Origin of the sequence: Streptomyces sp. NBC_00286, from assembly GCF_036173125.1 — a bacterium.
Taxonomy (GTDB): Bacteria; Actinomycetota; Actinomycetes; order Streptomycetales; family Streptomycetaceae; genus Streptomyces.
In genome coordinates this window covers 5,196,047-5,253,489 of record NZ_CP108054.1, presented here as the reverse complement: position 1 = coordinate 5,253,489, position 57,443 = coordinate 5,196,047, and the positions used below count along the sequence as shown (strand labels likewise).

Sequence of the window (57,443 nt, the reverse complement as noted above, 5' to 3'; positions counted from 1 at the left end):
CAGAGGCGGACCGCTTGCAGGTAGCGCCAGCTACTGCGGTCGCGGTGCTCCTCCACACGGCATACGACGAGGACGGTCGTCCGTTGGTCTGCGAGGAAGGCGTCACCCCGTCCTCGCTCTTCGAGCAGGTGGACACCTACGCCATGTAGGGAACCCTAAATCGAGCTGGACCGGTCCGCCGGTCCAGCTATTTTTTATGCCGCCCATGCCTCTTGAGCTGCGGTGATGATGAATCGCCAACTCCACCCCAATCTCTGACACTTGACTGGACCGGTCCACCGGTCCAGTCTTTAGATGTGGCCGCAAGCCCCTCCGATGCATTCCGGAGGGGTCGGCAGTGCCGCGCCAGGAGCCCCGCGTCGGTCGGGGGGAGGGTCCCGGGCCCCTTGTCAGTCCCGGAGGGCTTTGACCGAAAGGTCACGTCCCCATACGCCTTCGCCAGGCACGGCCGCTCTACCTCACACGGGAGCGGCAGACCTGAAGGGGACAGTCGCACTGCTCAATCCACCGCAGTTATCCCGCTGCGGTCGGTTGCCTCCGCTGCTCGTCTCGTACGAGCAGCGCTGAGGGGAGCCGGATCTACCGACTTCAACGGCGCGCGGCCCCGGTGCTCGAACACCGGGGCCGCTGTTCGGGCCGTTCACCTGTGGAAGGACACACGACCCATGAACCCCATCGTCACTGTTCAGGACGCTGTTACCGCGTTCGCCGACTTCATGGAGCCGACGAACGCCGAGCTGGACGCGATCGAGCAGGAGATGCCGGTCATCCTGGCCGGCGTCGAGCTGCTGGACACGCAGATCATCACCATGGACCGCACCCCCACGGAGCTGGACACCCGGCGTATCCGCCGGGCCCGCCGCCGGCTGCTGACCGCGCTGGCGAACCAGGCCACGGACGCGCACCGGGGCGGCGCGGCGTGAGCGGGCAGAAGACCGCGCGGGAGTTCACCGCGCAGATGTCCGTCCGTGCGGGCCGCTGGCGTCTGTACGTGGTCCTGCTGAACACCACCGACGCGTGGCCGGAGCACCGGTTCGGGCACACGGTGCCGACGTTCACGGACCGTACGAACGCGCTCAGCGTGCTCGGCTTCGAGCCGGTACCGGGCGCTGAGTGGACGTGGACCGAGGACAGCGAGAACCCCGACGACCCCGCCTCCCCGGTCGTACTGATCGCCGCGATCCGGGTCCGTTCATGGTCGGAGGTGAGCGCATGAACGCCGTTCAGATCCGTTCAGCCGAGCGCGCTTTGTCCGTCGGCACGTGGCTGATCGTGGCGGGCGCGATGCTCTATTCGATCCTCACCGTCACCCCGCTCGCGGCCGAGCACACCCCCGACAAGTGGGACTGGACCGCACCCATCCTCCCGCTCGTGGTGGATGCGGCCGTGGTCATCGTGGTCCGGCTGGATGCGGTGCTCGCCCGGCTCGGGGGCAACGGCGGACGGTGGCCCATCGCGCTGCGGTGGATGACCGGCTGCATGACGCTCGCCCTCAACGTCGCCGACTCCGCACTGAAGAACGACCTGGTCGGCGTGGCCGTGCATGCGGTCGCGCCGCTGCTGCTGATCGTCACGGCAGAGACCGGGCTCGCCTACCGGCGCGCGATCACCGCCGCCGTTGTGGCGCTGGAGGAAAAGCAGCAGGCCGAGCGGGAAGCCCGCGAACGTGCCATGGCCGAGCGGCGTGAAGAGGCCGCGCGGCGGGCCCGCGAGGAACGCGAGCACGCCGCCTCTCTGGCGCGTGAACAGCGTGAGCACGAAGCCCGCATGGTCCGTGAACAGGCCGAGCGGGAGGCCGCCGCGCGGCGCGAGGAACGCGAGCGCGAGCAGGCTCGCGAACAAGCTGAGCGGGCCGAGCGTGAACGCCGTGAGCGCGAGCGTGAACACGATCAGCGGGAGCGTGAACGCCGTGAGCGGGAGGCCGCCGAACGCGCTGAGCGGGAGCGGGCCGAGCGCCTTGAGCGTGAGCGTCGTGAACGGGCGGAGCGGGAGGAGCGGGCCGCGCGTGAACGCGCCGCGCTGCTGTCCGCCGGACCCGCCACGGACAAGCTGCCCGAGGACGATGCCCGCGCCATCGTGGCCGCCGCGCATGCCGAGGGCATGTCGGTGCGGACCGCAGCCGAGTTGTGCGGCTGGTCGGTGGGCTGGGTCTCTTCCCGGTACGCCGAACTGCGCGGTCCCGTCAACGGTGTTCCGGTCGATCTGGCCGGCATGGGCCGCTGATGACCACCGCGCCGGCCAGTGGCTCGCTGCCTGTGTACCGGTGGCGGCTCGCTCCTGACGGTCTGGCCACCCGCCGCCAGCTCCGTGCGATGGGGCTGCGTCCGGGTGGTCAGGACGTGGCCGCCGAACTCCGGCGTCCCCGCCGACGGCGGGGCCCGCTGGTCGCTTACCTCTACCGCATCGAGCACGCCAAGCCCGTCCGGCCGATGACGCCCCGGCGGTGGGCCGCGCTGGCCAGGGCCAACCGTGCCCGGCGGATCTGCCCCGAGTGCCGGCGCGATGCCGGATACGTCATCCCCACCTCGCTCGGGGCCTGTGTGCCCTGCGTGAGTCCCCATTGATCCCGAGGGAGAGCCCTGATGGCCCACCGTGACCCGCCGGGGATCATCGCCCCGCACATTCCCGCCGACGCCTACCGCCGCGCCGAAGCCACCGGGCAACCGGTCGTCATCGTCGTACACACCACCGACCAGAGCGGGCGCCCGCTGCGCAACTACCTGTTCCCCCTCGCCATCGCGGGCGCGGGTGCCATGGGGGTGTTCGGTCTCGTGGCCGCGTTCGTCGCGCTGCTCGACTTCGCCGCCCACACCGCGATCGCGATCGGCAGCGTGGCCGGACCGCTCGGCATCGGCGGCATCACCCTCCGCCTCGCCCGCCCCAAGCACTGAGCCCCGCATGATCCGCCTACGGCTTCCCGCCCGACCCGGAACGGGCGGGAAGCCGTAGGCGGCCCGTAGGGCGTCTGACACCCCTTCGGTGTGGGTCGGAACCCCCCGAAGCCTGTTCGGCCGCAACAAGCCCCGTAGCGACGCTCCGTGAGGGAAGTTTCCGTTCTCGCGCGCGCACGCGTAGGAGCGCCCGTAGGAAACCAGGAAACCGGAAACCGCACTACTCACCGTGACGGCAGCGGGCCGTGCAGGGCCCGCCACCGTCCGACTCACCGACCCGGAAAGAGGACTCCGTGAGCCACTCCCAAGTGTGGCGGACCCACCGCCAGTACGCAGCAACCGCCGCCCGCTGGACGGCCGATCACTGGCGCAAGGAAGCCGACCGCCGCCGCTCTCTGCGCGCTGAGCGCAAGCCCCTCGTGCGCGACGCCAAGCGTGCGCTCGCCACCGCCCGTGCCATCGACCCCGAGGGCGTCACCCCGCTCCGTCACCGCGCGGAGCGGGAGGTGGCCGCCGCCAAGCGTCGGGTGCCCGACCCGCTGTGGCTGTTCGCGTCCAAGACCGCGCTCGGTGCGGCCGTCGCCGGATACATCTGGCTGCCGGCCGTGCCGGTGCGGGTGTGGCTGTGGTCGGCCGTCGCCGTGGCGATCGCCATCACGGCCGCGATCGTGTGGGCCATCGTGCGAGGCCGTCACGATGACGGGCTCAAGCCCAATGCGGAAGAGGCCGCGCTGCTCAAGCGACTTCAGCCGCAGCACTGGAAGGAGCACGCCGAACAGCGCGGTCTTGCAGGCACGTTGACCGGACAGCCGACGCTGACCGAGTCGGGCATCGTGTGCGCCGTCCGGCTCGACGGGCAGTGGACGCCGGGCAAGCTGCGGAGCGCTGAGGAGCACGTGCGGGCGCTGCTCGGGGCCCGCACCACCCTGCGCATGCAGATCAAGGCGGGCAAGCGCGGCGGGTGGGCGGAACTGATCCTGCGCACCCGCTCCGCCGCCGACGGTGACGACCTGGTGTGGACGCCCGAACGGCGCTCGCTCGGCGTCGACACGGTGACCGGCGACGCGGTCACGGTGCCACTCGGGGAGCGGCTGCTGATCGCCGGACGTTCCGGCGCGGGGAAGTCGGTGGCCTCCCGCCCGCTGCTGTTCGACGCCTCCGAGGGAGAGGCGAACGCGCTGGTCATCATCGACCTCAAGCGGGTGGAGGGCCGGTTGTGGGACCACCGCGCCCGCGTCGCCTCCACTCCCCGCGACGTCGTCGACGTGGTGGATGAGCTGGAGACGGAGATGCTGGAGCGGCTCGCCGTGCTGCCCAAGGGCCAGGACACCTGGACGCCCACGGCGGAGCGGCCCCGCATCACGGTCGTCGTGGACGAGGGTGCCGAGGTCATGACGGCCGCCGACAAGGTCCCGTACGAGACCGAGAGCAGCGACGGCAAGACCCGCACCGTGAACCGCTCGGCTCTGCCGGGGCTGGAGTCCATCGCGCGGATGGGCCGCGCGGCGTGCATCGACCTGTGGTGGATGACCCAGAAGCCGACCATCGGCGACGGCATCCCCAAGCAGATCGCCCCGCAGATCGGCATCGCCATCTGCCTCTCGGTGCGCACGCCGGCCGAAGCCCGCGTGGTGCTCGGGGAGGACGCGCAGGCCAAGGGCTGGAACGCCGACGAACTCCCCGTTCCCGGCGTGGCGTTGGTCCGGGACGGCAAGCGCAAGCCCGACCCGGTCAACGTCCGCTACATGGACAAGGCCGTCGTCATCGCGCTGCCCGACCGTACGCCGTGGTCGCGCACCACGGCACCCGCCACCGCGACGGCGCCCGTCCTCACGCTCGTGAAGGACACCGCCGCCGCATCCACGGCGCCCGCCTCGGACAGCGCGGCGGCCCGCGTCCTCAAGGCCGTCGAGACCGCTGACGGGCCGGTCAGGCAAAAGGACTTGGCCGAGCAGACCGGGTTGTCGAAGGGCGCCGTGTCCAAGGCGGTCAAGCACCTGACCAGCACCGGACACATCACCCGCACCCGCGACGGACAGCTCACCGCCACGCGCGACGACGACACCGCCGCCGCCTGAGATTCCCGACGCACGACAACGGCGGCCCCCTTCCGCCAAGAACCGGGGCCGCCGCCAATCCAGCACGCTCAAAGAGAACTGGAGACACCCAGCATGACCCAACCCACCGACATCCGGCGAGCCCGCGGCTTAAGGCCACGTCTGCTGGACGCGTTCTGCCGCCAGGGCGGCGCGGGCAAGGGCTACGCCGACGCCGGATTCGACGTGACCGGCATCGACATCGACCCCCAGCCCCTCTACCCCTACCGGTTCGTACAGGGCGACGCGGTCGCCTTCATCCGCGAGCACGGAGCCGAGTTCGACTTCATCCACGCCTCCCCGCCCTGCCAGTTGGACAGTGACTGCCAGCGGCTGCACGGCAACGCCCACCCCGACCTGATCGACCCCACCCGCGCCGCCCTGGAAACCACCGGGCGCCCGTGGGTGATCGAGAACGTACGCGGCGCACTCCCGAAACTCCGCACTCCGGTGATGCTGTGCGGGGCAATGGTCGGGCTTCAGACCTACCGGCACCGGTACTTCGAAACCGGCGGGTTCAGCCTCCCGCAGCCTCACCACCCCGCGCACACGGTGCCGCAGGCGAAGATGGGCCGCCCCGTCCCGCCGGGCTGGTACGGGCAGTTCGTCGGCAACTTCTCCGGCGTCCCCCTCGCACGCCGCGTGATGGGCGTGCCCTGGATGACCCGCGAGGGCATCCGCGAGTGCATCCCTCCCGCCTACAGCGAGTTCATCGGCCGCGCCTTCCTCGCCTCCCGCACGCTGGAGGTGGCCGCGTGAACGGGCTGATGACCGCAAACCGGCGCCTGCTCGACTCCGCGCTGACAGCCGCGAGTCGGGACTGGCCCGTCATCCCCCTGCACCCGCACGCCAAGCGGCCGGCCGGACACCCCGAACGCGCATGCCCGCGCACCGGGCGCTGCGCCGACGGGCACCGCAAGCCCGAACAGCGCGCCACCACCGACCCCGAGTTGATCCACGCCACATGGGGCGCCCGCCCGTACAACGTGGGCATCGCCACCGGTCCGGCCGGTCTGCTCGTCGTCGACCTGGACGTGTGCAAGCCCGAAGAGCCGAAAGGAGCGCCTGACGGCGCGACTTCCCTTGCGGCGCTCTGCGAGCGCACCGGGCAGACCGTCCCGCGCACCTACCGGGTGCGGACCGCGCGCGGCGGGGAGCACCTGTACTTCACCGCCCCTGCCGGGATGCGGCTGAAGTGCAGCGCGGACCGGCTCGGCAAGCACATCGACACCCGCGCGTGGGGCGGATACGTCGTCGCCCCCGGCAGCACCACCCCCGACGGCACGTACGAGGTCGCCGACGATGCTCCGGTGGCCCCGCTGCCCACGTGGCTGGCCTCCCTGCTCACCACACAGCCCAAGCCCGCACAGGTGACGCTGATGCCTGTTCGGGACGGGACCCGAGCAGCGAACACCGCGCTCGACCGCGAATGCGCGGTCATCCGGGCAGCGTCCGAGGGCGGGCCGAACGGCCGCAACAACACGCTCCACAAGAGCGCCTGCAAGATTGCCCGGTTCGTCGCGTGGGGCCACCTCCCCCGGCATGTGGCAGAGCAGGCAATCCAGGCGGCGGGGGAGGCCACCGGACTCCCGCCGGCCGAGTGCCGCACCACCATCCGCAGCGCCATGGACTGGGTCATCACCCACGCCACACCACGGCAGGCAGCCTCATGACCGGCCCCAACTCCCCCCACCTGGACTGCCGTACCCCCGCCGACGCTCGGCTCCATGCCGCTCCACAGCCTGTGGACGCGACGGCCGTAGGCGACCGAAAGGGCGTCGCCGAAGGCGTCCCCACTGCTGTTCACCCTGACCCGCGCCGTGGCGACGGCCGGTACCCCGTGGCGTGGCTGCACATCGTGGCGCCGCGCGGCGCCGTGCCCACCGCCACCTCGAAGTGCCTGTGCGGACGCGACCGCAGCGCCATCGGCCACGCCCGCGTGCTGGCCCTGATCACCGACCACGAAGCCCACCGCGACACCTGCCCGCTCCGCACCCCCCAGGAAGGGAGGGCCGCCGCATGACCGACACCATCGACGGGGCCGCACTGCTCAACGAGGTGGAAGCCTTCCACCGCCGCTTCAACGTCTTCCCCCACGAGGCCGCCTACGTCGCCGTCGCCCTGTGGGACGCGCACGCCCACCTGCTCGACTGCTTCGACTCCACCCCCCGTGTCGCCTTCCTCTCCCCGGAACCGGGGTCGGGCAAGACCCGCGCGCTGGAGATCGTGGAAACCCTCGTGCCGCAGCCCATGACCGCCGTCAACGCATCCGCCGCCGCTCTGTTCCGGTCCGTCTCCGGGGGCAACGGCAAGCCGACGATCCTGTTCGACGAGATCGACACGGTCTTTGGGCCGAAAGCGGGGGACAACGAGGAACTGCGCGGATTCCTCAACGCAGGACACCGCCGTACCGGGGTCACTTACCGGTGCATCGGCGACGGCGGCAACCAGACCGTGCAAGCCTTCCCCTCGTACTGCGCGGTCGCGGTCGCCGGACTCGGAGCGCTGCCCGACACGATCATGAGCCGTTCCGTCGTCATCCGCATGCGACGCCGGGCCAGGAACGAGAAGGTAGAGCCCTTCCGGGCCCGCATCCACGAGGCAGAGGGGCACAAGCTGCGTGACCGGCTCGCCCAATGGGCCGAACACGCCCGTGGGTTCGTCATGGGCGCCTGGCCGGACATGCCCGACGGCGTCACCGACCGCCCCGCCGACGTGTGGGAACCCCTGCTCGCCATCGCCGACGCAGCCGGCGGCGACTGGCCACAGCGGGCACGCGAAGCATGCGTGGCACTGGTGACCGCGTCCAAGGCCAACGACAAAGGCAGCTTGGGAGTTCGGCTGCTGACCGACCTGCGCGATCACGTCATGGTCGGCATCGACCGCCTGCCCACCGTCGCCATCCTGGACCGGCTCAACGCCCTCGACGACGCCCCATGGGCCGATCTGCACGGCAAGCCGCTCGACAACCGGCGCCTGTCGAAGATGCTCGCGGAGTACATGACGGCGGACAACGAGCCGATCGCCTCCCGCAACATCAAGACCGCCGGGAGCGTCCTCAAGGGCTACTACGCCGCCGATCTGTGGGACGCGTGGGCGCGCTACTGCTCCCCACCCCCGGAAAGTCCGCTACCTCCGCTACCTGGCACGGAAAACGTGGCCTGACCAGCAACAACGGGGTAGCGGCAACCGGCATCGCCAGCCGCTACCCCGCCGCTACCCATCCGCTACCGCTACCCCTTCCCGCTACCCCGAACAGGCCCCTGACCTGCGCGGTAGCGGCAGTAGCGGAAGTAGCGCCCCTCAGAAGGGCGCCCAGAGTGCTCTCCCCTCTCCCGGAGGTTCCGACGTGCTCACCGCCGTACCCACGACGCCAGAAGCCCTGACCGTTCCCGAGGTCATGACTGCCCTGCGGATCAGCCGGTTCAAGGTCTACGACCTGATCCGCTCGAACGAACTCCCCAGCATCAAGATCGGTCGGGCCCGCCGCGTCCCGGTCGACAGCGTCCGCGCGTACTTGCGCGACCGATTGGAGGAAGCTGCCTGATGGCCAAGCGACGCGCCAACGGCGAAGGAACGATCACCAAGCGCACCGACGGGCGCTACCACGCCGCCGCCTACGTCTACCGCCCCGATGGGACGCGCACCAGGAAGTTCGTCTACGGCAAGACCCGCGACGAAGTGGCCGACAAGCTGACGGAGTTGCAGGAGAAGACCCGTCAGGGCATCCCCGCCGCATCGTCGACGATGGCCTTCGGGGACTACCTGACTTACTGGCTCGCCACGATCGCTCCGGAGCGACTCAAGCCCGCCACACTCAACAGCTACGAGGGGTTGACCCGGCTCTACATCCGGCCGGCGCTCGGCAAGAAACGACTCAACCGGCTCTCCCCGGCGGACGTCCGCCGCTTCCTGACGGAGTTCAAGGGCTCGTGCCTCTGCTGCCTGCGCGGCGCTGACCGCGAGCGCCCCGAGGGCAAGCGCGCGTGCTGTGCCGTGGGCCGATGCTGCAAGCGGCTCCCCTCCGCGCGGACCGTGCAGTACATCCACGCTGTGCTGCGATCCGCTCTCCAGCAAGCGATGCGCGAAGAGCTGATCGCTCGGAACGTCGCCCGCATCGTCGAAACCCCCACCGTCACGCCCAAGGAGGTGCGCCCCTTGGACGGCGCCGAAGCACGGCTCTTGCTCAAGACCGCCCGCACCCACCGGCTGTACACCCTGTGGTTGCTGCTCATCTCGACCGGCCTGCGGCGCGGGGAAGCCCTCGGACTCACGTGGTCGGACGTAGACCTCGTGAACCGACAGCTCCGGGTACGCCGAAACGTGCAGCGCATCCGGCGGGAACTGCTCTTCGGGACGCCGAAGACCACACGGTCCATCCGTACGGTGTCCATGCCGCAGCACCTCGTACGAGCGCTCACCCAGCACCGCGAGCAGCAGGAGCGGGAACGCAAGGTGGCGGGCAAGAAGTGGCAGCCAGCGCCGGGCCAGCCTGACGGGCTGATCTTCACCACGACGACGGGGCGCGTCACCGATCCCCGGAGTCTGAACCGGATGCTCACGATCCTGTGCCGAGACGCGAACGTGCGTCGCGTCAGGGTCCACGATCTACGGCACACGTGCGCTTCCCTCCTGCTCTCACAGGGGGTGGACGCTCGCACGATCATGGAGACGCTCGGGCACAGCACGATCACGATGACGCTCGACACCTACGCGCATGTGATGGACACGACGCTCCGGGCGGCGGCGGAGCGCATGGACGACGCGCTCAATCTCCATGACCCCGACGAGGAACCGGAGGGGGAGGAGTCGACCGACTGAGGGCAACTTCCGACCGCACTGATGTCACCCGTTGATGTCAAAGGCCCCACCGGGCGAACCGGTGGGGCCTTTGACCTGTGTGCACTCGGCAGGATTCGAACCTGCAACCTTCTGATCCGTAGTCAGATGCTCTATCCGTTAAGCTACGAGTGCCTGTGTGTTCTGTTGTGTTGGCTCTTCCTGGCGGGCTTTTGGGCCCGGTCGGCGTTGCGGGAACAACATTACATGACTGGTGGCGCCTGGCGAAATCCGTTTAGTGAACCCTGTATGACCTGCGAAAACGGCCCTGGAATGGTCGGGGAACGACCGAAGCCCCGGCCAGTCGCGACCAGGGCTTCGGGATCATGAGGCGGAGGCGGAGGGATTTGAACCCTCGATGGGATTGAAGTCCCAAACCGCATTAGCAGTGCGGCGCCATAGACCGGACTAGGCGACGCCTCCAGCACAGCCGCCCCGCGCGAGCGCGAGTGGATGCGTGCAGATGATGACACAGCCCAGCGGGGTGTCACCAATCGCCCCCCACGGTACTAGGCGGAAAGGGCGAAGGGCAAAGGCGTAACGCGGCGCAACGTCGTGGGACGGGCAGCGTTAAAGGGGTGGGGCCTGCGCCCCGGACCAGCGTTTCGACCACAGACCGACCATCCCCCCGCACCCCGTGGAGCCCTCATGTTCCGCCGTCTCGCCCTGACCGCAGCCGCCTCCGCCACCGCCTCCCTCGCCGTGCTCGCGGCGACGCCCCCGGCCGCGTACGCCGAACCGCTTCCCCCTGCGCCGCTCCCCCATATGCCGACGCCGGCCCGGGAGGGCGACCGCCTCACCGTGACGGTCAGCGACGCGGGGGACGGGCTGGACGGGGCGTACGAGCTGGAGTGTCATCCGGAGGGTGGCAGTCATCCCGACGCCGCGGGCGCCTGCGAGCGGCTGGACAGACGGACGGGCTGGGGTGAGGACCCGTTCGCGCCCGTCGAGCCCGGGGGGATGTGCACGATGCAGTACGGCGGTCCGGCCACCGCTCGCGTCACCGGGACGTGGGCCGGGCGGCCCGTCGACGCCACGTACGAGCGCGGTAACGGGTGCGAGATCGCGCGATGGGACGCCATGGTGCCCGTACTTCCGGAGCTCGGTTCCTGAGAAGCACCTCCCTGCTGAAGGACGAGGGCTGAGGAGAAAGGCTGAAAAGGAGGGCCAAGGAGAAGGACGAGGTCACAGCTTCTGCGTCTTCTCTACTTCTCTCCTGCGTGCGACCTCCCTCTCATCCGGCGTCGCGAGCGCAACCTCTGCCCGTAGACTCCCTCGCGTGACACGTCGCGGACCGGTTGGCAAGATGGCCTCCGCGGTCGGCAAGGTGCGGTAACAGGGAGGAAGCGTCTCGTGAGCAGCAGGCCATCCCGAGGCGCTGCTCGCCTCGCAGCCATACTGGACGCGCTTCCCGATGCGTTGTTGCTGGTCAACGCCAATGGGACCGTAGTCAACGCCAACACCATCGCCCTTGAAACCTTCGAGGCTCCGGGCACGGCTCTGGTCGGTCGCGGACTGCTCGATCTGCTGCCCGAGTTCGACTCCCGACTGATCCCCGGGTCGATGCGCCGGCCCGACACCATCGACCCGCGCGGGCGGACCAAGCCGCGGCGGATGATGGCCCGGCGCACCGACAGCAGCGAGTTCCCGGTCGAGGTCACGAGCGCGAATCTGGAGAACGGCCAGCAGGCGTACGACAGTTCCGGCTACACCAGCGATGAGCTGCTGATGCTTGTCGTACGTGACCTCTCCGGCACCGTCGACACCGAGGCCGAACTCGCGCGTTCGCAGCGGCAGACGGAGATGATTCTGCGGGCCGCCGCCGAGGGCGTGGTCGGTACCGACACCGAGGGACGGGTCGTCCTCGTCAATCCGGCCGCCGCGCAGATTCTCGGCTTCCGGGCCAGCGACCTGGGCGGGCAGGAACTCCATCCGCTGACGCTGCACTCCCGCGCCGACGGCACCCCCTTCCCGTACGAGGAGTCGCCGCTCGCCGACACTCTCCGTTCGGGGCGCAAGCATCGGGTGCGGGGACAGGTGCTGTGGTCCAAGAACGGCGACAAGGTGCCCGTAGACCTGACGACCGCGCCCGTACGGGATGGGGACCAGCTCGTCGGCGCGGTGCTGACCTTCACGGACCGGCGGGCGTACGACGCGCTCGTCGAGGAGAAGGACGCGGCTGCCCAGCGGCATCGGGAGGAGCTCGCGCGGGCCGCCGAGGAGCATGCCGCGGCGCTGAACGCGCTGCGGGACGAGCACGGCAGGGAACTCGCCGGGCTGCGCGAGGCGCATGAGGAGGAGCTGGCCGCCGGTGACGACCGGTACGCGGCGCTCGCCGAGCGGGAGAAGGACCGGTACGAGGCGCTGGCCGCGCGTCACGAGCAGCTGCTCGCCGTGCTCGGGCAGTCCCTGCGCGGTCCGCTCGACCAGCTGCGCGGCGACCTGTCCGCCCTCGCCGCCGACGACGCCGGACAGCTGTGGCCCGAGGCCAACCAGGTGCTGCATCACCTCGCGGCCGGCTACTCCCGGATCACCACGCTCATCGACAACGTGCTCGGTTACCAGCGGCTAGACGCCGGGGCCGAGAACGTCGTACGGACGAAGGTCATGCTCGACGCGGTGGTCGCAGCCGGTGTCGACGGAGCCGTAGAGCTGATCGGGCCCGGGCGGGTGCAGTTCGCCGTGCACGCGCCGCCCATCGAGGCCGAGGTCGACCCGCAGCGGCTCGCGACCGCGCTCGCGCATCTCGTCGCGGACGTCGCGGGCGTCGACTCGACGGGCAACGCGCCGGTCTCGGCCGGTGGCTACATGGACAACACGGTCGTCGTGGCGGCGGCCCAGCGCGGCGAGGTCGTACGGATCGAAGTGCGCGGGCCGTATGCCGGGGGAGACCCGGTGCATGAGCCGATCGTGCGCGGGATCGTGCGGGCGCACGGCGGAGTGCTGCAGACGCACGAGGTGCCGGGGATGAGCGGCAGTGCGTTCGTACTCGAGGTGCCCATCGGGGGCGGGGCCGGGGCGGTTTCCGCTCAGGCTCCGGCGGCGGAACTTGGTGTGGGTGCGGCTGCGGGCTCGGGTGCTTCGCCGGAGGGTGGGCCCGGTTCGGCCGTGGCGCTGCCCGAGCAGGTCCCCGCGCAGGCCGGTGGCGGGAGGCGGCGGGCTCGACGGTCCTCGGTGGACGCCTTCCTGGAGAGCGAGGTCACGCACTCGGCCGAGACGGGGGCGGGAGCGGAGACTGGGGCGGCCGCACCCACCGGGCGGCGGCGCAGGCGGGCCGCGGCGGATGAGTCGCAGCTGGCGCAGGTGCCCGTTCCGGCGCAGGGGACTGGTGAGGGTTCCCAGGTGTCCGGTGGGACCGGGCGGCGGCGGGGACGGCCGAGTCCCGCGGAGAGCGGCGGCGGGGTTGCCGAGGGTGCGGTCGTGACCGCGGCCGAGCATGCCGCGGGTGCCGCGGCCACCGGGCTCGGGCCGACGGTGCCTCCGCAGGGCGTGCCCGCGCCCGAGGGGCAGCGTCCGCGGCAGATCGGCGGTGAGCGGCAGGCGCTGCCGGCAGCACTGCCGTCGGGCCATGGCGGTGAGGGAGCCGGCCGGCCTACCGGGCGGCGTCGGCGTGCGCTGGCCGCGGCGGCCGAACGCCAGGCCGCCCAGGAGGCGGAGCCGCGCTCGGTGTTCGCACTGCCTCCGGCTGAGGCGGACCGTGGGCCAGGGTATGCCGCGCAGCAGCCCGCCCAGGGGCAGCCCGTTCATGGGCAGACTGGTCAGGTGCCGATCGGTCACGGGCAGACCGGTCAGGTTCAGAACGGTCAGCAGCAGGTCGGTCACGGGCAGGCCGGCCAACAGCAAGTCGGTTACGCGCAGGCCGACGATGGTCGTCATGATGCGGCCCTGCACGATCCTGCCGAGGACCACACTCCGCCACAGCCGCATCCGGTGTCGGCGCCTACCGGGCGGCGGCGGGCTCGACAGGGGGACGCCACGGGCGCGGGGCAAGGTGTTCCCGGACAGATGGCGCCCGCTCAGGCTGTGCCTCAGGAGGCTCCGGCACAACTCGCTCCCGCTCAGGGGGTTCCCGCCCAGGGTGACGCTTCCCAGGGTGCTCCGGGACAGCCGGTGGTCGCGCAAGGCGTCTCGCAACAGGGAGCTCCCGGCCAGAGTGTCATCGTCCCGGGGGGCGCCGGGCAGGGCATGCCTCAGCCGATGGTCCCGGCACAGGGCGCACCTCCGCAGGGGATTCCCGCGGAGGCTGCCGCCGTTGCCGCGACCCCGCCCGGAGGCGGGGTCCCCGCTGCAGGTACGACGCCTCGGGGCGCCCCCGTCGCCCAGAACGCCCAGCCCCAGCCTCAGCCGCAACCCCAGCCTCAGCCCATGGCGGCTCCGAGCCCTCAGTCCCAGTCGCAGCCCTGGCCTGGCGCGACCGAAACTCCGGCTCCCCAGGGCGCTACTCCCGCCACCCAGGCCCAAGCCCCGGCCCCGGCTCCGGCTCCGGCTCCGGCCGAAGCGGACGCGCCCCGCACAGCCCAGCCCCTCCCCGCCGAAGCCCCGACCCCCGCGGCGCCCGTTGCCGCCGCGCCCCCCATGGACCCCAACTCCACCCAGGGCCGCGCCTTCAGCGTCCGCACGCTCGGGCAGGGCGTCGAGTTCGGTCGCCGTATGAGCGACGCCCAGCAGCCCCTGCCGAACCAGCCCACGCCCCTGGCGGCTCCCGCGCCGCAGCCCCAGGCTCAGGCTCAGCAGCAAGCCCAGCCTCAGGCTCAGCCCCAAGCCCAGGCCCAGACGCCTCCTCCGCATGCGACCAACGGCTCCGGCCGCCGCCGCAAGCTCGGCACCCGTAACGAAGCCATCCCCGAGGCCGCCCCCGTCCCGGAATCCGCCACCGGACAACACGAGATGGCGGCCCGCCCGCACCCTCAGCAGTCAGCTCCCCAGCCCCAGCCGACCGCGACCGCACCTGCGCCCGACCCCCGGCCGGCCGACGCCACCGAGGGACCCGGCCGCTCGTACGCCATAGGAGCCCCGGACGAGAACGCCGCCGAAGGTCCCGAGCCGCTCGACGGCCCTGGCGGTGCGGTAGAGGTCGCGAACCAGCCCCTGCCGCAGCCGATGGACGACGAGCTGCCCCCGGAGCCTCTGGACAACCCGCGTCGGCTGCTGGTCTGGCCCGCGCCGGACGTCGGTACGCAGCAGGCGCTGAGCGATCGCGGTTACCGGCCGGTGATCGTGCACTCGCGCGAGGAGGTGGACGCGCAGATCGCCGCGTTCCCGGCAGCGCTGTTCGTCGACCCACTGACAGGGCCCATCACGCGTACGGCGCTCCAGTCGCTGCGTACGGCCGCCGTCGCCGCCGAGGTTCCGGTGCTCGTGACGGCGGGACTGGGGCAGGCGACGCGCGAGGCGGCATACGGCGCCGACCCTGCCGTACTCCTGAAGGCGCTGGCGCCCCGCGACAGTGAGCAGCATCCGCCGCGTGTGCTGCTCATCGAGGAGCATGCGGAGATCGCGCTGGCGCTGACCTCGGCGCTGGAGCGGCGCGGGATGCAGGTCGCCCGGGCCTCGTCCGACGCGGACGCCGTCACCCTGGCCGCGCAGATGCGGCCGAACCTCGTGGTGATGGACCTGACGCAGGTACGCCGCCGCCGTGCCGGAATCGTCGACTGGCTGCGCGCGAACGGCCAGTTGAACCGCACCCCGCTCGTCGTCTACACCGCCGCCGTCGACCAGTCCGAACTCCCGCGCCTGGCCGCGGGGGAGACGGTCCTGTTCCTCGCCGAACGCTCGACGAGCAGCGAGGTGCAGAGCAGGATCGTGGAACTGCTGGCACGGATCGGCATAAACTGATCGTTTCGCATAGGCGAGTTCGCAGATGTGAGGTGGGGCGCTGTTTCACGTGAAACAGCGCCCCACCTCACATTCCGGCCCAAAGCCGCCAGAACTGACAGCTCCCGTCAGATCTGGGTGATGTCCAGGTCACCCGCGGCGTACTGCTTGCGCAGCACCTTCTTGTCGAACTTGCCGACGCTCGTCTTCGGCACCGCCTCGATGACCGTCCAGCGTTCGGGGAGTTGCCACTTGGCGATCTTGCCCTCCTCGGCGAGGAAGGCGCGCAGGGTGTTGAAGTCGGCGGTGGCGCCCTCCTTGAGGACGACGGTGGCCAGCGGGCGTTCGCCCCACTTCTCGTCGGGGACGGCGACGACGGCGGCCTCGGCGACGTCGGGGTGCGCCATGAGCGCGTTCTCCAGCTCCACCGACGAGATCCACTCGCCTCCCGACTTGATGACGTCCTTGGCACGGTCGGTGAGAGTCAGGAAGCCATCGGGGCTGATCGTGCCGACGTCACCGGTCTTGAGCCAGCCGTCCTCGCTGAACTTGTCGGCCGGGCGCAGGACTTCGGTGGCCCCATGGCCGCCGTAGTACGCACCCGCGATCCATGGACCGCGTACCTCCAGCTCGCCCGCGGACTCGCCGTCCCAGGGCAGCCGCTCGCCGCCGGGGCCGGTCAGCCGGGCCTCGACGCTCGTGGGGAAACGGCCCTGCGTGATGCGGTACGCGAACTCCTCGTCCGTGCCGATCACATGGGCCGGCGGACGGGCGATGGTGCCGAGCGGGGAGGTCTCCGTCATGCCCCAGGCGTGGCAGACGCGCATGCCCAGCTCGTCGAAGGCCTTCATGAGGGAGGGCGGACAGGCGGAGCCGCCGATGGTGACCTGCGTCAGCGAACTCACATCCCGCGGCTTGGCCTTGAGCTCCCCGAGCAGCCCCTGCCAGATGGTGGGGACGGCAGCGGCATGCGTCGGCTTCGCACTCTCGATCATCTCGGCGAGCGGGCCCGGCTGGAGAAAACGGTCCGGCATCAGCATGTTCACACCGGTCATGAACGTCGCGTGCGGCACCCCCCAGGCGTTCACATGGAACTGAGGGACCACGACGAGGGACGTGTCCTGGTCGGTGAGGCCCATGGACTGCGCCATGTTGATCTGCATGGAGTGCAGATAGACGGAACGGTGGGAGAACACGACCCCCTTGGGGTCACCCGTCGTCCCGGAGGTGTAGCACATGGCCGCACCCTGGCGTTCGTCCAGCTCAGGCCAGTCGTACGTCTCCGGCTTGTCCGCGATCAGTTCCTCGTACTCGTGCACCTGAACCGACGCCCCGTCCAGCAGCGAACGGTCACCGGGACCCGAGACGATCACATGCTCGACCGACTTCAGATGCGGCAGCAACGGCGCGAGCAGCGGCAGCAGCGAGCCGTTGGCGATCACCACCCGGTCGGCGGCGTGGTTCACGATCCAGGCCAGCTGCTCCGGGGGCAGCCGGAGGTTGAGCGTGTGCAGCACCGCGCCCATGCAGGGGATCGCGTAGTACGCCTCGACGTGCTCGGCGTTGTTCCACATCAAGGTGCCCGTGGGCTGGCCCTCTTCGACTCCGAGCTCCCGCAGGGCGTGCGCGAGGCGGGCGGCCCGTGCCCCGATCTCGGCGAAGGACCGCCGCTGCGGCTCCCCCTCGCCGGTCCACGTGATCACCTGAGACGATCCGTGGATGGTCGACCCGTGGGTCAGGATTCTCGAGATCAGCAGCGGTACGTCCTGCATCGTGCTCTGCACGGCGTCCTCCCGGGGCGACATTGCCTGCGCGGTGGCATGAAAGGTTTGGGCCTGATTGTGCGCACATACCGCGCGGTATGTCACTAGTACGGGGATGATCGATCACGTACGTGTGCAGGGATTCCGTGCCGAGGCGGGATATGTGAGGTGGCCGAGGACCTTCAGTATGTGGGCGTTTGACGACGAGGCCTCAAGGCCGATACGGGGTGGCTGGTGCGGAGCCCTGAGCAAACGATCCTGAGCAATGATGCCGCACGCGTCAGCGAACCGGTCCCAACTCCGGGTCCTCGCGCAGCTTGCCGAGGGCACGCGACACCGCAGACTTGACCGTGCCCACCGAGACGCCGAGCACCTCCGCCGTCTGGACCTCGCTCAGGTCCTCGTAGTACCTCAGGACGACCATCGCCCGCTGCCGCGCCGGCAACCTCATGATCGCGCGCCACATCGCGTCGTGAAGCGCCTGCTGCTCCGCCGGATCCCCGGCGGGCGGGGCCTGGGGCTCCGGCAGCTCCTCGCACGCGAACTCGTCGACCTTCCGCTTCCGCCACTGCGACGTCCGCGTGTTCAGCAAGGCCCGGCGGACGTAACCGTCGAGCGCCCGGTGGTCCTCGATCCGCTCCCACGCGACATACGTCTTGGTCAGCGCGGTCTGCAACAGATCCTCGGCGTCGCTGGGGTTCGCGGTCAGCGAGCGCGCGGTACGCAGCAGCACGGGCTGGCGGGCCTTCACGTACGACGCGAACGACGGGTACGCGAGGGTCTGGGCCCTTGGCGTAGCGGCGTTCGAAGCGCTGGTGCAGACGGGTGTGGTCATGGCTCCACGCTAGGATCGCCCCCTACTCGAGCGGATCGGCCGGAGGTCCTGAAGCCTTGTCCGCCTCAGGTTGTAGGAGTGGCGCCAGCTCCACCTCCTGGAGGTGGAGGCGACGGCCCGTACCCCTGAGGGTCCACCCCTGAGAGACGCATCCCTCAGGAGTAGTGCGGGGGTCCGCGCGGTCCCGATGGAGTACGAAGAGGCTCCGAGTGTGGGCCCTGGTGAGTAGCGGCCCGCAGCGCGCCCGTATTCAGCCTCCGTCATCCGCTTCAGCCTCCGTCGTCCGCCCTCAGGATCAGCCCGGACGTCGGCACCCCCGTGCCCGCCGTGACCAGCACCCGGCGGGCGTCGGGTATCTGGTTCACGGACGTCCCGCGCAGCTGCCGTACCGCCTCCGCCACTCCGTTCATCCCGTGCAGGTACGCCTCTCCGAGCTGTCCCCCATGTGTGTTCAGCGGCAGCCGCTCCTCAGCGACGAAGTCCGCCGCCTCACCCGGCTTGCAGAACCCGAACTCCTCCAGCTGCATCAGCACGAACGGTGTGAAGTGGTCGTACAGAATCCCCACGTCCATCTCGGCCGCCGTCAGCCCGGAGGTACGCCACAACTGCCGTGCCACCACGCCCATTTCCGGCAGCCCCGTCAGATCGTCCCGGTAGAAGCTGGTCATCTGCTCCTGTCTCCGGCCGGCGCCCTGGGCCGCCGCCGTGATCACCGCCGGCGGCTGCGGCAGGTCCCGCGCCCGCTCCACGGAGGTGACGACCAGGGCCTGGCCGCCGTCGGTCTCCTGGCAGCAGTCCAGCAACCGCAGCGGTTCGACGATCCAGCGCGAGGCGGCATGGTCGGCGAGCGAGATCGGTCTGCCGTGGAAGTACGCCGCCGGATTGGTCGCCGCATACTTCCTGTCCACGACCGCGACCTGCCCGAACGCCTCTGACGTCAGCCCATACGTGTACAGATAGCGCTGCGCCGCCATCGCCACCCAGGAGGCGGGCGTGAGCAGCCCGAACGGCAGACCCCAGCCGAGCGCCGCACCCTCGGCCGAAGGCTCCCGCCGCTGCACCCCGGAGCCGAATCTCCGTCCCGACCGCTCGTTGAACGCCCGGTAGCAGACCACGACTTCGGCCACTCCCGTCGCCACCGCGAGCGCGGCCTGCTGAACGGTCGCGCAGGCCGCCCCGCCGCCGTAGTGGATCCGCGAGAAGAAGGACAGCTCCCCCATACCGGCGGCTTGGGCAACCGTGATCTCCGGACTGGTGTCCATCGTGAACGTCACCATCCCGTCCACATCGGCCGCAGTGAGCCCCGCGTCGTCGAGCGCGGCCCGCACCGCTTCCACCGCCAGCCGCAGCTCACTGCGCCCCGAGTCCTTGGAGAACTCGGTGGCCCCGATCCCCACGACCGCCGCCCGTCCGCCGAGCGTGTCCCTCGTCCGTACGCTCATGGCCGGCCCACCCCGTCGGCGCCGCCCGGGACCGTCAGGGTCACCGTCCCCGTGACGTGCTTGCCTATGCCGTTGGCCCCGACCACCCGCACCGTGACGGTCTTGCCCGCGGCCTCGTCGCCCTCGTCGCCCTCGCGCTCCGCGGCATCATCGCCCTCGAGGTCCGCGGCTCCCTCTGCGTCCTCTACCTCCTCGTCCTCTACCTCCTCGACCGTTCCGGTCAACACCATGGTGTCGCCGGGGTAGTTGGGCGCTCCCAGTCTGATCGCCACTCTGCGGAGCACGGCCGTGGGACCGAAGTGGTCCGTGATGTAGCGGCCGACCAGGCCATTGGTCGTCAGGATGTTCATGAAGATGTCCGGCGAGCCCTTCTGCCGTGCCAGCTCCGCGTCGTGGTGCACGTCCTGGTAGTCGCGCGAGGCGATGGCCCCCGCGACGATGAGCGTGCGGGTGATCTCGATCTCCAGCGGCGGCAGCTCATCGCCGACGCGCACCACCTGTCCGACACCGGCACTCATGCCGCCCCCGCCCCCTCACCGTCGCCCTCTTCGCGCACGATCAACTCCCCCAGCTCCTGGAGCACTTCGCTCCCGCATCCCAGATACGCGTCCAGCTGTCGCCCCCACAGAAAGTGCCGGTGCACGGGATGGTCGAGGTCGGCTCCCATACCGCCGTGCAGATGCTGGCCCGTGTGCACCACGCGCTGTCCCGCCTCCGAGGCCCACCACGCGGCGGTCAGCGCATGACTGGCGTACTCCAGCCCCTCGTCACGTCGCCAGGCCGCCTCGTACGCCGTGACCCGTATCGCCTCCGTGTCCATGTACGCGTCCGCTGCTCTGAGTTGGACCCCTTGCTTGGCCGCGAGCGGCCGCCCGAACTGCTCGCGGGTGTTGGTGTGCTCCACCGCCCGGGCCAGCGAACCCGCGCACACCCCGGCCTGCAGCCCCGCGAAGGCCGTACGCGCGGTGGCGAGCACGTCGTCGTACGCACGGCTCGCGTACGCCCCCGCACCGTTCACCTCGCGCTCGTACGCCCCGTTCCCGTACGACCCACCACCGCTCGCCCCGTCCCGGCGCACACCGCTCCCGTACGCGCCCTCGCTTCCCGCCCCGTCGCCGAGCCGCTCCGCCGGAATGCCGTCTCCCGCCCCGTCGCCGAGCCGCTCCGCCGGCGTGCCGTCCAGCGTCAGCCGCCCCGCCGACCAGGGCGCCGTCAGCTCGACGGGGACACACTCCGCGTCCGCGGTCCGCACCAGCCACAGGCTGCGCTGGTCGTCCGCGACCAGGACATGCGTGGCGTCGCGGAGCCACGGCACCGCGGCGACGGTGCCGGTCAACTGCCCGGAGCCGTTTGCCCGTACGGCCGCTTCGCGCAGCGCCCCGCTGACCACCACCGTCCCTTCCCCGATGCCCGGCAGCAGGCGCTCCCGTTGCTCCGCCGATCCATGCGCCGACACCGCCGACAGCCCGTACACACAGCTCGCCGCGAACGGCGCCTGGGCCGTCGTCCGCCCCTGTTCCTCGAGCAGGAGCACCAGCCCGAGGAGCCCTATGTCCGCGACCGCGGCCACGAGTCCGGCCTCGCACAGCGCCTTCCACAGCTCGGCATCACTGCCCGTCCCGGCGGCGGCGAGCCGCTCGGGCGTGGACAGGTCGCCGAAGATCCGCGCGGCCAGCTCACGAGCCGCCGCCTGCTCCTCGGTGGGTGTGAAGTCCATGTCAGCCTCCGCTCCCCTCGACGGCCGCGACGGCACGGAAGACCGGCAGCTCCAACTCCTCGTCCGCCCGCTCGAATTCGAGCCGTACCGGCATACCGATGCGCACCTCGTCGTGCGGCACCCCCACTACGTTGCTGATCATCCGCACGCCCTCGGCGAGTTCGATCAGCCCGACCGCATAGGGAGGATCGAAGGCCGGGAAGGGCGGGTGGTGCATCACGACGTACGAGTAGACGGTCCCCTCGCCGCTCGCCTCGACCGTGTGCCACTCCAGTGACCCGCATGCGTTGCACCCCGGCAGCCAGGGAAAGCGCAGTGCCTTGCAGCCGTCGCAGCGCTGGATCAGCAGCCGGTGCCGGGCCACGCCTTCCCAGAAACCGGCGTTGTCACGGTTGACGACAGGACGGGGACGCCAGGGCCGTGACTCCTTCGAGGCCTCCGAAACCGTCGCCCCGGTCGACGGTGGCGCCACCTTCGAAGCCGGCATCTCGGTGACCGGTGACGCGGCCTCCTGATCCCTCGGTTTCCGGACCGCGGGTGCGTACTTGAAGATCCGGAAGCGATGTGTCCCCGCCGGCCGCCCCCCTGCCCGTACATCCATCCGCGTCGTGACGAAATACCCCGTGCCCAGCTTGGTCGTCTTGCGCGCGGAGACCGATTCGATCAGCGAGTCGAAGGTGATCTCGTCCCCTGGTCGGAGCGGCCGCAGGTACTCCTGTTCGCAGTCGGTGGCAACCACGGAGGTGTACCCGGCGCCGTCGAGCAACCCGAGCAGTTCCTCGTACGCCCGCGACCGGCCCGTATGCCCGGACAGTCCCCCCATGGTCCACACCTGGAGCATGGTCGGCGGAGCTATGGCATCCGGTCCCGCATACACCGGATTTCTGTCTCCCATCGCCTCGCACCAGTGCCGGATCATCGGCTCGTTGACCGGGTCCTTGCCCACTCCCGCGACCGCTGCTGCCCGCCTCTCGTACGCCTTCAGCCGTGCCTCGAGGTCCCCGCCGGACTCCTCGCTCACCGCCGCCCCCTCGTCATCCCGAGCCGCATCGTCGCCACGATCTCGCGCTGCACCTCGCTCACCCCGCCCCCGAACGTGTTGATCTGCGCCGCTCTGTTCATCCGCTCCAGCTCGCCGCCTTCGAACACCCCCGGCGAACCCGAGCGGATCAGCCCGTCCGCTCCCACAATTTCCTGACACATTCGATACACCGCGACCGTCGATTCGGTTCCCGCGAATTTCACGCCGCTCGCATCGCCGGGTGCCAGCCGACCGGCCCCGACATCCCCCACCAAACGCCAGTTGAGCAGGCGTGATGCCGCCAGCCGGGCATGCGCCTCGGCCAGTCGCGATCGCACCCACGGCTCGTCAACCCTGCGCCGCCCGGTCACCGGATCGGGCGTACGGGCCGCGGTCAGCGCGGCGGCGTAGAAGTCCTCGGCCTGCATGCCGATCGCCGCGAGCGCGACCCGCTCATGGTTGAGCTGGTTGGTGATGAGACCCCAGCCGCCGTTCTCCTCGCCGACGAGATTGCCCGCCGGAACGCGGATCCCGTCGTAGTAGGTGGCCGTCGTGGTCAGTCCGCCCACCGTCTCGATCGGCGTCCACGAGAATCCGGGGGCGTCGGTGGGCACGAGCAGGATCGAGATTCCCTTGTGCTTGGGCGCGTCCGGGTCGGTGCGGCAGGCGAGCCAGATCCAGTCGGCGTTCTGCGCGTTGGAAGTGAAGATCTTCTGCCCGTCGACGATCCAGCCCCCGCCGTCGCGCACGGCGCGCATCCGCAGCGAGGCCAGGTCGGTCCCGGCCGACGGCTCGGAGTACCCGATGGCGAACACGAGGTCCCCGCGCAGAATCCGCGGCAGGAAGAAGTCCTTCTGCTCCTCGGTCCCGTACTTCATCAGCGTCGGCCCGACGGTGTTCAGCGTGACCATGGAGACGGGCGCGCCCGCCCGATAGGCCTCGTCGAAGAACACGAACTGCTCATCGGCGCCGCGTCCTTGACCCCCGTACGCCACCGGCCAGCCCAGCCCCAGCCAGCCGTCGGCACCGATGCGCCGAAGCAGCGCCCGCTGTCGGCCCGAGTCGGCGGCGCGCGGCGGTCCGTCAGGCATCAGTTCCCGGAAGTACGTACGGAGTTCGGCGCGCAGCCGTCGCTGGCGCTCGGTGGGGGCGAGGTGCACGACGACGGCCCTCCCGGACCTCGTACGAACAAGGATTTCTGACTGTCCGTCAGATTATGGGCACTGTCAAGGTCACCGGAAACACCCCGCCGAAACCGGGGCCCGACCGCCTCCACAGGACGCCCGCCCCCTCTTCCTTTTTTCGAACGTACGTACGAACATGGAGTCATGGCCACCATCGACCGGCAGGCCACGACGCTGGCCCTTGCACACGCGCTGTCAGCCGCCGAACGCGGACTGGCCGTCATCCCGCTGTCCCAAACCAAGCTCCCCGCGCTCCGCTCCCCACACCGCGCCGACCCGACAGCGCCGCCCTGCCACGGCGAGTGCGGTCGCTTCGGACACGGTGTGTACGACGCCTCCACCGATCCGGAACGCATTCGCGAACTCTTCGCCGCCGCCCCCAGGGCCACCGGCTACGGCATCGCCTGCGGTCTTGAGCCACACCACCTCATCGGCATCGACCTCGACACCAAATCGGGCACCGACTCCTCGGCGGCGCTGCGCGAACTCGCCCTGCGCCACCTGTTCACGATCCCGGAGACGATCGTCGTCCTGACCCCCAGCGGCGGCCGCCACCTGTGGCTGTCCGGTCCACCCGACGTCGTCGTCCCCAACTCCGCGGGCCGCCTCGCCCCCGGCATCGACATCCGCGGAGCCGGCGGCTACCTCGTCGGCCCCGGCTCGCGCTCCGCACACGGCGTCTACAGCACGGCTCCAGGTACGTCCCACCTGGCGCCCGCACCCTGCCCACGCGCCCTCCTGCGCCTGCTCACGCCCCCACCCCGAACGCACCACCCCACGCCCTCCTCAGCGGGCGGGCACGGCCAGGGCCTGGTCCAGTTCGTCGCCGCCGCCCACGAGGGCCAACGCAACACCCGCCTCTTCTGGGCAGCCTGTCGGGCGTACGAGAACGGCATCGGCGACGAACTCGTCGAACCCCTGGTAGCCGCGGCACTCCAGGTGGGCCTTTCGGAACGGGAGGCCCGGTCGACGGTGGGGTCGGCTCGGCGGTTGGTGGGGGGACGGCAGGGGTGAGGGAGGCCGGGGGGCAAGCCCGTACCTCCGCGCTGGCCCACAGATGGCCCAGACGTACTGCCCAGACCTGGGGCACGGGCGAGTCAGGGCGCATGCGGAAGGGGTGCCGCTCCGGAGAGTGGCACCCCTTCTGACCTGCGGTGGGTGTGGGATTTGAACCCACGGTGACATCGCTGCCACGACGGTTTTCAAGACCGTTCCCTTAGGCCGCTCGGGCAACCCACCCCGCGCCGACCGGAGATCGGCGCGGGATCAAGACTAACCGGTCGGCTGTCGTGGTGGGTCAGCTGTCGCCCTCACGTTCGCCGAGAGTGACCTCGGTCGTGTTGGTCTTGCCGTCGCGGGTGTATGTGAGCGTGACGGTGTCGCCGGGCTGGTGGGTCCAGATCTCGCCGATGAGGGCGGGGCCACTGTCGATCGCCGTGTCGTCGATCTTGGTGATGACGTCGCCCGGCTTGAGACCTGCCTTGTCGGCGGGGCCGCCCTTCTCGACCGCGTCCGCGCCGCCCGCGCCTTCCTCGGTGATCCTCGCGCCGCCGGTGCCCTCCTGGAGGGAGACCGAGGCGCCGATCACCGGGTAGACCGGCTCGCCGGTCCTGATCAGCTGCTGAGCGACGTTCTTCGCCTGGTTGATCGGGATCGCGAAGCCCAGGCCGATGGAGCCGGACTGACCGGTACCGCCCAGGCCCCCGCTCGCGGACTGGATGGCCGAGTTGATGCCGATCACCGAGCCCTTCGCGTCCAGGAGCGGACCGCCGGAGTTGCCCGGGTTGATCGAGGCGTCGGTCTGCAGGGCGCTCATGTACGAGGCCTTGCCGGTGGAGCTGCCGTCACTGGAGGCCACCGGGCGGTTCTTGGCGCTGATGATGCCCGTGGTCACCGTGTTGGACAGGCCGAAGGGCGCGCCGATCGCGATCGTCGAGTCGCCGACGGCCACCTTCTCGGAGTCGCCGAGCGGCAGCGGCTTGAGGTCCTCGGGCGGGTTCTTGAGCTGGATGACAGCGACGTCGTAGCCCTGTGCGTTGCCGACCACCTCGGCGTCGTACTTCTTGCCGTTGGGGAAGGTCGCGGAGAGCTTGCCGCCGTCGACGGCCTCCGCCACGACGTGGTTGTTGGTGAGGATGTGGCCCTGCTTGTCCATGACGAAGCCGGTGCCGGTGCCGCCCTCGCCGCCGCCGCTCTCCGCCTCGATGGTGACGGTGCTGGGCAGCGCCTGGTTGGCGATCGCCGCGACCGTCCCCGCCTCCCGCTTGAAGTCGCCGCCGCTCTGCGAGGCGGACACCGTCGTCGAGCCCGTGGAGGAGTCGTTGCTGTCGGCCGCCCAGTAGCCGATGCCGCCGCCCACGCCGCCCGCGACGAGCGCGGCCACCAGGACCGCGGCGATCAGGCCGCCACGGCCGCCGCCGGACTTGGGCGCGGGCTGCTGGTACGTGGATCCCCAGCCGGCACCCGAGCCGCCGTTCGCGTACGCGGGCGTGGCCGGCGGAGGCGGAGGGGGCCAGGCGCCCGGCTCCGCACCGTGGGCCGCATGTGTGCCGTCGGGCGCCCCCGGGGGCACCGGCGGCAGTACGGCCGTCGGATCGCCCTCCTGGGATTCCGGATGGGCCCCCGGCCGCGGCGGAACTCCGTGCTCCGGACGCGTGGAAGCAGCGGGAGCGTCCACCGGCACGGGAGGGGCTGACGGGGCGGGGGGTACCGCGTTGCCCTCGTTGTTGCCCTCGTTCTCGGTGCTCACAGCTCTTCCTCTCGATCCACTGCTGCTTCTTCCGGTCGCTCCCGGTCCGGCTCACTCATAGGTGCGTATACGTGTCCGCGATCCGGTGCGATTCAGATGTGCAGGTACTTCTTTGTATGCCGTCAGCTTTTCCCACGGGACGTCAGGGCGCCATAAGCGGTGCCTGTGGGTCCGGGAGCTTTCAGGACCTTCTTTTGTACCTGAGGACTCGGCCCCTCACTTCTTTACATGGGACCAGTCCGACATAACCATCGCAGCCCCTGGGCGGCCGCCTTTAGCGCGTACCCACGCGCGCGTGCAGCATGACGCAGCCACGCGCGCGTGGTGGCACCATGACGCGGTGACCCACGCACGACAGCACCTGATTCAGGTGGTCGCCCATCGCGGCGCCTCCGAAGATGCCCCGGAGCACACCCTGGCGGCGTACGAGAAGGCGATCGAGGACGGGGCGGACGCCCTGGAGTGCGATGTCCGGCTGACCGCGGACGGCCATCTCGTCTGTGTCCACGACCGCCGGATCAATCGCACCTCCAACGGTCGCGGCGCCGTCTCCGCCCTGGAGCTCGCCGATCTCGCCGCCCTGGACTTCGGCTCCTGGAAGAACCGCGACGAGGCGCCCGACTGGGAGCAGCAGCGGCCGCCGTCCTGGGAGCAGCAGTCCGTCCTGACGCTCGAGCGTCTCCTTGAGCTCGTCGCCGACGCCGGCCGCTCTGTGGAGCTGGCCATCGAGACGAAACACCCCACACGCTGGGCGGGCCAGGTCGAGGAGCGTCTGCTGTACCTCCTGAAGCGCTTCGGCCTGGACGCCCCGCCCTCCGCCGCCGAATCGCCCGTACGGGTCATGAGTTTCTCGGCGCGCTCGCTGCAGCGCGTACGGGCGGCCTCTCCGACGCTGCCGACGGTCTATCTGCTCCAGTTCCTCTCGCCCCGGCTGCGCGACGGACGGCTGCCCGTGGGTGTCCGTATCGCGGGCCCGTCCATGCGGATCGTGCGCAACCACCCGCTGTACATCGAGCGCCTGAAGCGGGCCGGGCATCAGGTTCACGTATGGACCGTGAACGAACCCGAGGACGTCGCTCTCTGTGTCGAGCTGGGTGTCGACGCCATCATCACCAATCGCCCGCGCGCAGTACTGGACCAGCTGGGCCGCTGACCTGCGAGGTCCGGTGACTTCGGCCAGACCGTCGAAATCCGGCCACGCCATTACGGGGAGTGCTCCGGCGCGTTCGGTCCGTGTTCGAGGGTTACGAGTGCGTCACTGCATGTGCATTGGCCGGTTTCCGGTCCAGTCCAGGGGGGCATCCACACCGTGGCGTGGGGCGAAGGAGGTCTCGGGGGTGGCGTTGGTGGTGGCACAGGAGGTGCCCGCGTCGTCGAGCATGGCCGTACCCCATGGCCCTGCGGGCGTGGGGGAAGCAAGACAGCGGATGCGCGCTCAATTGCGCACCGGTGGCGTCGCGGAAGCGGTCATCGACGATGCCGTACTGATCCTTTCCGAACTGTTGAGCAACGCGTGCCGGCACGGCCGGCCGCTGGGCGACGCGCTGGCGGGGGACGGGGACGTCCGGGCCGCATGGCGGGTCGACCCAGGTGGACGGCTGACCGTCGAGGTGACGGACGGCGGTGGTCCGACCCGCCCGGTTCCGGCCACGCCCTCGGTCACCGCACACGGCGGCCGTGGGCTGAACATCATCACCGCGCTGGCCGACGACTGGGGCGTCAGGGACGACGTCCAGGGCGAGGTCACGGTGTGGGTGGTCGTCCAGAAGGACGCCCACGACGCACACGCGGAGCGCCGGCGGGGAGACTTCGCCGCGCGCATCACGGCTCCGTCGGTGTCCGCGGTACCCGACCTGGACTTCGGCGACTCGTTCGACAACCTGGACTGACGCTCCGGTCCGGCTGCAGCACAGGCTGGACCGGAAGGCCGGTTACAGCACGACGCGACGGGCCGGCAGGTTATCCACAGGGTCCCGTGGGTCCTCGTACGAGCGGCTAGGCTCGCGCCCGTACGACAGACGCCGTAACCGGGAGAAACCCACGATGGCCAAGAAGCGATCCCAGACGAAGGCCAGGCAGCCGAGGCCGCAGGACGGCGAGATCCCGGTTGTGGGAGCCCGTGAGCCCTGCCCCTGTGGCAGTGGCCGCCGCTACAAGGCGTGTCACGGGCGGAGCGCGTCGCATGCCGTGACGGAACTGGTGCAGCGCCCCTTCGAGGGGCTGCCGGGCGAGTGCGACTGGGTCGCGTTGCGCGAGCTGGTGCCCGCGGCCACGGTCCAGCTGACGCTCAAGGACCCCCTTCCGGAGGGTGTTCCTTCGGTCACGCTCGCGACCGTCCTGCCGATGGCGTGGCCCGCGCTGCGCCGCGACGACGGCTCCGTGATGATCGGCCTCCAGAACGACACCTCTTCCGGCGACATCAGCCGCGACCTGGCCGACACCCTGCAGCGAGCGCTCACCGCCGAGCCCGGCACTCCCGTACAGGGCCGGCGCGCCCCGGCGGACGGACCGCGGCTGCAGGAACTCCTCGATCCCAAGGGCCCGTTCGAGCCCATTGTGCACTCGGGTTTCGAGTTCTGGGTGCCGGACTCGGAGCACGCGACTCCGGACGTGACCGCGTCCCTGGAGCGCGCCAACGCCGCCGCCATCCCGACCGTGAAGCTGTCGGGCGTCGACGCCGCGTACTGGTGCGAGACCCCGGACAAGAACCATCTGCGCTGGGTCATGCCGCACGCCGAGGAGCAGCTTCTGGACGCGCTCGCGCGGCTGCACGCGGCCGGCCGGTCGAGCCTCGGAGAAGGCACCCGTCTCGTGGGCTCCTTCCGAGCCCACGGCCTCACGGTGCCGGTCTGGGATCTGCCGACCAATGTCACCGCGGAGGACATCGAAAAGCCGGCCGCCGAATTCGCCGAGCGGCTGGCCGCCGCACTGGCCACCGACGCACCGCTCACCGCGGACGAGCGCCGGGCGCGTGGCGGCCTCACCAACCGCCAGGTCACGCTGAGTTGAGGCCCGTTCGACACCCTGTCCGCGGCTGACCGACCGGTCAGCCGCGGGGGCTCTAGCGGAGCCGGTGACTCCTGTCACAAGTCCCTGTCATGGCAGGAAAATCGCTGTCCGAATAGCCGAGATCGAATTTGCGAACCGCCGATCTCTTGTTACCGTTCAATAGCCCGGTTGCTGGTGCATCCCCCGTCGCCAGCAACCGGGTCTTTGCGTTTCCGGATCCCGGCCCGCCCTTGACGCGCGCCCCAACCCGCCCGCCCCCCAGGCGAGTTGAGCCCCTACACAGCCGATTCGCTCCCCGAGCGCAGCAGCAGAGGCCCCTCAGCGCCCGCCGCGAATTCCACCACCGCCGTGTACGCCCGCGCGTCCCCGATCGTGCGCTCCCGAGGCGTCTCGCACGCCCCTGGCTCGTCGTCCGCGCCCACCGCGCAGTGCATCCGGACGGTACGCCCGCCGGGCGCCATGAGGGTCAGTACGGCGGTGAGGTCGTCGCCGGTCGCATTGCGGTAGTACGTCCGCGCCCAGGTGTCCCGCCCCTGGGTCAGTACGCAGGTCTGCGCCTCGATGCCGTCGGAGGAGGCGAGTTCGGGTCCGCAGTGGGAGGTGCCGACGGGATCCCGGCCGAGCAACAGCGGACTTCTGAGCGGGCCGGGCCGCGATGCGGCCGCCTTGTCGGAGACGCGTTCAGAGGTACGTACGGCCGCGGGACCCTCCTGCCCTGCGGGCCCGGCGGAGGCCACGGCCAGCGGCAGCGTGGCCGCGAGCACGGCAACGCCCGTCAGTGTCGGCAGACGAACTCTTCGGAAGCCCGGAGGTCGCCCGCCGGAGAAAAACAGCATGAAAAGGACGATAACGACCAAGAGGGGGCGCTCGGTTCGCCGCGCGCCCGATTCCCCTACAACTCGGGTGCGCTCACACCCGGACGAGTGAGGGCCTCCACCACGGCGTCCACGACGGCCTCCACATCGGGCACCCAGGGCGCGGCCGAGCCGGGCAGCGCTGCCCGCTCCCAGCGGATCTGGCCCTGTCCGGTCTCGGACGGCGGCAGCGCGAGATAGCCGCCCTCCCCGTGGAAGCGCAGCGAGCCGGGCACGAAGTCCTTTGCGTACAGCAGCTCACCCAGCTGCTCGAAGGAGTACGGCTTCACTAGCAGCGCCCAGCGCGTGGGGGACGCGATCACCGGGCCGAGGCGCATGCCCATGTGGTCGAGCGCCCCGAGCGCGCGGGAGGCGGCGAGCGCCGGCAGGCTCACCGCGCACGGGGCCTGGCCGCCGGTAGCGAGGATGATCGGCGCCGAAGGGCGGTTCGTCCACCACCAGCGCACCATGCGCTCGTCGGTGGTGGCCGCGAGGAGACCGGGGTCGAATGGGTGGGCACCGGGAACCGTGCACTCCGGATCGGGGCACCCGCAGCGCGCCCGCCCCTGCGGGTCCGGCGCAACGCCGGGGAGTACGGGCCACTGCCATGCGGTCGCGAATGTCAGGGCCGCGCCGAGCATCTCAGGCCTTCCAGTGTTTCGCCTGGAAAAGAGCCTGCGTCGCCTTCCGAGGATCTCGCGCATGAGCGCTCGTTCCTTTCCGTTGCACGCCTGGCAACACCGAGGACCACATCACACCATGTGTCGATCACTTCACTGTGCGTACCTACTGGCGCATCACACCCCTGTCCAGGACAAGGGGAACCCCTATGGGCCGAGCACTGGCTTCGTCCGCGTCCATACTGCGCCTATCAACAGCATGGGCATGGCGTGGGGGTGGCGGCGCCTGGCGATTGCTGTCGCGCGTATTGCTTGCCGCCTCCGCCACGGGAGGATGGGGCACGGTCGTCGGTGGTTAAGACGCCCGGGTCCGTCGCCAGGTTCCGGGAGGATCCCAACCACCCCTGGCCTTCACCGAGTACGTACCCATCACGACCGCTGTGACGCTCCGTCGAACAAGGCCAGTCGACCGCAATACGCCGTAACCCGAGGCAGTTTTAAGCCAACTTTGCTTTTCTCAAGTTCCCCGTCGGACACCAGGAATCCCAGCAGGACAATGCTGGACATCCCCTCACGAGTACGTGTACATGTGGAGACAGTGCTAGCGGCGCAGAATGACATGGGGGTTTGCGATGCTTTTGAGCAAAACGCACTGGTCCGAAAGTCGGACGCCATGAACTCCCCTCACGCTCCGAAAGTGGCCGGAATCGATTCAACTGTTCCGGCACCCACACACACTGTCGCGCCCGCGCCTGCCGTCCCCGGTACCTCTGCGGCCCCTTCTCCAAACCCCCCGGGAGCCGTTCTCCAGGACCGTCTCGCCAGCTGGGTGTCCGATCTCACGACGCTGCACGAACTGACCGAGCGGATGGTCCGCACAGCGTCCCTGAGTGACGCACTTCATGAACTTCTGCGCGCAGGAGCCGCCCTCGTAGGCGCCCGGCGCGGTCTCGTCGTCATGGAGCCGGGTGACGGCCTCGGCCCGGACACGACCATCGGCCTGGGCCTCGCCCGCTCCGACCTCGGTCACATCGAAACGATTCCGCGCCGCTGCATGTCGTACGGAAAAATCCTGGACGGGCTGCCCGGCGGCGATGGTGAGATCGCACAGCCCGACCTGTTCTCCGAGGACGGGCTCGACCCGCGTCACCGCGAGGTGGCCGCCCGGCTCGGCTATGCCGCGAGCTACGCGCTGCCGCTGTCCACCGACACTGCGGGCCGTCTGGGTGCCGCCGTATGGCTGTACGACGAGCCCGCCGAGCCGGTCGAGCGGCAGCGGCACCTCGTCGGTCTGTACGCCCGGTACGCAGCCGAGCACCTGGCCCGGCTGGTCGAACTGGAGCGCACGCGCGCGTGCATCACGACGATCACCGGGGAGTTGCTTCCCGCGCGGCTGCCCCGGGTCTTCGGTGTCCAGCTCGCCGCCCGGCATCGCACCGGTCCGCGCGGCGGCGGCGACTGGTACGACGCGCTGCCCCTGCCGGACGCCGCGCTCGGTCTCGCGGTCGGGTCCGTCACGGGGTCGGGGCCCAGCGCGGTGGCCGCCATGGGACGGCTGAGGGCGTCCCTGCGGGCGTACGCCGTGATGGAGGGCGAGGACCCCGTCGCCGTCCTGTCCGACCTGGAGCTGCTGCTCAGGCTGACCGAGCCCGCCCGCAGCGCCACAGCCCTGTTCGCGTACTGCGAGCCCGCCTCGCGCAAGATCACGCTGGCCGGGGCCGGGCACAGCCCGCCGCTGCTGATCGGTGAGCGGCGCACGGAGTACGTGGAGACGTCGCTGTCGGCGCCGCTGGGCATGCTCGCCTGCTGGGAGGCGCCGAGCGTGGAGTTCCAGGCAGCGCCAGGAGAGACGGTTCTGCTGTACACGGACGGTCTGCTGCAGCGCACCGGCGATCCCATGGACCGGGCCTTCGCGCGACTGCACGCGGCAGCGGCGAGTGTGCCGAGGCCGCTGCGTGCGGACCCGGGGGCGATCGCCGACCATGTGCTGCGCACGATGCTGCCCCAGGAGCTCGACGCGTCCGACGGACAGGAGGACGTGGTTTTGCTGGCGGCACGCTTCGAGTGAGCCGCTCGGCGGGCACGTGACTCGAAGGGCATGTAAAAGGGCTTCCGACTCCCTGGGCCCTCTCCCGTACGACCGTACGATGGAGGGGGTCCAGTGCCGTATCTAGGAGGATGACCGTGGCCGAAGAGCTCACTCCAGAGACTGGGGACGAGTCTGAAGAGCCGATCAAGCAGCGCAAGAACGGTCTGTACCCCGGTGTGTCCGACGAGCTCGCCGAGAACATGAAGTCCGGCTGGGCCGACACCGAGCTGCACGGCCTGGAGCCCATCCCCCAGGCCGAGTACACCGCCGCCCGCCGCGCCGCGCTCTCCGCGCGCTTCCCGGGCGAGCGGCTGGTCATTCCCGCGGGCAACCTGAAGACCCGCTCGAACGACACGGAGTACCCCTTCCGCGCCTCCGTCGAGTACGCGTACCTCACCGGCAACCTCACCGAGGACGGCGTCCTCGTCCTGGAGCCCAAGGGCGACGGCCACCGGGCGACGATCTACCTGCTGCCGCGCTCGGACCGGGAGAACGGCGAGTTCTGGCTCTCCGGCCACGGCGAGCTGTGGGTCGGCCGCCGCCACTCCCTGGCCGAGGCCGAGCAGCTGTACGGCATCCCCGCCGCCGACGTCCGCGAGCTGCCCGACAAGCTGCGCGAGGCGACCGGGCCGGTCCGTGTCGTCCGCAGCCACGACGCCGGGGTCGAGGCGGCGCTCACCGACAAGGTGACCGCGGAGCGCGACGAGGAGCTGCGGGTCTTCCTCTCCGAGGCCCGGCTGGTCAAGGACGCGTTCGAGGCCGGCGAGCTGCAGAAGGCCGTCGACTCGACCGTGCGCGGCTTCGAGGACGTCGTACGGGTCCTCGACAAGGCCGAGGCGACCAGCGAGCGCTACATCGAGGGCACCTTCTTCCTGCGCGCGCGGGTCGAGGGCAACGACATCGGTTACGGATCCATCTGCGCGGCCGGCGCGCACGCCTGCACGCTGCACTGGGTGCGCAACGACGGTGCCGTCCGCTCCGGGGACCTGCTGCTGCTGGACGCGGGCGTGGAGACCCACACGCTCTACACGGCGGACGTGACGCGCACGCTGCCGATCAGCGGCACGTACAGCGAGATCCAGAAGAAGATCTACGACGCCGTGTACGAGGCCCAGGAGGCCGGTATCGCGGCGGTGCGGCCGGGCGCCAAGTACCGCGACTTCCACGATGCCGCGCAGCGCGTGCTGACCGAGAAGCTCGTCGAGTGGGGCCTGGTCGAGGGCCCTGTGGAGCGCGTGCTGGAGCTGGGACTGCAGCGCCGCTGGACGCTGCACGGCACCGGTCACATGCTCGGCATGGACGTCCACGACTGTGCGGCGGCGCGGACGGAGACGTACGTGGACGGCACGCTGGAGCCGGGAATGTGCCTGACCGTGGAGCCCGGCCTGTACTTCCAGGCGGACGACCTGACCGTGCCCGAGGAGTACCGCGGCATCGGTGTCCGTATCGAGGACGACATCCTGGTCACGGAGGACGGCAACAAGAACCTCTCGGCGGGGTTGCCGCGCCGCTCTGACGAGGTCGAGGCGTGGATGGCGTCCCTGAAGGGCTGACTTTTCGCGACTACTGGACGAGTTCGTCACGCGGGGCCGAAATGGCCTCCCTATAAGGGCTGATACGAGAGTGATGGCCGGGTGCCCTTTTGGGTACCCGGCCTTTTGGTGTGTCTAGGGTCTGTCCGGCGGATCAGCTCGGAGGAGACTCACGGTGCCTGGCGAGCAGAGGTGAGCGGGGTCTGGTGCGTGCAGCTGCAAGGCGGAGGAGGGAGTCGACGCGATGGGGGTCCCCCCGCGCGAGCTCGATTCGAGCGTGGGGGAGTCGGCGACCGACGACAACGCGGCAGATGTGCGTGCCAGGGCCCGCGTCTCCGGCATGATCCGCCGGATAGGCCCTAGGGGGGCGGCTTTGGTGGACGACTTCTGGTCCGGTTTCGGTGTTGATCTGCATCTGGAGCCGGATGCGCGGGCAGGGCGTCGGGTGGGGCTCGAGCGGGCTCTTCGGGATGCCGTACGCGAGGGGCGGCTCGCTCCGGGGACGCGGCTGCCCGCGACCCGGCGGCTTGCGGCCGAGCTGGGCGTCTCCAGGGGGACGGCGAAGGCGGCGTACGACCAGCTCGTGGCCGAGGGTTACCTGACGGCTCGGCAGGGTTCGGGGACCGAGGTGGCGGCGCTGCCCACGACATCTCTGGACGCGTCCGGGAACGGGGCACGCGCGCGTGCGCCCCGTTTTGATCTGCGGCCCGGCAGTCCGGACGTCGGTACGTTCCCGGCGGCGGCCTGGTTGCGAGCCTTGCGGCGGGCCATCGCGGCGGCGCCCTCCATGGCGTACGAATACGGCGATCCGCGCGGACGGATCGAGTTGCGGACCGCCCTGTCGGGGTACCTGGGGCGGGCTCGCGGGGTGATTGCGCCGCCCGAGCGGATCGTGATCACGTCCGGTTACGTTCAGGGGCTCGCGCTCCTCACACGCGTGCTGAGGTCCGGGGGGATCGCCATGGAGGACCCGGGGCTGCCCTTCCACCGGGACGTGGTCCGGCACAACGGCGGATCCGTGGCCCCTGTGAGCGTCGACGAACGAGGCGCACGAGCCGAGGAGTTGGGCGACGCGGCGGCTGTCGTGGTCACGCCCGCCCACCAGTACCCCACCGGAGTCACGCTCCACCCGGAGCGGCGGCGGGCGCTCACGGACTGGGCACGCGCGCGTGGAGGGCTGATTGTCGAGGACGACTACGACGGGGAGTTCCGCTACGACAGACAGCCCGTGGGCGCACTCCAGGGGATGGCGCCGGGACAGGTCGTCTACCTGGGGACGGCCTCCAAGACGCTCGGGCCCGCGCTGCGGCTCGGCTGGATGGTGCTGCCGCCGCACCTGGTCGACGCGGTCGCCGACGCCAAGCTGCACAGCGACCACCACACCGAGTCCATCGGCCAGTTGGCCCTCGCCGAGCTGATCACCAGCCATGCCTACGACCGGCACATACGCGCCTGCCGACTGCGGTACCGGCGGCGGAGGGATCAGCTGCTGGCCCGGCTGGGGCCGCGCCGGAGTGTGCGCGGGATCGCGGCCGGGCTGCACGCGCTGGTGGACGTGGCGGACGAGGACGCGGTGCTCGCACGGGCCGCCGAGGAGGGGCTCGCGGTGGGGTGCCTCGGGGAGCACTGGCACGAGGCCCGTGAGGGGCGGCCACAGGGGCTGGTGGTGGGGTACGGGACGCCTCGAGAGCGGGTCTATCCGGAGGCGTTGGAGGTGTTGGGGCGGGTGCTGGAGGGCTGAGGCGGCGGGCTGGCGGGTTTCTCGATGAGTGAGCAGGCGGCACGGGCGCCGGTCGACTGGGCAGGGGCACGCGGGTTCTCTAGGGCTGGGCGGGGAGCACGGGCGCTGGTCGACTGGGCAGGGGCACGCGGGTTCCTCGAGGCTGGTCAGAGGGCAGGTCGATGCTGAAATTGGAGCATGAAATGGCTTGCTGATTGGTTCTGTTGAGGGGTCCACTGCCCCCGCGTACGTGCGGGAATCCGGCCCGGGCCTCGACTCGCGCCCCGGCGGCCCCGTACATCACCGAGACCGACGAACCGCGCGAGGGGCGGCGCGGCGCCTTCCGGTCGGGGTGTGCGCGAGCCGCTTGGCGGTCGCGGCCAGGTCGTGGCCGGTGGCCCGGGGTTCCAGGGCGGCCGCGGCGACCAGCAGGCCCAGGACCCACAACGCCCCTCGGTGGCCGCCGCCCGCGAGCCCTACCGAGTGCTCCGTGGACCGCCCGATCGCGCCCAGCTCGGCGCGGAGTTCGGGCGTCGCCGAGCCAGTACGGCGTGCGGCGGCCGCCATCGCGGCCAGGCCGGGCTCCAGCGCCTTGGCCGACCAGCGCAGGGAGCTGTGGTCCTGGCCGGTGGCGCGGACGCCGAGATCGCGCGGGTCGGGCAGACCGGGCTTGGGGGCCAGCGCGAGTTGCCTGGTCAGAGCGGTCACGGCGGCCTGCGCCAGCGTTTCGTCCGAGGGGGTTACTCATTGACGTAAGCCTTTGCGTAAACGTTTACGTGGATGTGGCAGCGGAGGAGACCCACGCGGTGAGGGCCGTGACGCGGCCGTCTCCGTGGTGGTCGCTTTCCCGTCATGCGGGGAAACGTAGGGAGGGCAGCCGTCAGGGCGCTGATGGGCGGCTGCGAAGGGCCTGAGAGTGGACGTGTGACGGACGTCGCCGTGGGCGGCTTCGCAGCTCGGGCAGGATTGCGCGGGGATGGGGTGAAACGTAGCTTGTACGCCTGCTGTGCGGGTCGATGCATGTGAAAGGTGCTCCCGGTGGGACGACGCGAGAAGCCGGTCGACCCCGATGCCGGCCCTATACAGCGGCTCGCGTACGAGCTGCGTGTCCTGAGGGAGAAGGGCGGGAAGCCGCCGTACCGGGAGATGGCCAAGCGCGCGGGTTACTCCACGACCGCGCTGTCCCAGGCGGCGGCCGGTGAGCAGTTGCCGTCCCTGTCGGTGGTGCGGGCGTACGCCGAGGCGCTGGATGCCGACCCGGACGAATGGGAACGGCGCTGGCGGGAGGCGGACACCGAGGTCCGGGCCCCCTCACCGGACGAGAGACCGCCGTACCGGGGACTGGCCCGCTTCGAGCCGGACGACAGCGATCTGTTCTTCGGCAGGGAGACCCTTGTCGTCTCACTGGTGGAGCTGGTGCGCGAGCACCGGTTCGCGGCGGTGTTCGGGCCGTCCGGCAGCGGCAAGTCGTCGCTGCTGCGGGCGGGGCTGATTCCGCGGCTGCGGCAGGCGGCGGGGCCGGAGCGGCCGGCGGTGATCCGTGTGCTCACTCCGGGTGAGCGGCCCGCGCGTACGCACGAGAAGGCGCTCGTCGCGCGGAACGGTGGCGGGGAAACCTGGTTGATCATCGATCAGTTCGAGGAAGTGTTCACCCTGTGTCAGGACCGTGCAGAACGCGGCCGGTTCCTTGATCTGCTGCTCACCGCACGACGGCCGGAGAGCCGGCTGCGCGTGGTGATCGCCGTCCGTGGTGATTTCTACGGGCACTGCGCCGGCCACCGTGACCTGGCCGAGGCCGCCTCCCGGGCCAATCTGCTGGTCGGGCCGATGAGCCGGGACGAGCTGCGCGAGGCGATCACCGGCCCTGCTACTTCCGCCGGCCTGAACGTGGAACGTGCTCTCACCGCCCAGATCATCGACGAAGTCGTCGACCAGCCGGGCGGGCTGCCCATGCTCTCCCACGCCTTGCTGGAGACCTGGCGCCGCCGCCGCGGCCGGTTGCTGACTCTCGCGGCGTACGAGGAGACAGGCGGCGTACGGGGCGCGATCGCCGCCACCGCCGAAGAGGTGTACGGCGGGCTGTCGGCGGAGCAGGGACGTATCGCCCGGCGGGTTCTGCTGCGGCTCATCGCGCCCGGATGGGGGTCCTCCCGGTCGGGAGAAGTCGAGACCGGGGGAGGTGTCGAGAGCGGGGGAGGTGTCGAGAGCGGGGGAGGTACGGCAGACACCCGTCGTCCGGCCTCCCGGGCCGAACTCGATGACGGTGCGCAGGAAGTGCTGGAACGTCTCGCCGTCGCCCGTCTGGTCACCCTGGACGGCGACACCGTGGAGCTTGCGCATGAGGCGTTGATCACCGGCTGGCCGCGCCTGGCGGGCTGGATCGAGGAGGGCCGGGACCGGCTGCACGCGCAACGCCGGCTCGGCGAGGCCGCCCGCGCCTGGGAAGAGCTGGAGCGCGACCCCGGCGCTCTCTACCGAGGTACGCGGCTGGCCCGGGCCGAGGAGCTGTTCGCCCGGCAGCCGGACGACTGCCACGCGCGGCCGGAGGAGCCGGAAGACGACCTCAACCGGCACGGGCCCCCGAACGACGACCGCACCCAGGAACCGAACCAGGACCTCACCCGCGTACACAACCAGGACCTCACTCAGCAGCGAGACGACGACCTCACCCCGCTGGAGCGCGCCTTCCTCACCGCTTCCCTCGCGGCCAGGGACGCCGAGCGAGAGGCCAGGGCCCGCACCGCACGACGGACGCGTTCCCTGACCATCGGACTGTCCGTGTTCCTGGTGCTGGCGCTGGCCGCCGGTCTGGTCGCCTGGCAGCGCGACCGGGTGAGTCAGGTGGAAGCCGCCAAGGCCGCCGCCCGCCGCCTGGCCACTGTGGCCGACAGTCTGCGCTCCACCGACCCCCGCACCGCCGCCCTGCTCGGGGTCGCGGCGTGGAAGATCGCCCCGCTCACCGAGTCCCGCTCGGCACTGCTGGGCTCTCTGGTGCAAGCGGAGCGCGATGCCTTCACCGACCCCCTGGTCGGAAAGGGTGTCCGGCGTTTCCTCGCCGACGGTGGCCGGACCCTGCTCAGCGTCGACGAAACCGCGGTGACCGCCCGGAACGTGGCCGACCACAAGGTCACCGCCACCTACCGCCTGCCGAGCGGTACGGAGGTGGGCGATGTCGGGCCCGACTCCAGGTTCCTCGACGTCTTCGGTCCGGACGGAGGCGGAATGCTGTGGAACCTTCCGCTCGGGAGGCCCGCCGCCGAGTTGGGCGACGCCGCGATGAGAGGCAGCGCGCCCGACGGGAGCGCGTACCTCACCGCGCCCACGAACGGCCCGGGCACGGTCCGGCTGCACCGTACGGACGACGGCAAGGTCCTCTTCAGCACCGGCCTTACGCGCACGCTCTCCACGGCGGCCGTCGGCCCCGGCGGACGTCTGCTCGCGCTCTGCCCCGCCGACGGGCCACTCGAGCTGTGGGACACCGCGGACGGCGCTCAGCTGCCCGGAGACTGGGAGAGGGCGGACAAGATCCTGTGCGGCACCGGCTCCGGCGCGGACAACGGGCCCCGCCTGCTGCAGTTCAGCGCGGACGGCCGACGACTGGCCGCCGCTTACGGTACGGACGCCCTGATCTGGGACGTCCGCAGCGGACGCACGGTCGCCGACTTCACCAGTGGCGGGATCACCGGCTTCACCCAGGCCGCTCTCTCCCCCGACGGCGAGTTCCTGGCCACCGCGGACGATCACGAACTCGCCGTATGGAGACTGTCCACCGGCGGTACGCAGGTCTTCCACCGGCAGCTTTCCAAGGATGAGGCCGTCGGGTTGACCTGGGACCCGGGCAAGCCTCGGCTCCTGCGCTACCTCGCGGGCGCCACGGTCCACACCTTCGACCTGACCGACCGGCTCACTCCGCGGTGGCAGAGCACTCCGGCCGACGCGAGCGTGCTCAGCCCGGACGGCGCCGCCCTGGCCACCGTCACCCGGTCCGGCGGCGGCTACCGCTTCGAGCTGCGTTCTACGCGCACAGGTACGGTCCAGGCCCACGCGAGGCTCGGTGCGCTGCCCAGCGTGTCAGCCGAGGAAACTCCCCTGCTCGCATTCAGCCCGGACGGGAGCGCGCTGGCCGTCGCCGACACCAAGTCCTCGGGTGCCTCACTGCGGCTGCGCTTCACCGTGTGGGACGTACGTGCGCATAAGGTGCGTACGGTCATCGACACCTCCGGCGCGGCCGATCGCCCGGCCACCACCCTCGCCCTGGGGCCCGGCGGCCGTACATTGCTAGCTGCCCGCTCCGCCACCCACAGCGACAGCTATGGGACGGAGGTCTGGGACACCGAGAACCACCGGCGGTCGGGGACCGTGCAGGGCTTTGCCGGGGAGGTCCTGGCCGCGCGGCCGGACGGAGATCTGCTGGTGAATTCCGACGATCAGTACGCCGATCCAGGCACCGGAGACGTCATCGGGCGCGCGCTCGCCGATGGCCGCGAGGTCACCGCGCTGGCGTTCAGCCCCGACGGCACCCGGCTCGCCATCGGCGACTCCACCGGGCACATCACCCTGTGGGACGGCGACGTCCGGCACCGTACGGGGGCGCTGACCGGCACCTCGGACACGGCCTCCCAGGGCGAGCCGGAGGCGGTCGGGGCACTCGCCTTCTCATCCGACGGCGGCACGCTGGCGGTGGGCGGCGCAGGCGGGACCCTGCGGCTGTGGGACACCGGCGGACAACAACTCCTAGGGGCGGACCTGCCCACATCCGGCGACGAGATCCGCTCCCTCGCCTTCGCCGAGGACGGCGGCACGGTCTACGCCGGCGGCCTCCATGTACCGCTCCAGCGTCTCCCCATCGCCCCGGACCGGGCCGTCCGCACCATCTGCGCGCGCACCGGCGACGGGCTGACCGAAGCGCAGTGGCGGACCTACGTCCCTGACGCGCCGTACGAGCAGGTGTGCACCAAACGCGACTGAAGCGTCTGAAACCAGCGGAAATCAACCAGGGGCCGATTGTTCAGGGTGGCTCTGTGCGTCGCTGAAAAACGCCTCTGAACTGAACGATCAGTGACCAGAACGACCGCGGCGTCCCGTCGGCGGCGTCCGCCCATCTCCTCAGTCAGGTTCTGGTCTCATGCGCACTCGCACTCTGCTGCCCTCGTTTCTGCTGCTCGGCGCCCTCTCCTTCACGGCGGCCTGCACGTCCGGGTCGGACAGCTCCTCGGGTACGGGATCCGCCGGCGGGCGGCCCGGATCCACCCCCGCCCCCTCGCCGGTCCGCACCGTCGATCCGTCGAAGATCAAAGGTCTGGAGATGGTCAGCGACAGCAGCGAGCACAGTTCCTGCTCCTTCGCGACGAGCTATCCGGACGTGCCCGGTGCGGAGGCGATGACGGCCGCGATGAAGAAGGACGTGGAGGGGCGCCTGGCCGGCTTCCGCTCGGGGGTGTGCGAGGGCGGCTCGGACGCCGCGGAGGGCCGCGAGCTCAACATCAGCCATCACTTCCTGGCCGCCTCAGGCGACGTGCTCGGCGTCCGGCTCAGCACGCAGGACCACAGCGGCGTCGGGTCGGGCCTGTCGACGAGGACGTACTGGTACGACGGCAAGGCCGGCGCGTACCGAACGGCCCTCGGGCTTGTCACCGAAAGCTCCCGGGACGCCTTTGTCGGCGCCTTGAAGGATCAGCTCAAGGGCCGCGAAGGCTTCGACCCCGACCTCTTCGACGCCACGCTTTCCGAGGACTCCATCACGGCCGCCCTGGACGATATGGCCTTCACCGCCGACGGCGGACTGCGGGTGACCTTCGACCGCAGCGAGGTGGGCGTCGCACCCGCCGGGACCTTCATCGTGGCCTTGCCCAAACAGACGGTCACGCCCTGGCTGTCCGACTTCGGAAAGCGTGTCCAGCGGCAGACGACGAAGCCCAGCCGTTCGCTGGACCTTGGCGCGGCACACGTCCCCGAGCCTGCCGTCCCCACCCACACCACCCCCGGCGACGACGACACCGACTGCAAGAAGGTCAAGTGCATCGCGCTGACCTTCGACGACGGACCGGCTGCGCCAGAGACCGGGACCCTGCTGGGCTACCTCGCGCAGTACAAGGCGCGCGCCACCTTCTTCACCACCGGCCAGAACGTCGCCGCCCACCCCGAGCTGGTCCGCGCCGAAGCGAAAGCCGGACACGAGGTCGGCAACCACTCCTGGAACCACCCCGATCTCACCAACCTCACCACCGAGCAGATCGCCTCCCAGCTCAACCGCACCAGCAACGCCATCAAGGCAGCCACCGGCAAGGCTCCTACCTGCTTCCGCCCGCCCTACGGCGCGATGAACGCCCAGGTGAAGGCCGCGACCACGCTCTCGCCGGTGATGTGGGACGTGGACACCGAGGACTGGAAGTACCGCAACGCGGCCAAAGTCGCCCGGACCGTCATCGACACGACGCAGCGCAACGATGTCGTCCTGATGCACGACATCTACCCCACCTCGGTCGCCGCCGTCCCGCAGATCCTGCGCACGCTGACCGCTCAGGGCTATCACTTCGTCACCATCAGCCATCTGCGCGCCACCCTCTGAGGCGCTGAGTGGCCCTTCCGCATAAGTGAGCCGGGGCGCTGTTTCACGTGAAACAGCGCCCCGGCTCACCTTCGGCAGCACTACACCGCCACCAGCGGAGCGTCCTTCCTCCACTTGAGAATCTTGTCGAAGCTGACGACCGCGCCGCCCCGGCCCGGCTTGTTGCCGATCTGGACGTGGTCGGCGAGCTCCTCGATCAGGCAGAGGCCTCGGCCGTGCTCGGCATCGCTGGGCGCGGGCCGGAGCGGAGCGCGCCTGCGTGCGGAGGGGAAGCCGGGGCCGGAGTCGGCCACTTCGATGCGGCACTTCTCGCCGTCAAGGTAGGCGGTGACCCGGAAGGCCTCGGCCTGCTGTCCTTCGGAGGATTCACCTCCGTGCTCGACGGCATTGGCGCAGGCTTCGCTCAGGGCGACGGAGAGGTCGTACGAGATATCCGGATCCACCCCCGCGGTCTCCATCGTGCCCATCAGGAGGCGTCGGGCGAGGGGGACGCTCGCGGCTTCGCGCCGGAGATGGAGGGACCACCAGATGCTCATGCTCCCGCCTCCTGGCCGCGGCTCGACATACCGTTACGTATTGCCCCAAGGGGCGGACTGTAAGCGCGAGATTGACGTGATGCCGCCCATACGGCGGATGTTCCGCCGGTTGCGATCGGTGTAGATGAGGGCGTCTCCCTCCAGAACGTGATCTTCCGGTCCGTACGGAACCTTGCGGACCTGCTGTGTGGAGCGCGTGGGCCCGGTGCGATGATGAGCCCGCAATGAGTGCCCCCCGACTACGCGCACGCACCGGAGGTGATCTCCGGGTTCCGAGGGCCGCGACGTTCGCCGCGGTCTGCGTCGTGCTGGCCGGGGCCGGGCACGTGATCGCCTCCTGCGAGGGCATTCCGCTGTGGTCGCTGGGCACCGGATTCCTCGCCGTCTTCGCCGTCGCGGCGCCGCTCGCCGGGCGTGAGCGCTCGCTGCCGGGCATCGCCGCGCTGCTGGTGGTCGGCCAGACCGCGCTGCACACCCTCTTCGCGCTCGGCCAGCACGGCACGGCTGTGGCGCCCGGGAGCGCGGACGCCTCGCTCGTGGCGCGGGCCGCGCGGATCGTGTGCGGCACGTCCGTCGCGGCGATCAGCCCGGCGCAAGCCCGGCGGATCCTCGCCGACGCGGGGATCGACCCCGACGCGGCCGCGAGCACCGGCGCGGGGAGCTCGGCGCACCACCACTCCGCGGACGCCATCACGGCCGCCGCGGACCCCTCGGCGTCACTGCTGCCCTCCCTGCCCATGCTCCTCGGGCACGTTCTCGCGGGCATCGCCGCCGGGTGGCTGCTGCGTCACGGAGACCTCGCGCTGCGGCGCCTGATGCGGCTGTCGGCGCACGGGGAGGGGCCGGCCCGCGCGCTGCGCCGGGCTCTGGCGCTCGTACGGGCCCTGCTGGCGGGGCTTCCGGGTACGCCCGAGGCGGCGCCCTGCACAACGCGCACGACGCAGCTCGGGCCGCCGGTCCCCCGTACGACCGTTCTTCAGCACTCGGTGATCAGACGCGGGCCGCCGTCGGACGCGGACCTCGTCCTCGCCGCCTGACGCGACGCACCACCACTCCTGGGGGTGCTGTCATGCGGCACGCGCGCGTGCCCGTCCTTTCGCGTGCGCAACCCCGTTCTTTCACCGAACCACTGCTGAAAGTGGAGTACTCCCTGCCATGAAGGCTTCCCGTATCGCCGCCGCCGGTGCCGTCGCCGCCTCGGCCGTCCTCGTTCTGTCCGCCCCCGCCTTCGCGCACGTCAGCGTGAACCCGGAGGGCACGGCCGCCAAGGGCGGCTACGCGACGGTCAACTTCAAGGTGCCGAACGAGCGCGACAACGCCTCGACCACCAAGCTCGAAGTGACCTTCCCGACCGAGCACCCGCTCGCCTCGGTCATGCCGGCGCCCGTCGACGGCTGGAAGGTCGAGGTCACCAAGTCCAAGCTCGCCAAGCCCGTCGAACTGCACGGCGAGAAGATCAACGAGGCCGTCAGCAAGGTCACCTGGACCGCAGACGGCAAGGGCATCGAGCCCGGCTACTTCCAGCAGTTCCCGGTGTCCATGGGTGCACTGCCCGAGAACGCCGATGAGCTGGTGTTCAAGGCGCTCCAGACCTACTCCAACAAGGAGGTCGTGCGCTGGATCGAGGTACCGCAGGAGGGCCAGGAAGAGCCCGAGAGCCCGGCGCCGGTGCTCGCGCTGTCCGCCGCCGAGGACGGCCACCACGGTTCGTCGGCGTCCGACAGCGGATCCAGCGAGGGCGAAGACGCTGAGGCCGCCTCCAACGAGACGACTGGGGACGCCGCCGCCTCTTCCTCCGACACCAGCGACACCACGGCCCGCGTTCTGGGCATCGTGGGAATCGTCGTCGGCGCGGCGGGCGTGGCGTACGGCGTTCTGGCCGGTCGCCGGCGTTCCGACGCCTGAAACCAAGACATCTCCGGTGCGTGCCCTCGGGGTCGTACATCGCCGTACGACCCCGGTGCGGGCCGCAGCTCTCACATCTGGGACCTTTTTCTATGCGCAAGAAGACGTTCGCCGCCGCCCTGGCCGCCACGGCCGCACTGACCCTGACCGCCTGCGGCAGCAGCGACAACAGCAGCAGCTCGCCCGTCGCCGAGGTGTCCGCCGAGACTGGCACCGAGAAGGCCGCGACGGTCCTCGACAAACCCTTCGAGAAGCCGGACCTCGTCCTCACCGACACGCAGGGCAAGTCGTACGACCTCCGCGAGGCGACCAAGGGACAGCCGACGCTGATCTACTTCGGCTACACCAACTGCCCCGACGTCTGCCCGCTGACGATGAACAACATCGCCGTCGCCAAGAAGCAGCTGCCCAAGGCCGAGCAGGACAAGCTCCGCATCGTGTTCGTCACCACCGACCCGGAGCGGGACACGCCCGCCGAGCTCGGCAAGTGGCTCAAGGGCATCGACCCCGCCGCCGTGGGCCTGACCGGCTCCTTCTCCACCATCCAGGCGGGCGCCCGGCAACTCGGCATCTCCATCAACCCGCCCACGAAGGACAAGAGCGGCAAGGTCGTCTCGGAGCACGGCACCCAGGTCGTCGCGTTCTCGCCGAAGACCGACGCCGGCTATGTGCTGTACGGGGAGGACGCCACCGTCGACGACTACACCAAGGACCTGCCCAAGCTGATCAAGGGGCAGACACCGTGAGGCGTCCCGTCGCGCCGACCCTCGTCATAGCGGGCTGTCTCGCCCTCGCGGGCTGCGGCGGCTCGGCCGACGGCGCCGACGCGGCGCCCGACCTGTCGGTCCGGGTCGCCTACATGCCCCAGCCGGTCACGGACTCGCTGGCTGCCGGTTACCTGACCGTCGTCAACGAGAGCGACAGCTCCGACGACCTCGTCTCCGCTACCAGCGACATCGCCGGGGACGTCACCGTTCACCAGACGTCCGGCCAGCAGATGAAGGAGGCCGGCCCGCTGGAGATCCCCGCGGGCGGCCGGCTCGTCCTCGAGAGCGGCGGCAACCACCTGATGTTCGAGAAGCTGAAGCACAGGCCCAAGGAGGGCGAGACGGTGTCCGTGAAGCTGCGCTTCACCAAGACCGACCCGATCACGGTCGAGATGCCGGTGAAGTCCGCCACGTACCAACCGACGTCCGCGCAGTCCTCGTCGACGTCGCACCACTGAGGGAGGGACCACCGTGAGGCAGGCCATCGCTCCCCGCGCACGGATCCTGTTGTTGCTGCTCCTCGCCGTCACCGGCGCGCTGTTCGCCCAGGCCGCGCCCGCCTCGGCGCACGCCGCACTGACCGGGAGCGACCCGCAGCAGGGAGCGGTGGTCGAGCAGGCGCCCTCCCAGGTGTCGCTGACCTTCTCCGAGAAGGTTGCGATGTCCGACGGCTCGGTGCGTGTCCTGGATCCGAAGGGCAAGCAGGTCGACGAGGGCAAGACCACCGAGCTGGGCAGCAACACGTACGCCGTGAATCTGCACGAAGGCCTGCCCAACGGCACGTTCACCGTCGTCTACCAGGTCGTTTCGGCGGACAGCCACCCCGTCTCGGGGGCCTTCACCTTCTCCGTGGGCGCGCCCTCGAAGACCTCCGTCGCGCTGTCCGACCAGGAGGCGGGCGGCGGAGTCGTGGGCGGGCTCTACGGTTTCGCGCGCTATGTGGCGTACGCGGGATTCACCCTCTTCGTCGGCGGTGCGGCCTTCGTACTCGCCTGCTGGCAGCGCGGCGCCGGTGTGCGTCCGGTGCAGCGCCTCGTGGTCTCCGGGTGGATCGCGCTCACCGCGGCCACGCTCGCCATGCTGCTGCTGCGCGGCTCGTACACCGGCTCGGGGAAGGTCGGGGACATCTTCGACCTGAGTCTGCTCAGCCAGGTGCTGGAGACCAAGACGGGTGCGGCGCTGGTCTCGCGGCTGCTGCTGCTCGCCGCGGGCGCGCTGTTCATCGCCGTACTCTTCGGGGCCTTTGAGAAGCGCGATGACGAGAAGGAGAGGCAGGACCTCACCTTCGGGCTGGCCGTCGGCGGGTTCGTGGTGGCGGCGGGTCTGGCCGCGACCTGGGCGCTGGCCGAGCATGCCTCGACCGGCATCCAGACCGGGATCGCGATGCCCGTCGACGTCCTGCATCTGCTGGCCGTCGCCGCCTGGCTGGGCGGCCTGTCGGCACTGCTGGTAGCGCTCTACCGCGCCCCGTCCATCGAGGCGTCCGCCGTACGCCGCTTCTCCACCGTCGCGTTCGGCAGCGTGGCCGTCCTCGCCGCGACCGGGATCTACCAGTCGTGGCGTCAGCTCGGCTCCTGGTCGGCGCTCACCGGTACGTCGTACGGGCAGCTCCTGCTCGTCAAGATCGGACTGGTGGCCGTACTCGTCGGCATCGCGTGGCTCTCCCGGCGCTGGACCGCCCGGCTGACGTCGGCACCGGAAGCCATGCAGGAGGGCGACGACTCAGAAGAGCCGGAAGAGGTGGAGGAGCGTACGGACGAGAAGGAGCTGGCCGCCGCGCAGGTGGGTGGCGGCGACCGCAAGCGTGCGGCCCAACTGGCCCGGCAGCGGGCCGCCGTGGCCACCGCCCGCGAGAAGCGCGCCCGCGACGCCGACCCGCGACGCTCGGGCCTACGCCGCTCGGTGCTCGCCGAGGCGGGTGTCGCCGTGGTCGTGCTCGCCGTGACCACCGCGCTGACCTCCGCCGAACCCGGTCGCACGGTCGAGGACGCCAAGGCCGCCACCGCCGCCGCCTCGCAGCCGGAGAGCGCGGCACTGTCCCTGGAGATGCCGTTCGACACGGGCGGCCAGGACGGCAAGGGCATCGCACGGCTTGAACTCGACCCGGCTCGTGTCGGCGGCAACGACATGCATGTCTACGTGGAGCGGCCCAACGGCAGGGCCTTCGACATCCCCGAGGTCAAGGTCGCCCTCACCCTCGAGGAAAAGGACATCGGGCCCCTGCCCGTGGTCCCCGACCGCATCGCCACCGGGCACTGGACGGCGACCGGGGTGCAGATCCCCATGACGGGCAACTGGAACATCGAGGTCACCGTCCGGACCTCCGACATCGACCAGGTGACCGTCGACAAGAACGCGCAGATCGGCTGAACGACACCATGGCTGAACAATCCACTCCGGAGACCTCTCCCAAGGGGGTCATTTCGCGGCGGCGGCTGCTCGGTACCGCCGGTGCCACGGGGCTCGCGCTCGGTGCGGCGGGCGGGGCCGCCGGTTACGTCGCGGCTCCCTCCGAAGATCAGGCCGTGCCGCTCAGCTCGGTCGGCGCGGACGAGGTGATGTTTCACGGGAAACATCAGCCGGGCATCACCACCGCCCTCCAGGCACGCGGCCACCTCGTCGCCTTCGATCTGGCGGGGAGTACGGGCCGCAGGGAGGCGGCCGCGCTGCTGCGCCGCTGGTCCGCCACGGCCCAGCGGCTGATGGCGGGCGAAGCGGCCGGCAGCGAGGACACGGCCGTCGCACGTGACGCGGGCCCCTCGTCCCTGACCGTCACCTTCGGCTTCGGGCACAGCTTCTTCTCCCGTACGGGACTGGAGAAGCAGCGCCCCGTCGCCCTCGACCCGCTGCCCGACTTCTCCTCGGACCAGCTCGACAAGGCGCGCAGCGACGGCGACCTGTGGGTGCAGATCGGCGCGAACGACGCTCTTGTCGCCTTCCATGCCCTGCGCGCGATCCAGAAGGACGCCGGTTCGGCGGCCCGGGTCCGCTGGCAGATGAACGGCTTCAACCGCTCGCCGGGCGCCACCGCTCAGCCGATGACGGCCCGCAACCTGATGGGACAGATCGACGGCACACGCAATCCGAAGCCGTCCGAAGCAGACTTCGACCAGCGGATCTTCGTACCCGATGCGGGCGAGCCCGCATGGATGGCCGGGGGCTCCTACGCCGTCGTACGCCGTATCCGCATGCTCCTCGACGACTGGGAGAAGCTCCCGCTCAAGGACCAGGAGGACGTCATCGGGCGGCGCAAATCGGACGGGGCACCGCTGACCGGCGGCACCGAGACCACGGAGCCCGAGCTGGAGAAGACGGACGCCTCCGGCAAGCTCATCATCCCGATCAACGCGCACGCACGCATCACGCGGCCCGACCAGAACGGCGGCGCCGCCATACTGCGCCGGCCGTTCTCCTTCCACGACGGCTTCGACGAGGACGGCGTACCGGACGCGGGTCTGCTCTTCGTCTGCTGGCAGGCCGACCCGCTGCGCGGCTTCGTACCGGTGCAGCGCAAGCTCGACCGGGGAGACGCGCTGTCGACGTTCATCCGGCACGAGGCGAGCGGACTGTTCGCGGTGCCGGGCGGGGCGGCGAAGGGGGAGTACGTGGGGCAGCGGTTGCTGGAGGGGTGAGAAAGCCCCCTGGGGCGGCCGGGAGCGGAAGCGTCAACCCGGCTGCGCACGGCGCATTAGGGTGAGGCCATGCCAGCCAGCTACGCGTATCTCGGCCCCGAGGGCACCTTCACCGAAGTCGCCCTGCGCACACTCCCGGAGACCGCCACCCGGGAACTCGTCCCGATGGTGTCCGTACCCGCCGCGCTCGACGCGGTCCGAGGCGGCGAGGCCGAGGCGGCTTTCGTCCCGATCGAGAACTCCGTCGAAGGCGGCATCACCACGACGCTCGACGAACTGGTCGCCGGCGAACCGCTGATGATCTACCGCGAGGTGCTGCTCTCGATCACCTTCGCCCTGCTGGTCAGGCCTGGCACGAAGCTCTCGGAGATCAAGACGGTGACCGCGCACCCGGCCGCCCAGCCGCAGGTGCGCATCTGGATGAAGAACAACCTCCCGGACGTGATCTGGGAGTCGGCGGCCTCGAACGCGGACGGCGCGCGCCTGGTGCAGGAGGGACGCTACGACGCGGCCTTCGCGGGTGAGTTCGCGGCCCAGAAGTACGGCCTGGTGCCGCTGGAGACCGGGATCCACGACGCGGAGAACGCGCAGACCCGGTTCGTGCTGGTGGGCAAGCCCGCCCGGCCCGCGGCGCCGACCGGCGCGGACAAGACGTCCGTGGTCGTCTGGCAGCGCGACGACCACCCGGGCGCCCTGCTCGAACTGCTCCAGGAGTTCGCCGTACGCGGCGTCAACCTGATGCTGCTGCAGTCCCGGCCGACCGGTGAGGGCATCGGCAACTACTGCTTCGCCATCGACGCCGAGGGCCATATCGCGGACCGCCGGGTGGGCGAGGCGCTGATGGGCCTCAAGCGGAGGTGTCCGCAGGTGCGGTTCCTCGGGTCCTATCCGCGGGCCGAGGTCGACCTCCAGGACGTACGCACTCCAGGAGCGGGGACGTCCGACGGCGAGTTCGCGGCGGCCTCGGACTGGCTGGCGCGCTGCCAGGACGGCCGTTTCTAGCCGGTCCAAGCCGGGTCCATGCCTGGTTCGTGCCCGGTCCAAGCCGGTCCTACCAGCCGCTCATCTTCATCCACAGAAGTTATCCACAGGGCCCGTTCTCGACCTGGGGACAAGTCGACAACGAGGCGTGATGCAGTCGACAAATCGCCCTTCGATCCCCAACTGGACCCACAGCACGGCAGATAGGACTTCGTCTACCCGTTTCCCTCAACCCACCCTTTGGAGCGAACCATTTCCACCCGAAAGGGCATGGAGAGCGGGTCAGACTCGGGGGTTTTTCGCCCCCGCATGCCGCTTTCGGAACGGTCATCTCCGAAGTCCACAGATCTTTCGCACAGCCTGTGGATAACTCTCCGAGGAGCGCGGGCCCCTGTGGACAACCCACGACCCAAGTCCCGTTCCCCGCAAGGAAATCAGGTCAATGCACGGAACCGTCACTGCCCCATTCAGGGGATTTGAGCCTCTTTCATTGACATACATGATCAACTCTCGCATAACGGTCAGCGGCGACAGATCGGAATACCGGGTCGTGGGCCCGAACACCGCACCGGTAGCCTTGAGGGGTGATTGACCTTCGCCTGCTCCGTGAGGACCCCGACCGTGTGCGTGCGTCGCAGCGCGCCCGTGGAGAGGACGTCGCGCTCGTCGACGCCCTACTCTCCGCCGACGAGCGGCGCAGGTCGTCCGGCCTCCGCTTCGACGAGCTGCGCGCCGAGCAGAAGGCGCTCGGCAAGCTCATCCCCAAGGCTTCCGGCGACGAGAAGGCCGAGCTCCTGAAGAAGGCGGGTCAGCTCGCCGCCGACGTCAAGGCGGCCGACGCGGCGCAGGACGAGGCAGCGGCCGAGACCCAGGAGCTGCTGCTCCGGCTGGGCAACCTCGTGCACCCCGACGTCCCGGTCGGCGGCGAGGAGGACTTCGTCACGCTGGAGACGCACGGCACGATCCGTGACTTCGCGGCCGAGGGCTTCGAGCCGAAGGATCACCTGGAGCTCGGCACGACGCTCGGGGCGATCGACGTCGAGCGCGGCGCCAAGGTCTCCGGCTCGCGCTTCTACTTCCTCACCGGCATCGGCGCGCTCCTGGAGCTCGCGCTGGTGAACGCGGCGATGGCGCAGGCCACGGCCGCCGGCTTCACACCGATGCTGACTCCGGCGCTGGTCCGCCCGCAGGCCATGGCCGGCACGGGCTTCCTCGGCCAGGCCGCGCAGGACGTGTACCGCCTCGACAATGACGACCTGTACCTGGTCGGCACCTCCGAGGTGGCGCTCGCCGCGTACCACATGGACGAGATCATCGACGGCGACCGCCTCCCGCTGCGCTACGCGGGCTTCTCGCCGTGCTTCCGCCGTGAGGCCGGTTCGCACGGCAAGGACACACGCGGCATCTTCCGGGTGCACCAGTTCGACAAGGTCGAGATGTTCTCGTACGTCGACCCGGCGGACTCGGCGGCCGAGCACCAGCGCCTGCTGGACTGGGAGAAGCAGTGGCTGACCTCGCTGGAGCTGCCGTTCCGGGTGATCGACGTGGCTTCGGCCGACCTGGGGTCCTCGGCAGCCCGTAAGTTCGACTGCGAGGCGTGGATCCCCACCCAGGGCAAGTACCGCGAGCTGACGTCGACTTCGGACTGCACGGAGTTCCAGTCGCGCCGCCTGGCGATCCGTATGCGGGACGGCAAGACGGTGAAGCCGCTCGCGACGCTGAACGGCACGCTGTGCGCCGTACCGCGCACGATCGTGGCGATCCTGGAGAACCATCAGCAGGCCGACGGCTCCGTACGCGTGCCCGAGGTGCTGCGGCCGTTCCTGGGTGGCCGGGAGATCCTGGAGCCGGTCGCCAAGGCCGCCAAGTGAGCGACTCCGCTCCCGCCTTCCCGTACAAGCTCGTCGCGACCGATCTCGACGGAACGCTGCTGCGCTCCGACGAGATGGTCTCGGAGCGCACCCGTGAGGCGCTCGCCGCGGCCACCGCGGCGGGCGCCGCGCACATCGTCGTCACCGGGCGGGCGGCGCCCTGGACCCGCCACATCCTCGACGAACTCGGGTACGACGGGATCGCGGTGTGCGCTCAGGGCGCGCAGGTGTACGACGCGGGGGCGCACCGCCTGCTCACCACGCTGACCCTCGACCGGCAGCTGGCCGGCCTGGCGCTCGCCAAGATCGAGGCGGAGGTCGGTCCGCTGGCACTGGCCGCGAGCCGTGACGGCCTCGACGGCGACGTCCTGATCGGCCCGGGCTACCAGGTCCAGGGACAGCTGCAGTCCGTCCCGTTCACCGACCGCACGGAACTGTGGGCCGAGCCGCTGACGAAGCTGTACATCCAGCACCCGCGTCTGACCGACGACGAACTCGCGGACGCGGCACGTCAGGCGGTCGGTGGTCTGGTGTCCGTCACCATGGCGGGCGAGGGCATCGTCGAGCTCCTCCCCCTCGGTCTCTCCAAGGCCACGGGCCTCTCGCTCGCGGCCCGCCGTCTGGGCGTCAAGGCGGCCGACACGATCGCCTTCGGCGACATGCCCAACGACATCCCGATGTTCGACTGGTCCGCGCACGGCGTGGCCATGGCCAACGCCCATGAGGAACTCAAAGCGGTCGCCGACGAGATGACCTTGTCCAACGAGGACGACGGGATCGCGGTGGTACTGGAGCGGTTGCTGGGCTGAGCGCGCAACGCTGCCGCTGTGACCTGGCGTAGGGCAGATCTCGGCGGCAGCGTTGCGGCAATGTCGGGAGGGGCGGCCCGCGCGATATGCGCGCTCGAAGCGGCCGCCCCGGGCAGCTCCCCGTGCGGGGCGCACTCGACGGAGAGGTAGCTACTCCGGAGTGCGCTGCGGGCTGCCCTGTCGGGAGCTCGACGGACTGCTACTGATGGGCATCGTCGCGCTCCTCTCCCAGAATGCGGCACCGGAGGAACCCGGCGACCTGGACATAACTACTCTGCCCGTACGCCGAGTTGGGCGCCACCGAATTAAACGGCACCACTGGGCTGGGCGGCCCGGAAGCGGCTGAGCGGCCTTAGTGAAGTCCGGTGCGGTGTCGCGCGCCTTAGGGGCGCGGGACTGTATCAATGTGCGGCTCCGCCGCGATGGGGGTCCCCCCCCCCCGCTCGAGCGGAGTCGGGAGTGGGCGAGCGACCAGCCACGACGGACCCGCAGCTTCGAACCGCCTCTCCAGCGGAGCGCCTAGCGGCGCCACCTGCGCCGCCGCGCCTTGCTGAAGAACCAGCCCGCGGGCGGCTCGTCGGACCGCCAGGGCTGCGGTTCGGGACCTCCCTTGCGCCAGCGGGCCGCGAGCATACGGGCGCGCGCCGACGGCTCGGCCGTCTCGGCGGACCGTATGAAGTCCTCGTCCAGGACGAGGTCGTCCCAGGTGTCCTCGGACTCCCCCTGACCGTCACTTCGCGGTGCCTGCCTTGCCATCCCCGTTCCTCCTTGCCGTGCATCCCTTTGGACAAGTGTGCCGTTGCGCCCGTAAAACCGGTCTCAAGATCAAAAGAGGCCCCACGCGCGCGTGCACCCCCAACTGCGAGCACGCGCGCGTGGAGCCGCCTCGACTCCCCGGAGCGCCTACTCCTCGCCGGCCAGCGTCAGCGTCCGCAGCTTCTGCCCCGCGAACCAGGTGGCGACCACGGTCACCGCGATCAGCAGCACCGTCCCCGTCGCCAGACCCACATCGGAGGTGACGAGGTCCCCGCCCGTGACCTCGTGGGCCACGGCGAGCGACCACTGCTGAACGCTGAGCGTGCGCGCCCCGGCCACCAGGGAGCCGAAGAGGGCCTCCCAGACGAGCGCGTAGACGAGCCCGAAGACCACCGCGTGCCGAGTGACCGTGCCGAGCAGCAGGAAGAGTGCTGCGTACGCGATGGAGGCGACCAGCGCGGCCACGGTGTACGCGACGGCGATCTGCTGACCGTTGCCGTTCAGGATCATCCCGGCGAGGAACGTCGGGATCGCGGAGAACGCCATGGTCACGGCGATGGCGACGATCAGCTTGGTGAAGATGATCGTGGGGCGCTTGATCGGCTTGGCGAGCAGATACACCACCGAGCCATCGTCGATCTCCGGGCCGATCGCGCCCGTACCGGCGATGACACCGATGATCGGCACCATGGTGGCCAGCGCGAACCCGCCGAGGACGTCGGCGGCCACCTGGTCGTCGGTGCCGGTGAAGGCACGGACCGCCACGGAGATCACGATCAGCAGGACGGGCAGCGCGCCCAGGATGAGGGCCCGGCGGCGGCCGAGCAGGCCACGGTAGGTGAGCCGGGCGACTGTGGGGTCGTACATCTTCGGCCTCCTACGCCGCTACGAGATACGAGAAGACGGACTCGAGCGACTCGTCCGAGGGCGAGACCGCCAGCAGGCGGATGCCGTGGTCCCTGGCCACCCGCGGCAGCAGCGCCGTGAAGCGCCCGAAGTCGACCGCCTGGATGCGCAACGCGCCCTCCTTGAGGTCCACTTCGATACCGGAGGTCGACGGGTCCGCGATGAGCGCGGCCGCGAGCGCGCGGTCGTCGCTGGAGCGCACGAGGTAGCGGTGCGGGCGGTCGGTCATCAGACGCCGGATGCGCCGGAAGTCGCCGCTCGCGGCGTGCCGTCCGGCGACGATCACCTCGATGTGCGAGGCGAGTTGCTCGACCTCTTCGAGGATGTGCGACGAGAACAGCACCGTGCGGCCCTCGTCACCCATGCGGCGCAGCAGGTCCATCAGCTGCATGCGCTGGCGTGGGTCCATGCCGTTGAAGGGCTCGTCGAGCAGCAGCAGGGACGGTTCGTGGACGAGCGCGGAGGCCATCTTCACGCGCTGCCGCATGCCCTTGGAGTACGTCGAGATCTTCCGGTCCTGCGCGTACTCCATCTCGACCGTGGCGAGGGCCTTCTGGGCGGCCTTCTTGCCGAGGCCGTGCAACTCGGCGTTGGCGACGACGAATTCGCGGCCGGTGAGGAAGTCGTACATCGCCTCGCGCTCGGGGACGATGCCGATCTGCCGGTAGATCTGTTCGTTGCGCCAGACGGCCTGGCCGTCGAGTGTGACGGAGCCGGTGGAGGGGGCGAGGAAGCCGCCCATCATGTTGATTAGGGTGGACTTTCCCGCGCCGTTCGGGCCGAGCAGGCCGGTGACGCCGGGGCCGATCGTCATGGTGATGTCGTTGACGGCGACCACGTTGCCGAACCAGCGTGATACGTGGTCGATGTTGAGCGTAGTCACAGTCCGACCTTTCGGTAGCGGCGCATCAGGAGGCCGTAGCAGCCGGCGATGAGGCCCAGGACGACGAGGAGATAGACGACACCCTCGCCGCTCGAGGGGCCCACTTCTCCGGGGAAGGAGGATGTGGCGCCGAGGAAGGCGGTCTGTACTCCGTCGATGAGCGTGATGGGCGAGAAGAGGCCGAGCCAGGCGATCGCGTCGGTGCTGTTCTGGTCGAATGCGATGGCCTGGACGGTGGACACCGCCCCGTAGGAGATGGTCAGCGTGGCGATGACGGCCGCGATGCCGAAGCCGCGGCGCGGAGTGACCGCCGAGATGACCAGGCCGATGCCGGCGAAGAGCAGTGAGAGCAGTGCCACGGAGACGAGCCCTTGTGCGAAACCCTTGGTCTGGTCGGTGAAGTCGAGCTTGGCCAGTAGCGCGCCCACATAGAGCACGATCAGGGGTGCGGCGGTGAGGATGAACATCGCAGAGGCCAGCGACGCGTACTTGGCGCGCACATAGTCGGCGGTCTCGATGGGGCGCGAGAAGTACAGCGGCACGGTCTTGAAGCGCAGGTCGCGCGACACGGACTGCGGTGCCTGCGAGGCCACGTACAGGCCGATGACCGCCTGAAGGAAGATCGCGTACTGCGTGTAGTCGACCGGCAGGTCCTTCGCCTTGGTGGCGACGGCGACGGCCACCATGATGGCGGCGGGCACGCACATCACCACGAAGAGCAGCATCGGCAGCACCTTGGACTTCACCGAGCGGCCGAGGCCGTACGCGCCGCGCAGGGACTGCGAGTAGAGCGAACGGCGGGCGTAGGCGCGGCCCAGGCGCGGGCCGTCGTAGTTGCGGTAGCCGATGTTGTGGATCCGGGTCTGCTCCCCGGTCCGGGCCGGGCTCTGCTCAACCGCCATGGCCGACCGCCTCCTTCCGCTCTTCGTCCCGCGCGTCGTCGGCGTCCTTGAAGACCTCCGAGATGTGGTGCCTGCGCTGTTCCATACGGACCAGGCCGAGGCCGAGGTCGGCGACGATGTCGCGTACGAGGTCGTACGTCTCCTCGCCGTCCGCCGTGAGCAGCAGGATGTGACCGGCGCCCGGCAGTCCGCTGCCGTCGTGGGTGTCGATCCCGCGCGTGTGCAGCACCTCGCGCACCGCGCGGGTGCCGTCCGGGTGATCGTCGGTGTCGGTGACCTCGATCGCCAAAGTCGTCGTGGTCTGGGTGAAGTCCGTGGTGGAGCTGGCCCGCAGGAGCTTGCCGCCGTCGATGACGACGACGTGGTCGCAGGTGCGCTCCAGCTCGCCCAGCAGATGCGAGGTGACCAGCACCGAGATGCCGAAGTCGGTGTGGATGCGGCGGATCAGTCCGAGCATCTCGTCGCGGCCGACCGGGTCGAGGCCGTTGGTCGGCTCGTCGAGGAAGACCAGCTGGGGGTCGTGGACGAGGGCCTGCGCGAGCTTCACGCGCTGCTTCATGCCGGTCGAATAGCCGCCGATGGGGCGGTAGCGCTCCTCGTAGAGGCCGACGTGGCGCAGCGTGTCCGCGGTGCGCTCGCGGGCCGCCGCCGGGGGCAGGCCGGACATGCGCGCCATATGGACGACGAACTCGGTGGCCGAGACATCTGGCGGCAGGCAGTCGTGCTCGGGCATGTATCCGACCCGCTCGCGG

The 57,443-nt window shown here is 70.4% G+C and carries 50 protein-coding genes, 3 tRNA genes and 1 pseudogene (2 of these 54 running past the window's edge); 33 read left to right on the top strand and 21 right to left on the bottom strand.

Annotated elements, in window-relative coordinates:
- From OHT21_RS24040 to OHT21_RS23980, 13 genes are all read left to right on the top strand, one after another.
- A protein-coding gene (locus OHT21_RS24040; protein ID WP_328770414.1) for a GntR family transcriptional regulator crosses the window boundary here: on the top strand, positions 1-149 show its final stretch. 568 nt of this gene lie to the left of the window's left edge; the window shows 149 of its 717 coding nt (coding positions 569-717); the start codon falls outside the window, past its left edge; the stop codon is at positions 147-149.
- Positions 150-665: 516 nt separating this feature from the next.
- The gene (locus OHT21_RS24035) at positions 666-923 is read left to right on the top strand and encodes a DUF6284 family protein (RefSeq protein WP_328770413.1); all 258 of its coding nucleotides are present in this window, start codon (positions 666-668) and stop codon (positions 921-923) included.
- The gene (locus OHT21_RS24030) at positions 920-1,216 is read left to right on the top strand and encodes a DUF6303 family protein (protein WP_328770412.1); all 297 of its coding nucleotides are present in this window, start codon (positions 920-922) and stop codon (positions 1,214-1,216) included. The genes OHT21_RS24035 and OHT21_RS24030 overlap by 4 nt, the downstream gene beginning before the upstream one ends.
- The gene (locus OHT21_RS24025) at positions 1,213-2,223 is read left to right on the top strand and encodes a DUF2637 domain-containing protein (RefSeq protein ID WP_328770411.1); all 1,011 of its coding nucleotides are present in this window, start codon (positions 1,213-1,215) and stop codon (positions 2,221-2,223) included. The genes OHT21_RS24030 and OHT21_RS24025 overlap by 4 nt, the downstream gene beginning before the upstream one ends.
- Positions 2,223-2,564, top strand: coding sequence for an RRQRL motif-containing zinc-binding protein (locus OHT21_RS24020; protein ID WP_328770410.1), 342 nt, complete (start codon positions 2,223-2,225; stop codon positions 2,562-2,564). Before OHT21_RS24025 ends, OHT21_RS24020 begins: the two co-directional genes overlap by 1 nt.
- An 18-nt stretch (positions 2,565-2,582) precedes the next feature.
- Entirely contained in the window at positions 2,583-2,891 is a 309-nt protein-coding gene (locus OHT21_RS24015) for a hypothetical protein (RefSeq protein ID WP_328770409.1), read from the top strand.
- Between the two features lie 293 nt (positions 2,892-3,184).
- A complete protein-coding gene (locus OHT21_RS24010) occupies positions 3,185-4,969 on the top strand; it encodes a MarR family transcriptional regulator (protein WP_328770408.1) in 1,785 nt (594 codons plus the stop codon).
- A 93-nt stretch (positions 4,970-5,062) separates the two neighbouring features.
- Positions 5,063-5,746: an SAM-dependent methyltransferase gene (locus OHT21_RS24005; RefSeq protein ID WP_328770407.1), complete on the top strand. Its 684-nt coding sequence runs from the start codon at positions 5,063-5,065 to the stop codon at positions 5,744-5,746.
- A gap of 8 nt (positions 5,747-5,754) precedes the next feature.
- Positions 5,755-6,660 (top strand): bifunctional DNA primase/polymerase, encoded by a 906-nt coding sequence (locus OHT21_RS24000; protein WP_328774202.1) that lies wholly within the window; start codon positions 5,755-5,757, stop codon positions 6,658-6,660.
- Positions 6,657-7,010: a hypothetical protein gene (locus tag OHT21_RS23995; protein ID WP_328770406.1), complete on the top strand. Its 354-nt coding sequence runs from the start codon at positions 6,657-6,659 to the stop codon at positions 7,008-7,010. Before OHT21_RS24000 ends, OHT21_RS23995 begins: the two co-directional genes overlap by 4 nt.
- A complete protein-coding gene (locus OHT21_RS23990; protein WP_328770405.1) occupies positions 7,007-8,152 on the top strand; it encodes a DUF3631 domain-containing protein in 1,146 nt (381 codons plus the stop codon). Before OHT21_RS23995 ends, OHT21_RS23990 begins: the two co-directional genes overlap by 4 nt.
- 184 nt (positions 8,153-8,336) lie before the next feature.
- Positions 8,337-8,534: a helix-turn-helix domain-containing protein gene (locus OHT21_RS23985; RefSeq protein WP_328770404.1), complete on the top strand. Its 198-nt coding sequence runs from the start codon at positions 8,337-8,339 to the stop codon at positions 8,532-8,534.
- Positions 8,534-9,808, top strand: a complete 1,275-nt coding sequence (locus tag OHT21_RS23980) for a tyrosine-type recombinase/integrase (protein ID WP_328770403.1) — start codon at positions 8,534-8,536, stop codon at positions 9,806-9,808. The genes OHT21_RS23985 and OHT21_RS23980 overlap by 1 nt, the downstream gene beginning before the upstream one ends.
- A gap of 80 nt (positions 9,809-9,888) precedes the next feature.
- On the opposite strand, the gene OHT21_RS23975 is transcribed toward OHT21_RS23980, so the two are convergent.
- Positions 9,889-9,961 (bottom strand) — tRNA-Arg (locus OHT21_RS23975).
- A 197-nt stretch (positions 9,962-10,158) separates the two neighbouring features.
- Positions 10,159-10,249: transfer RNA gene (locus OHT21_RS23970), tRNA-Ser, on the bottom strand.
- A gap of 225 nt (positions 10,250-10,474) precedes the next feature.
- Between OHT21_RS23970 and OHT21_RS23965 the strand changes: the two genes are divergently transcribed.
- Together OHT21_RS23965 and OHT21_RS23960 are read left to right on the top strand one after the other, a co-directional pair.
- Entirely contained in the window at positions 10,475-10,939 is a 465-nt protein-coding gene (locus tag OHT21_RS23965) for an SSI family serine proteinase inhibitor (protein ID WP_328770402.1), read from the top strand.
- A 240-nt stretch (positions 10,940-11,179) separates the two neighbouring features.
- Complete coding sequence (locus OHT21_RS23960; RefSeq protein ID WP_328770401.1) at positions 11,180-15,661, top strand: PAS domain-containing protein; 4,482 nt, start codon at positions 11,180-11,182, stop codon at positions 15,659-15,661.
- A gap of 107 nt (positions 15,662-15,768) precedes the next feature.
- Here the strand turns inward: OHT21_RS23960 and OHT21_RS23955 are convergent, their stop codons facing one another.
- From OHT21_RS23955 to OHT21_RS23925, 7 genes are all read right to left on the bottom strand, one after another.
- Entirely contained in the window at positions 15,769-17,445 is a 1,677-nt protein-coding gene (locus OHT21_RS23955) for a long-chain fatty acid--CoA ligase (protein ID WP_328770400.1), read from the bottom strand.
- A gap of 238 nt (positions 17,446-17,683) precedes the next feature.
- A complete protein-coding gene (locus OHT21_RS23950) occupies positions 17,684-18,238 on the bottom strand; it encodes a SigE family RNA polymerase sigma factor (protein ID WP_328770399.1) in 555 nt (184 codons plus the stop codon).
- 269 nt (positions 18,239-18,507) lie between these two features.
- A complete protein-coding gene (locus tag OHT21_RS23945; protein ID WP_328770398.1) occupies positions 18,508-19,680 on the bottom strand; it encodes a lipid-transfer protein in 1,173 nt (390 codons plus the stop codon).
- Positions 19,677-20,174 (bottom strand): MaoC/PaaZ C-terminal domain-containing protein, encoded by a 498-nt coding sequence (locus OHT21_RS23940; protein WP_328774201.1) that lies wholly within the window; start codon positions 20,172-20,174, stop codon positions 19,677-19,679. Before OHT21_RS23940 ends, OHT21_RS23945 begins: the two co-directional genes overlap by 4 nt.
- 20 nt (positions 20,175-20,194) lie before the next feature.
- Positions 20,195-21,397, bottom strand: a complete 1,203-nt coding sequence (locus OHT21_RS23935) for an acyl-CoA dehydrogenase family protein (RefSeq protein WP_328770397.1) — start codon at positions 21,395-21,397, stop codon at positions 20,195-20,197.
- A 1-nt stretch (position 21,398) separates the two neighbouring features.
- The gene (locus OHT21_RS23930; protein WP_328770396.1) at positions 21,399-22,418 is read right to left on the bottom strand and encodes a bifunctional MaoC family dehydratase N-terminal/OB-fold nucleic acid binding domain-containing protein; all 1,020 of its coding nucleotides are present in this window, start codon (positions 22,416-22,418) and stop codon (positions 21,399-21,401) included.
- Complete coding sequence (locus tag OHT21_RS23925; protein WP_328770395.1) at positions 22,415-23,578, bottom strand: acyl-CoA dehydrogenase family protein; 1,164 nt, start codon at positions 23,576-23,578, stop codon at positions 22,415-22,417. The genes OHT21_RS23930 and OHT21_RS23925 overlap by 4 nt, the downstream gene beginning before the upstream one ends.
- Before the next feature lie 168 nt (positions 23,579-23,746).
- Between OHT21_RS23925 and OHT21_RS23920 the strand changes: the two genes are divergently transcribed.
- Positions 23,747-24,616 carry a bifunctional DNA primase/polymerase gene (locus tag OHT21_RS23920; RefSeq protein ID WP_328770394.1) on the top strand — a complete coding sequence of 290 codons (870 nt, stop codon included), beginning with the start codon at positions 23,747-23,749 and terminating at the stop codon, positions 24,614-24,616.
- A gap of 138 nt (positions 24,617-24,754) precedes the next feature.
- Here OHT21_RS23920 and OHT21_RS23915 read toward each other — a convergent pair.
- Positions 24,755-24,841: transfer RNA gene (locus OHT21_RS23915), tRNA-Ser, on the bottom strand.
- A gap of 58 nt (positions 24,842-24,899) precedes the next feature.
- Positions 24,900-26,351 carry a S1C family serine protease gene (locus OHT21_RS23910; protein ID WP_328770393.1) on the bottom strand — a complete coding sequence of 484 codons (1,452 nt, stop codon included), beginning with the start codon at positions 26,349-26,351 and terminating at the stop codon, positions 24,900-24,902.
- A 340-nt stretch (positions 26,352-26,691) separates the two neighbouring features.
- On the opposite strand from OHT21_RS23910, the gene OHT21_RS23905 reads away from it, so the two are divergent.
- A complete protein-coding gene (locus OHT21_RS23905) occupies positions 26,692-27,504 on the top strand; it encodes a glycerophosphodiester phosphodiesterase (protein WP_328770392.1) in 813 nt (270 codons plus the stop codon).
- Between the two features lie 102 nt (positions 27,505-27,606).
- Here OHT21_RS23905 and OHT21_RS23900 read toward each other — a convergent pair whose 3' ends face one another.
- Positions 27,607-27,732 (bottom strand): hypothetical protein, encoded by a 126-nt coding sequence (locus OHT21_RS23900; RefSeq protein ID WP_328774467.1) that lies wholly within the window; start codon positions 27,730-27,732, stop codon positions 27,607-27,609.
- On the opposite strand from OHT21_RS23900, the gene OHT21_RS23895 reads away from it, so the two are divergent.
- Positions 27,689-28,240, top strand: a complete 552-nt coding sequence (locus tag OHT21_RS23895; RefSeq protein ID WP_328770391.1) for an ATP-binding protein — start codon at positions 27,689-27,691, stop codon at positions 28,238-28,240. The genes OHT21_RS23900 and OHT21_RS23895 overlap by 44 nt on opposite strands.
- 154 nt (positions 28,241-28,394) lie before the next feature.
- Positions 28,395-29,360 carry a DUF5926 family protein gene (locus OHT21_RS23890; RefSeq protein WP_328770390.1) on the top strand — a complete coding sequence of 322 codons (966 nt, stop codon included), beginning with the start codon at positions 28,395-28,397 and terminating at the stop codon, positions 29,358-29,360.
- Between the two features lie 275 nt (positions 29,361-29,635).
- Here the strand turns inward: OHT21_RS23890 and OHT21_RS23885 are convergent, their stop codons facing one another.
- Positions 29,636-30,196, bottom strand: a complete 561-nt coding sequence (locus tag OHT21_RS23885) for a hypothetical protein (protein ID WP_328770389.1) — start codon at positions 30,194-30,196, stop codon at positions 29,636-29,638.
- Between the two features lie 56 nt (positions 30,197-30,252).
- Positions 30,253-30,918: a bifunctional DNA primase/polymerase gene (locus OHT21_RS23880; protein WP_328770387.1), complete on the bottom strand. Its 666-nt coding sequence runs from the start codon at positions 30,916-30,918 to the stop codon at positions 30,253-30,255.
- A gap of 472 nt (positions 30,919-31,390) precedes the next feature.
- Between OHT21_RS23880 and OHT21_RS23875 the strand changes: the two genes are divergently transcribed.
- The 3 genes from OHT21_RS23875 (at position 31,391) to pdxR (ending at position 36,196) form a co-directional block, all read left to right on the top strand.
- Complete coding sequence (locus tag OHT21_RS23875) at positions 31,391-32,902, top strand: PP2C family protein-serine/threonine phosphatase (protein ID WP_328770386.1); 1,512 nt, start codon at positions 31,391-31,393, stop codon at positions 32,900-32,902.
- A gap of 116 nt (positions 32,903-33,018) precedes the next feature.
- Positions 33,019-34,476, top strand: a complete 1,458-nt coding sequence (locus OHT21_RS23870) for an aminopeptidase P family protein (protein WP_328770385.1) — start codon at positions 33,019-33,021, stop codon at positions 34,474-34,476.
- Between the two features lie 355 nt (positions 34,477-34,831).
- Complete coding sequence (gene pdxR, locus OHT21_RS23865; RefSeq protein ID WP_328774200.1) at positions 34,832-36,196, top strand: MocR-like pyridoxine biosynthesis transcription factor PdxR; 1,365 nt, start codon at positions 34,832-34,834, stop codon at positions 36,194-36,196.
- 223 nt (positions 36,197-36,419) lie between these two features.
- On the opposite strand, the pseudogene OHT21_RS23860 reads toward pdxR, so the two are convergent.
- Positions 36,420-36,898: pseudogene (locus OHT21_RS23860) on the bottom strand (triphosphoribosyl-dephospho-CoA synthase); the annotation flags it as partial.
- 315 nt (positions 36,899-37,213) lie between these two features.
- Between OHT21_RS23860 and OHT21_RS23855 the strand changes: the two are divergent.
- Positions 37,214-41,143 (top strand): nSTAND1 domain-containing NTPase, encoded by a 3,930-nt coding sequence (locus OHT21_RS23855; RefSeq protein ID WP_328770384.1) that lies wholly within the window; start codon positions 37,214-37,216, stop codon positions 41,141-41,143.
- Positions 41,144-41,300: 157 nt separating this feature from the next.
- Complete coding sequence (locus OHT21_RS23850; RefSeq protein ID WP_328770383.1) at positions 41,301-42,743, top strand: polysaccharide deacetylase family protein; 1,443 nt, start codon at positions 41,301-41,303, stop codon at positions 42,741-42,743.
- 80 nt (positions 42,744-42,823) lie between these two features.
- Here OHT21_RS23850 and OHT21_RS23845 read toward each other — a convergent pair whose 3' ends face one another.
- Positions 42,824-43,279: an ATP-binding protein gene (locus tag OHT21_RS23845; RefSeq protein ID WP_328770382.1), complete on the bottom strand. Its 456-nt coding sequence runs from the start codon at positions 43,277-43,279 to the stop codon at positions 42,824-42,826.
- Positions 43,280-43,503: 224 nt separating this feature from the next.
- On the opposite strand from OHT21_RS23845, the gene OHT21_RS23840 reads away from it, so the two are divergent.
- The 9 genes from OHT21_RS23840 to OHT21_RS23800 all read left to right on the top strand — a co-directional run bounded on the left by OHT21_RS23840 (position 43,504) and on the right by OHT21_RS23800 (position 53,244).
- Positions 43,504-44,316: a hypothetical protein gene (locus OHT21_RS23840; protein ID WP_328770381.1), complete on the top strand. Its 813-nt coding sequence runs from the start codon at positions 43,504-43,506 to the stop codon at positions 44,314-44,316.
- A gap of 118 nt (positions 44,317-44,434) precedes the next feature.
- Complete coding sequence (locus OHT21_RS23835) at positions 44,435-45,184, top strand: YcnI family copper-binding membrane protein (RefSeq protein WP_328770380.1); 750 nt, start codon at positions 44,435-44,437, stop codon at positions 45,182-45,184.
- A gap of 92 nt (positions 45,185-45,276) precedes the next feature.
- On the top strand, positions 45,277-45,930 hold the full coding sequence (locus OHT21_RS23830) for an SCO family protein (protein WP_328770379.1): 654 nt from the start codon (positions 45,277-45,279) through the stop codon (positions 45,928-45,930).
- Positions 45,927-46,409 carry a copper chaperone PCu(A)C gene (locus tag OHT21_RS23825; RefSeq protein WP_328770378.1) on the top strand — a complete coding sequence of 161 codons (483 nt, stop codon included), beginning with the start codon at positions 45,927-45,929 and terminating at the stop codon, positions 46,407-46,409. The genes OHT21_RS23830 and OHT21_RS23825 overlap by 4 nt, the downstream gene beginning before the upstream one ends.
- A 13-nt stretch (positions 46,410-46,422) precedes the next feature.
- Positions 46,423-48,321, top strand: coding sequence for a copper resistance CopC/CopD family protein (locus tag OHT21_RS23820; RefSeq protein ID WP_328770377.1), 1,899 nt, complete (start codon positions 46,423-46,425; stop codon positions 48,319-48,321).
- An 8-nt stretch (positions 48,322-48,329) separates the two neighbouring features.
- Positions 48,330-49,583, top strand: a complete 1,254-nt coding sequence (efeB, locus tag OHT21_RS23815) for an iron uptake transporter deferrochelatase/peroxidase subunit (protein WP_328770376.1) — start codon at positions 48,330-48,332, stop codon at positions 49,581-49,583.
- A gap of 69 nt (positions 49,584-49,652) precedes the next feature.
- The gene (pheA, locus tag OHT21_RS23810) at positions 49,653-50,585 is read left to right on the top strand and encodes a prephenate dehydratase (RefSeq protein ID WP_328770375.1); all 933 of its coding nucleotides are present in this window, start codon (positions 49,653-49,655) and stop codon (positions 50,583-50,585) included.
- A 563-nt stretch (positions 50,586-51,148) separates the two neighbouring features.
- Positions 51,149-52,435 (top strand): serine--tRNA ligase, encoded by a 1,287-nt coding sequence (gene serS, locus OHT21_RS23805; protein ID WP_328770374.1) that lies wholly within the window; start codon positions 51,149-51,151, stop codon positions 52,433-52,435.
- Positions 52,432-53,244 (top strand): HAD family hydrolase, encoded by an 813-nt coding sequence (locus tag OHT21_RS23800; protein ID WP_328770373.1) that lies wholly within the window; start codon positions 52,432-52,434, stop codon positions 53,242-53,244. The genes serS and OHT21_RS23800 overlap by 4 nt, the downstream gene beginning before the upstream one ends.
- A gap of 519 nt (positions 53,245-53,763) precedes the next feature.
- On the opposite strand, the gene OHT21_RS23795 is transcribed toward OHT21_RS23800, so the two are convergent.
- The 5 genes from OHT21_RS23795 to OHT21_RS23775 form a co-directional block, all read right to left on the bottom strand.
- Entirely contained in the window at positions 53,764-54,000 is a 237-nt protein-coding gene (locus OHT21_RS23795; protein WP_328770372.1) for an SGM_3592 family protein, read from the bottom strand.
- A gap of 147 nt (positions 54,001-54,147) precedes the next feature.
- A complete protein-coding gene (locus OHT21_RS23790) occupies positions 54,148-54,867 on the bottom strand; it encodes an ABC transporter permease (protein WP_328770371.1) in 720 nt (239 codons plus the stop codon).
- Between the two features lie 10 nt (positions 54,868-54,877).
- Positions 54,878-55,789, bottom strand: a complete 912-nt coding sequence (locus OHT21_RS23785; RefSeq protein WP_328770370.1) for an ABC transporter ATP-binding protein — start codon at positions 55,787-55,789, stop codon at positions 54,878-54,880.
- Positions 55,786-56,691, bottom strand: a complete 906-nt coding sequence (locus tag OHT21_RS23780) for an ABC transporter permease (RefSeq protein WP_328770369.1) — start codon at positions 56,689-56,691, stop codon at positions 55,786-55,788. The genes OHT21_RS23785 and OHT21_RS23780 overlap by 4 nt, the downstream gene beginning before the upstream one ends.
- Positions 56,681-57,443 carry the 3' portion of an ABC transporter ATP-binding protein gene (locus OHT21_RS23775; protein WP_328774199.1) on the bottom strand. Its footprint extends 212 nt past the window's final position, so only the last 763 of its 975 coding nucleotides appear in the window; the start codon falls outside the window, past its right edge; the stop codon is at positions 56,681-56,683. The genes OHT21_RS23780 and OHT21_RS23775 overlap by 11 nt, the downstream gene beginning before the upstream one ends.

Excerpts from the sequence above, each read along its gene's own strand:
- OHT21_RS24035 (WP_328770413.1), top strand. The coding sequence starts at position 666 with ATGAACCCCATCGTCACTGTTCAGGACGCTGTTACCGCGTTCGCCGAC.
- OHT21_RS24025 (WP_328770411.1), top strand. The coding sequence starts at position 1,213 with ATGAACGCCGTTCAGATCCGTTCAGCCGAGCGCGCTTTGTCCGTCGGC.
- OHT21_RS24020 (WP_328770410.1), top strand. The coding sequence starts at position 2,223 with ATGACCACCGCGCCGGCCAGTGGCTCGCTGCCTGTGTACCGGTGGCGG.
- OHT21_RS24015 (WP_328770409.1), top strand. The coding sequence starts at position 2,583 with ATGGCCCACCGTGACCCGCCGGGGATCATCGCCCCGCACATTCCCGCC.
- OHT21_RS24005 (WP_328770407.1), top strand. The coding sequence starts at position 5,063 with ATGACCCAACCCACCGACATCCGGCGAGCCCGCGGCTTAAGGCCACGT.
- OHT21_RS24000 (WP_328774202.1), top strand. The coding sequence starts at position 5,755 with ATGACCGCAAACCGGCGCCTGCTCGACTCCGCGCTGACAGCCGCGAGT.
- OHT21_RS23995 (WP_328770406.1), top strand. The coding sequence starts at position 6,657 with ATGACCGGCCCCAACTCCCCCCACCTGGACTGCCGTACCCCCGCCGAC.
- OHT21_RS23990 (WP_328770405.1), top strand. The coding sequence starts at position 7,007 with ATGACCGACACCATCGACGGGGCCGCACTGCTCAACGAGGTGGAAGCC.
- OHT21_RS23980 (WP_328770403.1), top strand. The coding sequence starts at position 8,534 with ATGGCCAAGCGACGCGCCAACGGCGAAGGAACGATCACCAAGCGCACC.
- OHT21_RS23965 (WP_328770402.1), top strand. The coding sequence starts at position 10,475 with ATGTTCCGCCGTCTCGCCCTGACCGCAGCCGCCTCCGCCACCGCCTCC.
- OHT21_RS23955 (WP_328770400.1), bottom strand. The coding sequence starts at position 17,445 with ATGTCGCCCCGGGAGGACGCCGTGCAGAGCACGATGCAGGACGTACCG.
- OHT21_RS23950 (WP_328770399.1), bottom strand. The coding sequence starts at position 18,238 with ATGACCACACCCGTCTGCACCAGCGCTTCGAACGCCGCTACGCCAAGG.
- OHT21_RS23945 (WP_328770398.1), bottom strand. The coding sequence starts at position 19,680 with ATGAGCGTACGGACGAGGGACACGCTCGGCGGACGGGCGGCGGTCGTG.
- OHT21_RS23935 (WP_328770397.1), bottom strand. The coding sequence starts at position 21,397 with ATGGACTTCACACCCACCGAGGAGCAGGCGGCGGCTCGTGAGCTGGCC.
- OHT21_RS23920 (WP_328770394.1), top strand. The coding sequence starts at position 23,747 with ATGGCCACCATCGACCGGCAGGCCACGACGCTGGCCCTTGCACACGCG.
- OHT21_RS23900 (WP_328774467.1), bottom strand. The coding sequence starts at position 27,732 with ATGCTCGACGACGCGGGCACCTCCTGTGCCACCACCAACGCCACCCCC.
- OHT21_RS23890 (WP_328770390.1), top strand. The coding sequence starts at position 28,395 with ATGGCCAAGAAGCGATCCCAGACGAAGGCCAGGCAGCCGAGGCCGCAG.
- OHT21_RS23885 (WP_328770389.1), bottom strand. The coding sequence starts at position 30,196 with ATGCTGTTTTTCTCCGGCGGGCGACCTCCGGGCTTCCGAAGAGTTCGT.
- OHT21_RS23880 (WP_328770387.1), bottom strand. The coding sequence starts at position 30,918 with ATGCGCGAGATCCTCGGAAGGCGACGCAGGCTCTTTTCCAGGCGAAAC.
- OHT21_RS23875 (WP_328770386.1), top strand. The coding sequence starts at position 31,391 with ATGCTGGACATCCCCTCACGAGTACGTGTACATGTGGAGACAGTGCTA.
- OHT21_RS23850 (WP_328770383.1), top strand. The coding sequence starts at position 41,301 with ATGCGCACTCGCACTCTGCTGCCCTCGTTTCTGCTGCTCGGCGCCCTC.
- OHT21_RS23845 (WP_328770382.1), bottom strand. The coding sequence starts at position 43,279 with ATGAGCATCTGGTGGTCCCTCCATCTCCGGCGCGAAGCCGCGAGCGTC.
- OHT21_RS23840 (WP_328770381.1), top strand. The coding sequence starts at position 43,504 with ATGAGTGCCCCCCGACTACGCGCACGCACCGGAGGTGATCTCCGGGTT.
- OHT21_RS23835 (WP_328770380.1), top strand. The coding sequence starts at position 44,435 with ATGAAGGCTTCCCGTATCGCCGCCGCCGGTGCCGTCGCCGCCTCGGCC.
- OHT21_RS23830 (WP_328770379.1), top strand. The coding sequence starts at position 45,277 with ATGCGCAAGAAGACGTTCGCCGCCGCCCTGGCCGCCACGGCCGCACTG.
- efeB (WP_328770376.1), top strand. The coding sequence starts at position 48,330 with ATGGCTGAACAATCCACTCCGGAGACCTCTCCCAAGGGGGTCATTTCG.
- pheA (WP_328770375.1), top strand. The coding sequence starts at position 49,653 with ATGCCAGCCAGCTACGCGTATCTCGGCCCCGAGGGCACCTTCACCGAA.
- OHT21_RS23795 (WP_328770372.1), bottom strand. The coding sequence starts at position 54,000 with ATGGCAAGGCAGGCACCGCGAAGTGACGGTCAGGGGGAGTCCGAGGAC.
- OHT21_RS23790 (WP_328770371.1), bottom strand. The coding sequence starts at position 54,867 with ATGTACGACCCCACAGTCGCCCGGCTCACCTACCGTGGCCTGCTCGGC.
- OHT21_RS23780 (WP_328770369.1), bottom strand. The coding sequence starts at position 56,691 with ATGGCGGTTGAGCAGAGCCCGGCCCGGACCGGGGAGCAGACCCGGATC.